General features: G+C 44.4%; 45 protein-coding genes and 3 pseudogenes (1 of these 48 running past the window's edge). 8 read left to right on the forward strand and 40 right to left on the reverse strand.

The genetic code is table 11. The features are described 5' to 3' along the window. The 11 genes and pseudogenes from ACERC7_RS02265 to ACERC7_RS02315 all read right to left on the reverse strand — a co-directional run. A partial coding sequence (locus ACERC7_RS02265) for a glycoside hydrolase domain-containing protein (protein ID WP_373666041.1) occupies positions 1-5,966 on the reverse strand: 5,966 nt, incomplete at its 3' end. A 21-nt stretch (positions 5,967-5,987) separates the two neighbouring features. Further along, positions 5,988-6,089, reverse strand: a pseudogene (locus tag ACERC7_RS02270) (KxYKxGKxW signal peptide domain-containing protein); the annotation flags it as partial. A gap of 203 nt (positions 6,090-6,292) precedes the next feature. Beyond that, a pseudogene (locus ACERC7_RS02275) lies at positions 6,293-6,769 on the reverse strand (GNAT family N-acetyltransferase). Between the two features lie 11 nt (positions 6,770-6,780). Further along, the gene (locus tag ACERC7_RS02280; RefSeq protein ID WP_373666011.1) at positions 6,781-7,350 is read right to left on the reverse strand and encodes a thymidine kinase; all 570 of its coding nucleotides are present in this window, start codon (positions 7,348-7,350) and stop codon (positions 6,781-6,783) included. A 103-nt stretch (positions 7,351-7,453) separates the two neighbouring features. Beyond that, positions 7,454-7,693, reverse strand: coding sequence for a KH domain-containing protein (locus ACERC7_RS02285; RefSeq protein WP_373666012.1), 240 nt, complete (start codon positions 7,691-7,693; stop codon positions 7,454-7,456). Between the two features lie 12 nt (positions 7,694-7,705). Beyond that, complete coding sequence (rpsP, locus tag ACERC7_RS02290; RefSeq protein ID WP_018368603.1) at positions 7,706-7,978, reverse strand: 30S ribosomal protein S16; 273 nt, start codon at positions 7,976-7,978, stop codon at positions 7,706-7,708. Positions 7,979-8,103: 125 nt separating this feature from the next. Beyond that, complete coding sequence (locus tag ACERC7_RS02295) at positions 8,104-9,363, reverse strand: ABC transporter permease (RefSeq protein ID WP_373658411.1); 1,260 nt, start codon at positions 9,361-9,363, stop codon at positions 8,104-8,106. Positions 9,364-9,372: 9 nt separating this feature from the next. Further along, positions 9,373-10,068, reverse strand: coding sequence for an ABC transporter ATP-binding protein (locus tag ACERC7_RS02300; protein ID WP_373660140.1), 696 nt, complete (start codon positions 10,066-10,068; stop codon positions 9,373-9,375). After that, entirely contained in the window at positions 10,055-11,263 is a 1,209-nt protein-coding gene (locus tag ACERC7_RS02305; protein WP_373660142.1) for an efflux RND transporter periplasmic adaptor subunit, read from the reverse strand. The genes ACERC7_RS02300 and ACERC7_RS02305 overlap by 14 nt, the downstream gene beginning before the upstream one ends. A 112-nt stretch (positions 11,264-11,375) precedes the next feature. After that, positions 11,376-12,227: a dTDP-4-dehydrorhamnose reductase gene (gene rfbD / locus ACERC7_RS02310; RefSeq protein WP_373658409.1), complete on the reverse strand. Its 852-nt coding sequence runs from the start codon at positions 12,225-12,227 to the stop codon at positions 11,376-11,378. 55 nt (positions 12,228-12,282) lie between these two features. Beyond that, complete coding sequence (locus tag ACERC7_RS02315; protein WP_373658408.1) at positions 12,283-13,209, reverse strand: glycosyltransferase family 2 protein; 927 nt, start codon at positions 13,207-13,209, stop codon at positions 12,283-12,285. A 92-nt stretch (positions 13,210-13,301) separates the two neighbouring features. Between ACERC7_RS02315 and ACERC7_RS02320 the strand changes: the two genes are divergently transcribed. From ACERC7_RS02320 to ACERC7_RS02340, 5 genes are all read left to right on the forward strand, one after another. After that, a complete protein-coding gene (locus ACERC7_RS02320; protein ID WP_373666013.1) occupies positions 13,302-15,014 on the forward strand; it encodes a hypothetical protein in 1,713 nt (570 codons plus the stop codon). Between the two features lie 272 nt (positions 15,015-15,286). Further along, positions 15,287-16,453: an IS110 family transposase gene (locus ACERC7_RS02325; protein ID WP_373666014.1), complete on the forward strand. Its 1,167-nt coding sequence runs from the start codon at positions 15,287-15,289 to the stop codon at positions 16,451-16,453. 132 nt (positions 16,454-16,585) lie between these two features. Continuing rightward, positions 16,586-16,951: a large conductance mechanosensitive channel protein MscL gene (mscL, locus tag ACERC7_RS02330; RefSeq protein WP_373658405.1), complete on the forward strand. Its 366-nt coding sequence runs from the start codon at positions 16,586-16,588 to the stop codon at positions 16,949-16,951. A 301-nt stretch (positions 16,952-17,252) separates the two neighbouring features. Beyond that, a complete protein-coding gene (locus ACERC7_RS02335; RefSeq protein ID WP_373666015.1) occupies positions 17,253-18,422 on the forward strand; it encodes a hydroxymethylglutaryl-CoA synthase in 1,170 nt (389 codons plus the stop codon). Position 18,423: 1 nt separating this feature from the next. Then, positions 18,424-19,701: a hydroxymethylglutaryl-CoA reductase, degradative gene (locus ACERC7_RS02340; protein ID WP_373666016.1), complete on the forward strand. Its 1,278-nt coding sequence runs from the start codon at positions 18,424-18,426 to the stop codon at positions 19,699-19,701. Between the two features lie 27 nt (positions 19,702-19,728). Here the strand turns inward: ACERC7_RS02340 and ACERC7_RS02345 are convergent, their stop codons facing one another. The 3 genes from ACERC7_RS02345 to ACERC7_RS02355 form a co-directional block, all read right to left on the reverse strand. Next, positions 19,729-20,724, reverse strand: coding sequence for a beta-methylgalactoside transporter (locus ACERC7_RS02345; RefSeq protein ID WP_018368613.1), 996 nt, complete (start codon positions 20,722-20,724; stop codon positions 19,729-19,731). A gap of 1 nt (position 20,725) precedes the next feature. Continuing rightward, complete coding sequence (locus ACERC7_RS02350) at positions 20,726-22,249, reverse strand: sugar ABC transporter ATP-binding protein (RefSeq protein WP_373666017.1); 1,524 nt, start codon at positions 22,247-22,249, stop codon at positions 20,726-20,728. A 120-nt stretch (positions 22,250-22,369) separates the two neighbouring features. Continuing rightward, on the reverse strand, positions 22,370-23,467 hold the full coding sequence (locus ACERC7_RS02355; RefSeq protein WP_373658401.1) for a galactose ABC transporter substrate-binding protein: 1,098 nt from the start codon (positions 23,465-23,467) through the stop codon (positions 22,370-22,372). Between the two features lie 225 nt (positions 23,468-23,692). Between ACERC7_RS02355 and ACERC7_RS02360 the strand changes: the two genes are divergently transcribed. Continuing rightward, positions 23,693-24,187: a hypothetical protein gene (locus tag ACERC7_RS02360; RefSeq protein WP_373658400.1), complete on the forward strand. Its 495-nt coding sequence runs from the start codon at positions 23,693-23,695 to the stop codon at positions 24,185-24,187. Positions 24,188-24,272: 85 nt separating this feature from the next. On the opposite strand, the gene ACERC7_RS02365 is transcribed toward ACERC7_RS02360, so the two are convergent. The 26 genes from ACERC7_RS02365 to rapZ form a co-directional block, all read right to left on the reverse strand. After that, entirely contained in the window at positions 24,273-26,114 is a 1,842-nt protein-coding gene (locus tag ACERC7_RS02365; protein WP_373666018.1) for a bifunctional homocysteine S-methyltransferase/methylenetetrahydrofolate reductase, read from the reverse strand. A 64-nt stretch (positions 26,115-26,178) separates the two neighbouring features. Then, positions 26,179-28,410 (reverse strand): 5-methyltetrahydropteroyltriglutamate--homocysteine S-methyltransferase, encoded by a 2,232-nt coding sequence (gene metE, locus ACERC7_RS02370; RefSeq protein ID WP_373666019.1) that lies wholly within the window; start codon positions 28,408-28,410, stop codon positions 26,179-26,181. Positions 28,411-28,918: 508 nt separating this feature from the next. Then, positions 28,919-30,358 carry a 6-phospho-beta-glucosidase gene (locus ACERC7_RS02375; protein WP_373666020.1) on the reverse strand — a complete coding sequence of 480 codons (1,440 nt, stop codon included), beginning with the start codon at positions 30,356-30,358 and terminating at the stop codon, positions 28,919-28,921. 3 nt (positions 30,359-30,361) lie between these two features. Next, a complete protein-coding gene (locus ACERC7_RS02380) occupies positions 30,362-30,964 on the reverse strand; it encodes a histidine phosphatase family protein (protein ID WP_373666021.1) in 603 nt (200 codons plus the stop codon). Further along, positions 30,961-31,794, reverse strand: a complete 834-nt coding sequence (locus ACERC7_RS02385; RefSeq protein ID WP_373666022.1) for an HAD family hydrolase — start codon at positions 31,792-31,794, stop codon at positions 30,961-30,963. The genes ACERC7_RS02380 and ACERC7_RS02385 overlap by 4 nt, the downstream gene beginning before the upstream one ends. Positions 31,795-31,817: 23 nt before the next feature. Beyond that, the gene (locus ACERC7_RS02390; RefSeq protein ID WP_373666023.1) at positions 31,818-33,266 is read right to left on the reverse strand and encodes a glycoside hydrolase family 1 protein; all 1,449 of its coding nucleotides are present in this window, start codon (positions 33,264-33,266) and stop codon (positions 31,818-31,820) included. Between the two features lie 81 nt (positions 33,267-33,347). After that, positions 33,348-35,255, reverse strand: coding sequence for a beta-glucoside-specific PTS transporter subunit IIABC (locus ACERC7_RS02395; protein WP_373666024.1), 1,908 nt, complete (start codon positions 35,253-35,255; stop codon positions 33,348-33,350). A gap of 279 nt (positions 35,256-35,534) precedes the next feature. Beyond that, a complete protein-coding gene (licT, locus tag ACERC7_RS02400; RefSeq protein ID WP_373666025.1) occupies positions 35,535-36,374 on the reverse strand; it encodes a BglG family transcription antiterminator LicT in 840 nt (279 codons plus the stop codon). Positions 36,375-36,594: 220 nt separating this feature from the next. Beyond that, a complete protein-coding gene (locus tag ACERC7_RS02405; protein WP_373666026.1) occupies positions 36,595-39,132 on the reverse strand; it encodes a M1 family metallopeptidase in 2,538 nt (845 codons plus the stop codon). Between the two features lie 160 nt (positions 39,133-39,292). Beyond that, complete coding sequence (locus ACERC7_RS02410) at positions 39,293-40,543, reverse strand: MFS transporter (protein ID WP_373666027.1); 1,251 nt, start codon at positions 40,541-40,543, stop codon at positions 39,293-39,295. After that, on the reverse strand, positions 40,521-42,497 hold the full coding sequence (locus ACERC7_RS02415; RefSeq protein WP_373666028.1) for a hypothetical protein: 1,977 nt from the start codon (positions 42,495-42,497) through the stop codon (positions 40,521-40,523). Before ACERC7_RS02415 ends, ACERC7_RS02410 begins: the two co-directional genes overlap by 23 nt. Next, entirely contained in the window at positions 42,484-42,660 is a 177-nt protein-coding gene (locus ACERC7_RS02420) for a hypothetical protein (RefSeq protein ID WP_373666029.1), read from the reverse strand. The genes ACERC7_RS02415 and ACERC7_RS02420 overlap by 14 nt, the downstream gene beginning before the upstream one ends. Positions 42,661-43,189: 529 nt before the next feature. Further along, the gene (gene phoU, locus ACERC7_RS02425; RefSeq protein WP_018368628.1) at positions 43,190-43,843 is read right to left on the reverse strand and encodes a phosphate signaling complex protein PhoU; all 654 of its coding nucleotides are present in this window, start codon (positions 43,841-43,843) and stop codon (positions 43,190-43,192) included. A gap of 102 nt (positions 43,844-43,945) precedes the next feature. Beyond that, a complete protein-coding gene (gene pstB, locus ACERC7_RS02430) occupies positions 43,946-44,704 on the reverse strand; it encodes a phosphate ABC transporter ATP-binding protein PstB (RefSeq protein ID WP_373666030.1) in 759 nt (252 codons plus the stop codon). An 8-nt stretch (positions 44,705-44,712) separates the two neighbouring features. Next, positions 44,713-45,516, reverse strand: a complete 804-nt coding sequence (gene pstB / locus ACERC7_RS02435; protein WP_373658390.1) for a phosphate ABC transporter ATP-binding protein PstB — start codon at positions 45,514-45,516, stop codon at positions 44,713-44,715. A gap of 118 nt (positions 45,517-45,634) precedes the next feature. Next, a complete protein-coding gene (gene pstA, locus ACERC7_RS02440) occupies positions 45,635-46,522 on the reverse strand; it encodes a phosphate ABC transporter permease PstA (RefSeq protein WP_373658389.1) in 888 nt (295 codons plus the stop codon). Continuing rightward, the gene (gene pstC / locus ACERC7_RS02445) at positions 46,512-47,447 is read right to left on the reverse strand and encodes a phosphate ABC transporter permease subunit PstC (RefSeq protein WP_373658388.1); all 936 of its coding nucleotides are present in this window, start codon (positions 47,445-47,447) and stop codon (positions 46,512-46,514) included. The genes pstA and pstC overlap by 11 nt, the downstream gene beginning before the upstream one ends. Before the next feature lie 10 nt (positions 47,448-47,457). Continuing rightward, positions 47,458-48,318 (reverse strand): phosphate ABC transporter substrate-binding protein PstS, encoded by an 861-nt coding sequence (locus ACERC7_RS02450; RefSeq protein WP_373658387.1) that lies wholly within the window; start codon positions 48,316-48,318, stop codon positions 47,458-47,460. Positions 48,319-48,398: 80 nt separating this feature from the next. Beyond that, positions 48,399-49,706, reverse strand: coding sequence for an RsmF rRNA methyltransferase first C-terminal domain-containing protein (locus ACERC7_RS02455; protein ID WP_373658386.1), 1,308 nt, complete (start codon positions 49,704-49,706; stop codon positions 48,399-48,401). Positions 49,707-49,776: 70 nt separating this feature from the next. Next, positions 49,777-50,541 carry an inositol monophosphatase family protein gene (locus ACERC7_RS02460; protein ID WP_373658385.1) on the reverse strand — a complete coding sequence of 255 codons (765 nt, stop codon included), beginning with the start codon at positions 50,539-50,541 and terminating at the stop codon, positions 49,777-49,779. Continuing rightward, positions 50,531-50,809, reverse strand: a complete 279-nt coding sequence (locus tag ACERC7_RS02465) for a UPF0223 family protein (protein WP_373666031.1) — start codon at positions 50,807-50,809, stop codon at positions 50,531-50,533. Before ACERC7_RS02465 ends, ACERC7_RS02460 begins: the two co-directional genes overlap by 11 nt. After that, entirely contained in the window at positions 50,802-51,215 is a 414-nt protein-coding gene (locus ACERC7_RS02470) for a Spx/MgsR family RNA polymerase-binding regulatory protein (protein WP_373666032.1), read from the reverse strand. Before ACERC7_RS02470 ends, ACERC7_RS02465 begins: the two co-directional genes overlap by 8 nt. Before the next feature lie 56 nt (positions 51,216-51,271). Further along, positions 51,272-52,192 carry a bifunctional riboflavin kinase/FAD synthetase gene (locus tag ACERC7_RS02475; protein WP_373666033.1) on the reverse strand — a complete coding sequence of 307 codons (921 nt, stop codon included), beginning with the start codon at positions 52,190-52,192 and terminating at the stop codon, positions 51,272-51,274. A 60-nt stretch (positions 52,193-52,252) separates the two neighbouring features. Beyond that, positions 52,253-53,167, reverse strand: coding sequence for a DNA-binding protein WhiA (gene whiA / locus ACERC7_RS02480; RefSeq protein WP_373666034.1), 915 nt, complete (start codon positions 53,165-53,167; stop codon positions 52,253-52,255). Further along, on the reverse strand, positions 53,167-54,138 hold the full coding sequence (locus ACERC7_RS02485; protein WP_373666035.1) for a YvcK family protein: 972 nt from the start codon (positions 54,136-54,138) through the stop codon (positions 53,167-53,169). Before ACERC7_RS02485 ends, whiA begins: the two co-directional genes overlap by 1 nt. Continuing rightward, a complete protein-coding gene (gene rapZ / locus ACERC7_RS02490; protein ID WP_373666036.1) occupies positions 54,135-55,022 on the reverse strand; it encodes an RNase adapter RapZ in 888 nt (295 codons plus the stop codon). The genes ACERC7_RS02485 and rapZ overlap by 4 nt, the downstream gene beginning before the upstream one ends. A gap of 359 nt (positions 55,023-55,381) precedes the next feature. Here rapZ and ACERC7_RS02495 point away from each other — a divergent pair, with 359 nt between their 5' ends. Further along, on the forward strand, positions 55,382-56,929 hold the full coding sequence (locus tag ACERC7_RS02495; RefSeq protein ID WP_373666037.1) for an ABC transporter substrate-binding protein/permease: 1,548 nt from the start codon (positions 55,382-55,384) through the stop codon (positions 56,927-56,929). Continuing rightward, positions 56,926-57,671, forward strand: a pseudogene (locus ACERC7_RS02500) (ABC transporter substrate-binding protein/permease); it runs 820 nt beyond the window's last position. The gene ACERC7_RS02495 and the pseudogene ACERC7_RS02500 overlap by 4 nt, the downstream one beginning before the upstream one ends.

The following is a 57,671-nucleotide window of genomic DNA, read 5'->3' on the forward strand; positions in this document are numbered from 1 at the left end:
TCAGTATCCTTAATCTGACGAGATGGTTGTATGGTATCAGGGGTAGTTGTGTTGTCGCCTTGGTTAGTATCGGTGTTATCACCTGAGTCGTTATCGGCGTTATCGTCTTGGCTGCCACCATTATTTTGGTCATCGCCTGGAATTGGGTTGGTATCAGTTGAATCGCTTGGTGTGCCTGAATCGCCCTGATTTACACCAGTGTTGCCGCCTTCATTGGTATCGATGTTACCATCTTCGTCAGTATCTACATCGCCTGGCTGACTATTAGAGTCTGAACTGTCTTGGTCAGCATCCGCAGTATCACCTGCGTTGGTATCCGTGTTACCGCCCTCGTTAGCATCGGCATTGCCACCTGCGTCGGTACCTGCGCTACCACCTTGGTCACCACCTGTGTTGCCATCTACATCGGTACCCGCGTTGTCGCCCTCGTTGGTATCGGTGTTACCATTTTGCTCATCGCTTGGTTTTTCAGGTAGCTGGTCTTCTTCGGCCACTTGTTGTTTTTTCTCCAGTTTAGCGAGAGCTTCTGTGATAGTTGAGATATAACCATCAACGATAGCTTGATCTGAGGCTTTTTTATCCAACTGAATAGCCGAAATGGCACTTTCCAGAGCAACTAAACTTTCGTCCGTATACATGGTGAGGTCTTCTGGGATACTCAATAGCAACTCTTGCAAGCGGCTGTAATCGGCTGGCTTGTATGTTAATCCCTCAATAGCTTGCTTAACAGAGGTCAGATAAGCATCTACTTCCGACTGTTGATGACGTTTTTTCTGCCAATCAATTGCTGACACAGCATTGACTAAACCAGTATAGCTCTCATCAGTGTAGTATCCTTTTGGCAGATCCTGAGGTAGCTGATTTAACACTTCTAAAAGTGGGAGATAATTGGCACGTAAGTGAGTTGCATTAGCTTCTGCAAAAGCAGTTACGAGACGATCAAATTTCTCTTTCTCAAATACCGCACTCGGATTATCTGCCCAAATAGCAACCATGCTACCAATTGTAGGTACACTACCAGCAGTTGTTCCTGGCACTTGATTTATTGGTGTCCGACCAATACGTTCCAAAGCACTTGCAAGGTTATAGCCTCCTTGGTCATCGCGTCCCAAAACGTAGTACCATGCATCGTTGGTGTTAATCAGATGATGTCCTTTTTTATTAAAGAAAGCAGGTTTTGCCACATCATAACCACTCCAACCAGATGTCCAATAAGAAATTAACAAATCCTTGTCAAAGCTACCGCTAGCTGTATGATTATTGTAATAAACACCGTCGTTAAACGCCATCGGCTTCAAACCAGCGGACTTGACAATACTTGATAAATCGTTAGCATAAATTATGAATTTATCATAATGCCCATCAGCTTGCAAACGATAAAAGCCTCTAGCATTTGTGGCATCGTTAGCATACTCATCTAATCCGATATTGAAAATACCTACTTTACCAGCAAAGAAGTCAACATATTTCTTAATCAATGCTTTGGTAAAATCAACTGCCTCTTGATTAGTTAAATCAATCGTCGTCTTAGATAGTTTTCCGCCAAAGCTATATTTAGGATTAGCTATGCCAAGACTAGCCATAGCTTCCAAAATAGTATCCATATGACCTGGGCTATTAATCGTCGGAATTATGTTAATTCGACGTGATGCTGCATAAGTAAGAATATCTAGCATTTCTGATTCTGTCAGAGCATTACCATTTGGATCATCATAATATACTTTGTTACCATTTTTAATTGCTACTTTGACAGCATCACTAGCATAGACTTGATTATTTACCTCAAGGGTCATGTCATCCAGTACAAAGCGCAGACCATCATTTCCAAGTAAAAGATGCAAATCAGTAAAGCCGAGTTCACTAATCTTATCAATCACTGATTTAATAATCTCAGGACTAAAGTATTTCCTTCCAGCGTCAAGAGAAACAATCTTCATATCCAACCAAGCTGCTGGCAAAGCTTCTTGTGGTAAATAAGGCAAAAGTAACTGCTTAATCTTTTCAGTAGCTATGTCCACTTCTACTTGCTGATTCCTAGTCTTATCTCGTGAAATAGAAGTCAATAGTTCTGTCAAGGCTTCTTGAACGCTTACTGGCAAGCGATCCAAATAATGCGAAGCTAAGTTCAATGCTTCATCAAATTGCTTGTAGTTAGCGTTGAAAACATCTGGATTACGGTCTGCAAAAGCTACTAACAGTTCATTCACTAATTCAGCTCTATAAGACATTCGGGGCTCGTCTGCCCAAGCTGCAACCATAGCTCCGATAACAGGTACTGTTCCTGTGGTATCACCTTGCAGTTTCGTATAAGGTGTTCGTTGAATACCACCTTTACCTTGATCTAAGTTGTACCAACCTTGCCCATTTCGATTACGACCAATAACGTAGTACCAGTCATCATTCGTATTGAGTAGCTTATGCCCTTTTTCATAGAGGAAGTTTGGTGTCGCAACGTTGTAACGGTTGTCTCCTTCTCCCCAACCAATCGTCCAGTAGGACACAATAATATCCTTATCAAAAGTTCCAGCTGTCGTGACATTATTGTGATAAATACCATCATTAAATGCCATTGGAACTAGTTGATGAGATTTGACAATCGCAGCAAGGTCATTTGCATAGCTAACAAACTTATCATACTCTCCACGCTCTTGCAACGTTTTGAAACCAAATTTAGGTTTGGTAATATCGTTAGCATACTCATCTAAACCGATATTAAAGATACTGGATTTTCCTGAGAAATAAGACGCATACTTATCAATCAAAGCCTTGGTAAAGTTAACAGCAAAATCATTGTTAAGATTGAGCGTTGTTAGAGAAGTTTTTCCATCATGCTTAAACTTGGCATCTGCAATGCCCAACTCCTCAATGGCAGTTACAATAGCATCCATATGCCCTGGACTATTGATTGTTGGGATGATGCGGATATTCTTGGACTGTGCATAGGCAAACAAACTATCCAATTCCGACTGCGTCAGAACTTGAGCATTATCACGAGAACGCTTGCTTTGTTCATAAGCTAAGTTCCCTCGTCTTAAGGCTTCTTTAACAGCTTCATTCGAATAAGTCTGCCCATTAGCTGATAGGCTCATGTCATCTAAGAAGAATCGCAAGCCATCATTTCCCAAAATCAAATGGAGATCCGTATAACCAATCTGACTCAAGGTATCAACAAGTTCTTTCAGGCTATCTAAATTAAAGTATTTTCGACCAGCATCCAATGAGAAAACTGTCATCGGCTTTTGGTTTTGCTCACTAGGTTGCTCTTGACTTATGGTTTGAGCAAGGAGTTGTGACTTATATTTGCTAATCACTTCACGAACTTTGTTAAAGACAGCTCTGACATCAGCTTCCACCTGGCGTTCCTGATTTACTCCAGTTGATTCCATAGCACCGTAGCGGTTACGACGACCTTCTGGGCGTCGCATATTGAGGACGAAGTGGTCAAGCTCCTCACCAGCCTCTGGAACCGTCGCTTTAATCCAACGTATTTTTTCAATCAGACGCTCGGCTTCTTTGATTTGTTCATAGCGTGGCGAAGTTCGTGGAGTCTTATCCGAACCTGTTTTATCCCCTGGGTAAATCAAGAAGGGGTCACCACTCTCCCACCACCAGTGATCTACAGTTTCCAGTGGTTCTTTAACCCATGCATCATAAGCCCAACGCAGATAGCCGTCAAGACCTAAGCTGTGGGCATACAGTAGCACCCAAGCAGCTTCCACAGGAGCACTTCGAGTGAAGGCATTTGGATACTGACCTACCATAGAATACATCGTTGTCGTCTGACCACGTTCACGACGTTCTTTAGCATATGAACGAAGAAGCTCTGGAGATGATTGTCGCGCTGGATTATCAATTTCTGTCATGCTAACAGAAATATCATCAATTTTATCCAATAATTCCTTCATTGCAGGTTCATAGTGGTCAATCGCTACACTGAGTTTCAGTGTTTTTCCGTCTTTGTTACGGTATTTAGAAAGTAAATCTAACACCTCTTTCATGACATCAGCAGGTCGCTCATCAAGGGCAATATAGGCCTTATCAAACCACCCCTTTTCATCCAAATGCGCAATATAAGCTGGTAAAAAAGCTCCCCAGGTCTCTTTCCACTGCTGACTACCTGGTGTTAAGCGTTGTGAACGTGGACGATTCTGCGCTTCATCAAAATAACCAACTCGGTTATCCCATGGTGCAATAGAGAATGATTTAATTTGTTGGTCAATACCCAATTCCATAGCCAAGCTAACGTATTTGTCAAAATGGTCAAAGTTAAATGTAAAACTACCATCTTCCTTTTTCGTCCATTTTACCATTGATGGGTACTTGTCATAGGTCTGGTTATTCCAAGGATCTTCGACAACCGTTGCAGTAATTGATTTTCCACCAACTTTTTGGTATTCGGACAATTGCTGACGTAAGATGGCTAAATGCTCTTCACCAAAAAGTTGCTCATCAGAAAGCCCATAATAGCGAGCCACCGTGTACGGATACTGCCATAATTCGACACTAAAGCGGTCAGTTTTTGGCTGCTCAAACGGCAAGACTTCAAAACTGTAAGGCACGACAATTGCTTCTTCAGCATTGGCTGCTTTATAAGTCAGACTACCAGTATAGACCCCTGCCTTAGCATCTTCAGGAACATCAATCGTTACCCAACTGCCTTTTAGGCTACGAGCAGGTATCGTGACACTCCCTGCCTTATCAATAATATCTGGCACCATCTCCCTCGGAGCATCTGGAATACGGAATTTATCCCCACCACGAGCAATATGAGCACTCGTTTCTCGAAGGAATCTTATCTTAACCTTATCAGATGAAATTATTCCACCTGTCGTCATAAAATCCGAAGCTGTTCCTGTCACTTCTTCCAAGTCATGATTCGCCGCTAGTAAAAGAACTTCTGCATTGATTTGATCATTTCGGAAAGCGAAGGGACGCTCTGAACGACTAGGAATATTTGTTCTGAGCTGATCATAATCTGTTTGCTTGTAGTGGTGTCCATTGCTCACCAAATGAGCTTCGAGATTAACCCTCTCTTCTGATGTCACCTCAACAGTGCGATGTACCTCAAACCGTCTAAGGTAAAATGAAGTATCTTGGGCTGGAACCAGTTTTATGACATGATTACCACTTAATAGGCTTGGTGTTGTATAAAGTAACTGATTTTGATTAGCCGGATCTTCATCGTCATCGCCATAGGCACTAAAGGAAGCAACCTTGCTCCCGTCGAGAAAAACATCAACCTGACCATTATAAGGTGCTTTATCGCCAAAGACATGAACTTGGTCCCCATTGAACCGTAAGGTAGCAGAAGGATTATCACCACCGAACAACACTTTGACATTGTCCGGATAATCAAACCAATCACCAGAGTACTTTATTTTACCTGATTCATCTTCTGCAGTTTCAGCCGTCGCCAAGATAACCTCTTTCTGCGACTCCGTTCTTGGTTTAACAGGCGATTCTTTTGGCTGTAAAGCTTGCAAAGCTGCTGTCAAAACCAAAACATAAGAGTCAACAAACTCCTGCTCTGACACAGGATGGTTCAGGCGAATACTAGCCAAAGCAGCCTTCAACTGATTCAAACTTTCCTCTGTATAGACATCTGTTTTTAACAATTCAACATTTGCACGTTCAACCAGCGGAAGTACAGCAGTATAATTCGCTTTCTCATCCGAAGTTTCCGTATTAATCGGTTGTAATTTGACAATAGCATCGTTGATTACTGTAATATAAGCATCTACCTCTGCTTGCTCAGAAGCTGGTTTGTCAAAAACAATCTGATTGACTACCTGATCCAGATAAGCCAAACTTTCTGGTGTATAGGCATCAGCTTTTAATAGTTCATTGACCGCTTTTTGAAGAACCTCAAAGACAGCAGAATAATCAGCAGTTTGTCTTGGGGTTATTTCTTCAGAGGTAAGAGAATTATTAAAAGTTGTATCTGCTACCTGAGCTTCAACAATCATAGTTGATAGGGGTAGAAAGGATATGGCTGTTAGTAACGTAAAACACCAACTTTTACCTCGTTTAAAAGTCCTATAACGAATTTTTTCTTGTTGCAAAGCACGAAAAAGAGACGTTTTCCTCATATTGTTCCGACCTCCTTAATAATATTGTTATCGTTTTCATTATATCAAAAAAACAGAACACCGTCAAGAAATTGGTGTCTTTTTATATAATAAGATTAAAAGTAAATCATAGATATTATACCTGTAATCATCTGTTAAGGTTGATACAGTGTTAAGGTATTTTATAATAGCTCGGTCAGAGATTGAACTTTTTCAAGATGTATTCACCTATTATTTAGCTGATACATCGCAACGATCTCACCTGCATAGGTTTCTCCTCTTTCGATAAAGCCATAGTGACGGTAGCAGGATCTGGCATGGTGATTTTCGGCTTCGTAAGAGAGTCAGATTGCAGCTCCTTCTCCAGCTGGATAGGATTTAATGTAGTTCACAATACTGTCCATCACAGGGATAAAGTAGCCTTTTCCTTGATAATTTTGATCAATCATCAAACGAAACAGCAGATAATTTCCAGGACTAATGGCTAAGTTGTCATCATAAACGATAAAGGTAAAGCCGATCAACAAATCCTGATTATAAATCGCTAGAGGAGCGACAAAATGACCAGCCTTTTGATAGACATAAGCCTCGGCAAAACTGATAGCGTTTGAGGCGACAAAAACTTCTTGTTCTTTTGTCACACTGAGACCAATAACGGACAAATAATTACTCAGTGTAATGTCTCTTAGATTAATGGACATCCTAGTTTTTCTCACATCTCTGGATTAAAATAATGCTTACGGCAAACAGGAATATAGGTTTCATTACCACCGATTTGGATTTGCTCACCTTCATAGACTGGCTTGCCATGCACCGTACGTAAAACCATGGTCGCTTTTTTGGAGCAATACTGGCAAATTGTCTTAATTTCATCAATCTTATCTGCTAAGAGCAAGAGGTATTTTGACCCTTCAAAGAGCTCATTACTAAAATCATTTTTAAGCCCAAAAGCCATGACAGGCACATGAAGATCATCGACCACACGAGCAAAGTCATAGACGTGCTGCTTGGTCAAGAACTGACTCTCATCAATCAAGACACAATAAGGTTTTTCAGGTAGATTTTCAATATAAGCATAGACGTCCATGTCATCTGTAATCGGCACCGCTTCACGCCGCATGCCAATCCGACTAGATACAACGCCAAATGCATCACGAACATCCAAGGCAGATGTCATAATAACAACAGGCTTGTTCTGCTCCTCGTAATTGTGGGCAACCTTGAGAATCTCAATTGTTTTACCAGAATTCATGGTGCCGTATTTATAGTATAACTGTGCCATCACAGCTCCCATCTAAATCTTTATTCTCCCTATTTTAACATAATTCACTCTTTTTTTCATCAAAAATCAGCCCAAGGATAAGAAAAAGCAGTTCCGATAGGAACTACTTTTCATCAATGACAAGTCTTACTTTTTTGCCTTGAGTTGGAACAGAATAGACAATCGTCCTTATCGCTGTAATCGTGCGACCTTTTCGACCAATGATACGACCAATATCCTGCTGATCCAAATCAAGGTGATACTCCAAGAATTCTGGTGTATCTTCAATCTTAATGCTAAAGGCGTCTGGTTGCGACAGTAAAGGCTCCACAATCGCAATAATAAGATTTTCTATTGTGTCCATAGGCTCAACCCATTATTTTGAAAATTTTTGCTCATGGAATTTTTGAAGAACCCCAGCTTTAGACAACAAGCTACGCACAGTGTCAGACGGTTGTGCACCATTTGCCAACCACTCAAGCACACGGTCTTCTTTGATGGTTACTTGATTCTCAGCCACAAGTGGGTTGTAAGTACCAACAGTTTCGATGAAACGACCATCACGTGGTGAACGTGAATCTGCAACATTGATACGATAGAAAGGTTTCTTCTTAGAACCCATACGTGTTAAACGGATTTTTACTGCCATTTTTAACTAATCTCTTTTCTATTTCTTTTTTGAGGTCAATAGCAGAGCTATAACCTTACTTTAACTATTCTACCATAAAATAATCAGGTGTCAAGAAAAAAACTTGACACCTTAAAAATATTTTTTTACTCATACCGTAGAGCTTCAATCGGATCCAACTTACTGGCTTTATTGGCTGGCAAGAGGCCAAATAGGACACCGATAAAGGCCGAAAAGAGCATGCTACCGATGGCAATCGGAAGAGAAACCGACACCGCTACACCGTCCAGCATGGCGCTAGCAGTCGCATTGGTGACACCGACGATGCCGTAAGCCATCAATAAACCAATCAAACCGCCCAACAGCGTTAACACCATAGCTTCAATCAAGAATTGCATCATGATATTGCCACGAGTAGCTCCTAAAGCCTTACGTAAGCCGATTTCCCGCGTCCGCTCTGTCACAGACACCAGCATGATGTTCATCACACCGATACCCCCAACAAGCAGAGAAATCCCTGCAATAGACCCGATAACTGCCGTCATAATTCCGTAAACTTGATTGATTTGTTCCGTAATCTGACTCAAATCAAAAATACTGTAACGTCCTTCTGTTACACCTGTCAATTGCGTCAATTGATCTGCGGCTGCTTGACCAATTTCAGAAGCTCTCGCCACATCCGACACATGGACGTAGATGCTTGATGCTTCGTCTAAACCGTACTCAGCAGCCAGCTGACTATTAGCCATCACCGCATTACCACCTGAATTAAAGGCAAACAAATCTGTTCCCGCATTAGGATCCTCATAGACTCCCACCACCAGATAAGATTTCTCACCTACAGAAACCACACGGTTGAGGGCTTCTTCGTTCGAGCCAAAGAGTTTGACAGCTAACTTGGTATCTAGCATCATGACACGGGCAAACTGGCGGTAGTCAGCCTTTTCAAACCGTCGACCTGCTAAAATATCATATTTTTTGACATCAAAATAAGTTTCATTTATCCCAGTGATGTTGACATTTTCAGCTTTTTTATTCCTGAACTCGACGGTGGATATGGTGTTATTTGTCAAATAGTAGTTATCCACCCCATCAACACGCTCAACCAGTTGCTGCATGAGCGAATCTGTAATCGGTGGTGGGGTTACAGGGACACTCTCAGTCGCCGTAAAAACTGAGAGACCAAAACTGATTTCGCCGTCTGCTTCCTCAGGTTTAGGTTCATAATAGATGTTGATGTCCTGCTTATCCTGTGAAAAACTGTTGGTGACAGACGTTTGCAGCCCATTTCCCAGTGCCATGATAACAACGACCGAAGCTACGCCGATGATAATCCCCAACATGGTAAGAAAGGAGCGTAGTTTGTGCCCTAAAATCGATGAGAGGGCAAATTTCCAATTTTCCATGAGACCTCCTTAACGATTTTGTCTATCTTCAGTAATTTCACCATCGCGTAGGACGATGACACGTTTAGCATAAGCTGCAATTTCTGGCTCATGAGTAACCATAACGATGGTTTTACCTTCATTATTTAAGGCTGTCAACAGTGCCATAATCTGCTCACCTGTTTTGGTATCCAGCGCACCTGTCGGCTCATCGGCTAAGATGATTGAAGGATTATTGACCAGAGCTCTTGCGATGGCAACCCGTTGTTTCTGACCACCTGATAATTCAGATGGCAAATGCTTCACACGATTCCCTAATTCTACTTTTTCAAGATAGCTTAGGGCCAATTCCTGTCTTTTGCTGCTAGGAACACCTGCATAGATAAGGGGTAACTCGACGTTTTGCAAAGCATCAAGTTTCGCTAAGAGAAAAAACTGCTGAAAAACAAAGCCAATTTCCTGATTACGCACCTGCGATTGTTCCTTTTCAGTGAGATCATCGACCTGGGTGCCATTGAGTTCATACTCACCTGAGGTCGGACGATCTAACAACCCAATGATATTCATCAGAGTTGATTTCCCCGATCCAGAAGGTCCCATAATGGCTAAAAATTCCCCCTCTTCCACGGTTAAATCAATCCCCTTTAACACCTGCAAGGCCTCATCACCATTGCGGTAGCTTTTCGTAATTTGATGAAGAGAAATCAGTTGTTTATTGCTTATCACTAGAGACCTCCGTTCCAAAGTCAGACAGGTCAATAACCTCCTCAGGTTTCAGTGTCTGACCATCCTTAAACTCTGGACTTGGGTTAGCGATGACCGTCTGTTCTGTTTCCAGACCTTCAGTGACTTCCTGATTGAGGGCATCAGAACGTCCTAGACTAACCGTCGCCTTTGACAATTTGCCGGTTGCCTTATCATAAATCCAAACGTAAGACTGTTCTCCCTCAGCGACGATGGCACCGGTCGGAACCAGCTTATTCACTGCCTTATTGGTCACTTCGATATTAACTTTAAAGCCTTGTTTTAAGCCTGTTGTCTCACCAGTAAAATTCACCTTAAATGGATAATTAGCTGAGTTTCCTGTACCTGCTGATGGGGTTGACGTCTCGCTTTCAGAAGGATAATTAGAGATGTAGCTGATTTTTCCTGACCAAGATTTATCAGGGAAAACTTTTGAGGTCAATTTGACGTCTTGATCAACAGCAGTTGTTGCTAAATCATATTCTGTAAGCATGCCTTCAACCTGCAGTTGTCCTTCACTAACAATGTGAACGACCACCTGTCCCCCTGTTTTTGACGGGTCAATGGAACGATTGACCTCGACAACCGTGCCTTCTACTTTACTCGTTTCAAGGAGTTTATCTAAGGCTTCCTTAGCCTTGTCGACATCCTGTTGCGCACTAGCATAGGCATCGTTTAAGTCAGCCAGCTGATTATCTGCACTTCGTTGGACTTCTGCCACATTGCTGCTAACGCTGCCGTCTTCGTTGACGGTTTCAGTTGCAGGCAAACCATAGGTCCTTAAATCGTAAATCTGACGACCGATTTTGTTGAGCGCACGGACGGCTTGATCGTAGGCTGCTTGAGCAGTTTTGGTGGAATATTGCACCAAGGGTTGACCAACTGTTACTTTATCACCAACATTGACATGAAATTCTGAAATCTCACCCTTACTGCTATCGAAGTAAAGTTTCTGCTCACTCAACGCCTTAACTGTCCCTGTGAGCAATTTAGAAGAGGCAATTGAACCTTCAGTGACTTGGGCAATCTGATAGGGCTCTACCATCTCTTGACCTTGCCCTGCTGATCCACGACCTAGCAGAAAGTATCCTCCTAAAACAGTCACTCCTATCAGACCTGCAACGATGCCCCATGTTTTTTTAGACATCTGAAAAGGGTTCTTTTTCTTTGTTGTCATAGCAACTCTCCTTTTGTGTGTTTTATTTAGGACAATTATAGGACGATACCCTCTTTTTGTCAAGTAAAAACCTTACCATTATATAAAAAACTGGGTTACCCCAGTTAAACGTTTACTTCACTTCTTGTTGATAAAAGGCTTCTAAAGCTTCTTGCCAGGTTGGAATGACAAATCCTGTCGCCTTAGTTTTCGCTAAGCTCATGGTTGAGTTGAGTGGACGCTTGGCCTTGGCTGGGAACTGGCTGGAGTCCACTGGCAAGACCTCAACGTCAGTATCTTTCAAAATTTCCTTTGCAAAATCATACCAGGTCGTATCCTCTGTCGCATCGTTGGAGAGGTGATAATAACCGTAAGGAATATTTTTTTCCACCGCGTAAACCATGAACTCAGCTAGCGTCCTTGTCCAAGTCGGACGACCGTGCTGGTCATTAACGACCGTTAACTGTGAACGGCTTTTGGCCAAGTTCTGCATGGTGAACACAAAGTTCTTCCCGTAATTACCAAACACCCAAGCCGTTCTAATGATATAGAATTTGCTAGCCAGCTGCTCAACAGCCTCCTCGCCCAAGCGCTTGGTCCGCCCGTACTCAGTTTGCGGGTCAGGCGTGTCTTGCTCCAGCCACTCCTCTCCGACTGGCTTTTGCCCATCAAAAACATAGTCTGTCGAGATGTAAATCAAGGTCACATCGTATTTATTCGCTGCTCTGGCGATGTTTTCTGTCCCTGTCACATTGACAGCATAGTTGAGTTCCTTGCCCTCGTCTTCTGCAGCATCGACCGCCGTATAGGCCGCACAGTGGTAAACCACACTTGGCTTGACGTCCGCAAAAACAGCATCCACTTGTTCCCACTTGGTGATGTCCATCTCCGCCACATCCACCGCTACATAAGTTTCTTGTCGTTCATCCAACAAATGGCAGAGTTCTGTCCCGAGTTGCCCTTTGACACCTGTTACTAAAATCATCAGATTATCTCCTTTAATTATCTTATTTTTATTTTACACTAAATTTAGGCAAACATCAGCCCTTTTCTTTAACAATATAAACAGGGCGTTTTTTGGTTTCAAGGAATATCTTGGCGATGTATTTCCCAATAATCCCTAAACAGAGCAACTGAATCCCTCCGATAAAGAGGATAATAGTGACCAAACTCGCCCAACCTGCCACAGGATCACCAAAGAGTAACTTCTTAAACACAACAGTAATAATCCCAACAATTGACAGCCCAAACGAGGAAACCCCAGCCCAAATCGCTAAGCTCAAAGGAGCATCGGAAAAGTTGATGAAACCATTAATAGAATACTTGAGCAAGCTCATAAAGTTCCAAGAGGTTTCCCCAGCTACCCGTTCACGGTTCTCATAGGAAATATAAGTCACGTCATAGCCGACCCAAGAAAAGAGACCTTTAGAAAATCGATTGACTTCGCCAAGTTCCAAGATGCTGTCAACCACCTGACGGGTCATGAGACGGAAATCACGCGCCCCATCAACCATCTCTGTCTCAGAGACCTTATTAATCAGGTAATAAAAGGTTTTAGCAAAAAAAGAACGAATCGGAGGCTCTCCTTTGCGGTCAGCTCGTCTAGTCCCCACTACATCGTAGCCTTGGTCAATCTTGTTCACCATTTCCACCAGAAGTTCAGGCGGATCCTGCAGATCAGCATCCATAACGGTCACCAAGTCCTCACAACACGCCTCGAGACCAGCCAAGAGCGCTGCTTCCTTACCAAAATTTCTCGAAAAGGACAGGTAGTGTACATTGGCAAACTGCCCAGCCAGCTCTCGCAAAAGAGCCAAGGTCTGGTCTTTTGAGCCATCATTGATAAAATAATAAGAAAACCGCACACGGTCAGCTAACTCTTGCTCTACCCGCTGACAGGTTGCTAGAAATGGGCGTAAGGTTTCTTGCTCGTTATAACAGGGCACGATGACAGCTAATGTTTTCATTGTCTGGTCTAACTTTCCTATGGTATAATAAAGGTTAACAATGCTTACAGTTAACCAATCAATCATCCTATTATACCATAGAAAGTTAAAACATGTGTAAAAAATTCTCTCCGTCTCTTTTCCCTCTACTCATTATCGTAGGATTTTCAGTCCTTCTTCTCTGGGCACAGATTGCCACTCAAGCGACTATTGTTGGATCAGATGCTATTTTCCACTACAATCGCTTTTATGACACCGCCATGCAATTAAAAACAGGGGAGTTTGATTACTTTATCAGCACCTTTGGTTACCAGCAATCAGGACGGATTGTCAATGCCTTGTACGGTCCTTTTTTTGCTTACCTGCAAGGCGGTCTTCTTCTCATCAGCGGCACATGGTTTAAGTATCAACTTCTGTCGCGTCTCTTGCTCAGTCTTATAGCAGGCAGTGGGATGTACCGCTTACTACGCCAAGCAAAAGTTGAACAATGGCTCTCTTTGGTACTAGCCTTATTTTTCTTGACAACATTCGCTGTTCAATACTGGAGCATCCGTCAAGGTTTTTCTAGCTGGGGTGTAACTTTCTTTCCTTGGTGTCTCTTGCCCGCTATCGCTGCCATCCAAACCAAACAGGTCAAGCCCCTAACCCTTGCTGTGGCAGTTGCTCTCATGCTGCAAATCCATACCTTGAGCACCTTGCTCCTCGTCCTGACTTTCATCCCATTTTTTGCCCATGCTTTTTTGACCAGTCCAAGAAAATGGTTTTTCCTGAAGCAGATGATGATAGCCATCGGTCTTTGTCTCCTGCTAATGGCTAATGTTTGGCTACCGCTCATTATTTTGGGACAAGCTAATGAGTTGATTCAACCCTTTATCAATAAGCGTCTACCTGAAAGCACTATTGACCGCAGCAGCATTGTCCTCTTGTTTCAACCTGTCGGACTAGCTTACTTACTGATGGCTCAGTTACCTCTGACTGTTCTAGCCATAAAGAAAAAGGCTTCACCTCTTTATCATCTGAGCCTTCTTGCCTTTCTCATCATGTTCGGTCTATCAAGTAGCTTATTCCCCTGGGACAGCCTGAGCGGAAAAAATATTAAACTAGTTGAGTTAATCCAGTTCCCTTTTCGCTTTTTCCTGATTGCCACACCTCTCTTTCTCCTTGTCTTTGGGCAAGGTCTAACCATTCTCAACCGATGGAAAAAAACGATTATCGGCTTTATCGCTTGTTTGACCCTAGCTGGCGCCTACCAAAATATTCAAGAAGAATATGATATCATTGCTAGCCAATATGAAACTGACACGCCTATTCAACTACGAAAACACACCAAGCTATTAGGCAGTGCTGACGAGGTCCGACAAAGTCTACACAGTGCTGACCTTGAAAGATTTTTAACCTTGGCCGTCAAATCAACCCCCGACTATCTCCCACTCTACCATCAGACCAAGGAGAACAGGTACAAACTCTACGAAAAACTCGTTATCGACCAACATCATCTGGTTGAAAAAACAAAGCAGAATGGGCAACTGCTACTATCTTGGACATCAGATGCTGAAAAAACGATTCACCTTCCTGTCATTATCTACTCTGGTACTCAAACAAAGCTCAATGGCCAAGCGCTTCATCTAACACCTGAGCAACTTAGTCCTATCGGTACACCGACAGTCATGTCTCAAGTTGGCGAGAATAATCTTGTCCTGACCTACCAGCCAAATAGCTCTCTTTATCCTGCTATTTGGGGCAGTTTGATTGGTTGGTTCGGTCTTGTCTGCTCAGCTATTCTCATGAAAATGAAAAACAAACCACAAACGAAAACGTTTTCCTAAAAATATCCTCGCAATCACTAAGCATATTTGTTGCTATTTCACGCTAAACTCTAAGCAGGCTTAGCCTGCTAACCCATGACAGAAAATAATTCTTACTTTATACTATAAGGGAACAATACAAATCCGTGGTCTTTAATAGGGCTTTACCTAGCCTGTACGCCAAACTGGATGAATAAGAGTCATGAGATAACTCGATTATGCCTTGAGTGTGGAAATAAAATGACTAAAAGCCTCTTATTCAATTGTTCAAAAAAGAATAAGAGGCTTTTTCTATGGAAATAATGATTGAAACCTGTTGTGGCATTGATGTCCATCAGAAATCTATCGTTTGTTGTATCTTAGACGGTCCACTTGATACCAACAAACCTAAGAAAATCCAAAAGACATTTGGAACAACGACCGTGGCTCTTCAGAATGCCCTAGCTTGGCTTGAGGAAAATCAGGTGACTCATGTGTTCTTTGAATCCACTGGTCAGTACTGGGTGCCATTGTTCAATCTCTTCTCTGATTCTGAGTTGACCTTAGTTCTAGCCAATCCACAGCACATCAAGAATGTGCCTGGTCGTAAAACTGATGTCAAGGATGCCGAATGGATTGCCCAACTGGAGCGGTGTGGCCTGATTGCACCCTCTTATATCCCAAGTCCTGAAGTTATGCAGTTACGATTACTCACTCGTCGCAGACGGTCTTATAAGCAGCGTCAAACACAAGTGAAAAACGAGATGCACAACCTCCTGCAACGGGCTAATATCAAATTGACCAGCTACCTGTCCGACATCTTCTCTAAGACTGGACAAGCACTCTTAACCTTATTTATCAACGGTCAGACCATTGATGTGGCTACGGTTTCCTCTTGCATTCATAAACAGGTTAAGGCAAGTCCAGAGGAGCTCGTTGAGACCATGAATGGGAAATTGTCCCTAGAAGACCAATTTCTGTTAGACCAAAGTTTAGAAGAATATAGGCTGTATCAAACATTGATGACCACATTAGACAAAGAGATTCAGGCTTATATTCAAAAGCATTTCCCCGAGGAAAATAAACGTCTTCAAACCATTTCTGGCGTGAGTGAAGCTTGTGCGGCAGTTATATTAGCTGAGATTGGACCAAGTATCGAAGCATTTGAGACCGATGCCCACTTGGCTTCTTGGGCAGGTCTCTGTCCTGGTTCTTATGAAAGTGCTGGGAAGAATAAATCTTCGCATATCACACAGGGAAATCGTTACATTAAACACGCTCTAACCTTAGCAGGGCTGACTGCCGGACGGTCTAAAGACCCAGCTTTTTCATCCTTCTATCACCGAATTTCCCAAAGAGGAAGCAAGATGAAAGCAGTCATTGCCTGTGCACATAAGCTACTCAGAATCATCTACAAATTACTCGCCACACAACAAAACTATCAACAAGAAAAGGCGTTAGGGCTGAGGCAACAGTTCTAACACCTAAAGTTTTTTAAAAATTCCAATTCCAGTATAACACAGGGAGTGACTTTTTGCGCTTTTTTACTGTATATTTTCAAATAAAAAAGGGTATACTCGTTAGGTAAAAAAATTGAAAAGGAGTTTCTTTACATGTTTAAAGAATTAAAAGCATTTTTGTTCAAAGGCGATGTCCTTAACCTTGCAGTAGCAGTTAGCATCGGTGCAGCCTTCAAAGCCATCATTGACTCACTGATTGAAAATGTTATCACCCCTCTTATCCTTAACCCAGCCCTCAAAGCTGCTGGTGTTGAGAAAATCGCTCAACTTTCTTGGAGCGGTGTTGCCTACGGTTCATTCTTGAGCGCTGTAATTAACTTCTTGGTTGTTGGTACGATTCTCTTCTTCATCGTTAAAGCAGCTGAAAAAGCACTGCCTAAAAAAGAAGAGGCACCTGCTGGTCCAACTCAAGAAGAACTCTTGATTGAAATTCGTGACTTGTTGAAAAAACAAGCCTAAAATTAATACTAAAGATTCGGAAAGGTTAAGTGGTCAAACGACCGCTCAGCTGCCGAGTCTTTTTTTTATAAAACGCTTTTTATAGTTCTAAATCAAACAAAGAGTGGTCACTGTTTTTTCTCCAACTGACTAATATGTTTAGCTAGCACAGACCATAATCTCATCTAAAGACAGACTTCTTTTCCCCATAGCCCTCCATCTCCAGACCGATTTCCGTCAAAAACGGAGCTTTTCCAGCCTATTCTAGCTAAAATATGATAGAATAAGAAAGCATGACATTTTACAGAAAAAGGAAACTATTATGACTATCGGAATTGACCGCATCGGTTTTGCGACCAGCCAATACCGTCTTTCTCTGGAAGACCTTGCTCAGGCACGTGGTGTCGAACCTGCTAAATTTACCAAAGGACTGATGCTGGACAGCATGAGCATCACACCTATCACCGAGGACATCGTGACCATGGCAGCCTCTGCAGCCAGTCAAATCCTGACTGATGAAGATAGAGAAACCATCGACCTGATTATCTTTGCGACCGAGACTGGCATTGACCAGAGTAAGGCAGCCAGTGTCTTCCTGCACGGGCTCTTGGGCATCCAACCCTTTGCTCGCTCCATCGAGATGAAAGAGGCTTGTTATGCCGCCACAGCGGGCCTGGACTATGCCAAGCGCCACGTGGAAAAATTCCCAGACCGTCGCGTCCTCGTCATCGCCAGTGACATCGCCAAATACGGCATTGCCTCAGGTGGTGAAGCGACCCAGGGAGCAGGGGCGCTTGCCCTCATCATCAGTAGCAACCCTCGTACCCTCATCCTCAACGATGATAATCTGGCACAAACCCGCGACATCATGGACTTCTGGCGGCCCAACTACTCAACGACCCCTTACGTCCAAGGCGCTTTCTCGACCCAGCAGTACCTGGACTGCCTGACCACAACTTGGGCTGAGCACCAAAAACGCTTTGGCACCTCACTCGACCAGCTGGCGGCCTTCTGCTTCCACGTGCCCTTCCCTAAACTAGCCAAAAAAGGGCTGGACAGCCTCATGACAGATGACCTCACAGAGACCGATCGCGACCGTCTGACCAGCAACTTTGACGCTGCCATCACCTACAACCGCCAGATTGGCAACATCTATACAGGATCCCTCTACCTCTCCTTGCTCTCTCTTTTGGAAAATAGCAGAGCTTTACAGGCAGGTGACCAGATTGGTCTCTTTAGCTACGGTTCTGGAGCGGTCTGTGAGATTTTCACGGCGACTGTCGTTGACGGTTTTGAGCAGCACTTACGGACAGATCGTCAGGCTGAACTGGATTTGCGCACCCCGATTTCGGTCGATACCTACGAAGCCCTCTTCTATGAAGAAGCTCAGCTCGATGAGACAGGCTCAACCAGCTTTAAGACCTATCAGACAGGTGCCTATGCCCTAACAGCCATTGACCGGCACAAACGAATTTATCATAAGGTAAACTAAGATGAGCATATGGACAGGATTTTACAAGAAAAGCCGTGAGGAACGCTTGGCTATTCTCCAAAAAGAAGAGCTCCTAAGCCCAGAACGGCTCAATCAGTTAGCAACCAACCAACAACTGCCTTTAGAGGTCGCCGACCAGATGGTGGAAAATCTGCTAGGCACTCTGAGCCTCCCCTTAGCGCTAGTCCCTGATGTGCTAATAGACGGCAAGGTCTACCAAGTGCCCTTTGCCACCGAAGAGCCGTCTGTCGTTGCAGCAGCCAGCTTTGCCAGCAAGATCGTCAAGCGCTCTGGTGGCTTTACCACAACCGTCCACAAGCGCCACATGATTGGGCAAGTGGCCCTCTATGATGTGCCAGATATGCTAGCAGCACAGACAGCCATCTTAGACCAGACTGACCAGCTACTGGAACTGGCCAATGCCGCCCATCCCTCCATCGTCAAACGAGGTGGCGGTGCCAGAACCCTCCGTGTTGAGGTCGTGGAAAACACCACACCACTGCTGGTTGCCTATCTGGAAGTTGAACCTCAAGAAGCCATGGGCGCCAATATGGTCAATACCATGTGCGAAGCCCTTGCCCCTGTCTTGGAAGAACTGACACAGGGCAAACGATTGATGGCTATCCTATCCAACTATGCCACTGAGAGTTTGGTCACAGCAACCTGTGCGATTGATCTGCGCCTGCTCAGCCGAAACACGGCAGAAGGTCTAGACCTGGCTGAAAAGATTGCACTGGCCAGCCAATTCGCCCAAGCTGACCCCTACCGTGCCAGCACACATAATAAGGGAATCTTTAACGGTATTGATGCGGTGGTCTTGGCGACAGGTAACGATTGGCGAGCCATTGAAGCCGGCGGCCATGCCTACGCCAGTCGCGATGGCCAGTACAGAGGTCTGGCAAGATGGACTCTTAGCGAGGATAAGACCCAGCTGCTTGGTCAGCTGACTTTACCCATGCCTATCGCTACTAAGGGCGGCTCGATTGGGCTTAACCCCAGTGTTCAGGTTGCCCATGACCTCCTTGGGCAACCGACCGCCAAGGAACTGGCTCGGGTTATCGTCGCTATCGGTCTGGCACAGAACTTGGCAGCCCTAAAGGCGCTGACCTCAACAGGCATTCAGGCTGGGCACATGAAACTCCACGCCAAATCCCTAGCCCTGCTGGCAGGGGCTAGCTCTGCTGAGACTGACCGTGTGGTCAAGGAACTCCTGAGTGCCCAGCACATGAATCTGGAAACAGCAACCGCTATCTTACAAAACATAAGACAAGAAAACTGATTGAGCTTTAGCCCAATCAGTTTTTGTTTAGCGACGCACCATGGTTTTGCGAATATCGAGCGCCACAGCAACGATAATCACAAGTCCTTGGATAACGTTGGTCATATCTGGTGATACACCAAGATAGGTCAAGCAGACTTTGAGAAGCTCAAAGACGAATACACCAAGGAGAATGCCTGGTACCGTTCCCTGACCACCAGCGGTAGACACACCACCAATCGTCGCCGAAGCGATAGCGTCAAGTTCATATCCGAAACCAGCCCCTGCACCAGCAGAACCTGTCTTAGCAGTCAAGAGGAAACCAGCTAGACCGTAGAGGAGGCCTGCCAAGAGGAAAATTTTGATTTTTGATAGGCGGACATTGACACCTGATACCTCAGCAGCATGTTCGTTGCCACCGATCGCGTACATGTACTTACCGTAACGGGTCTTGTTGTAAAGCACCCACATGCCTAGACCAACCAGAGCAGCAATGACTGTGATGTAAGGCACAACACCAAACAATTTGCCTTGTCCCAAATTAACAAATTCATTTTTGAACGTTCCGATTGGTTTACTTTGAGAGTAAATCAAGACTAAACCATAGGTCATGATTTGGGTACCAAGTGTCGCTAGGAAGGGTGGAACGTTGAGGAATGAGATAATTGTCCCGTTAAACAGACCGAGCAAAGCACCGACAAGAAGCGCTGCAATGAGGGGCACAATCATTGGCAAATCAGGCAGATTTGGGAAGAACTTCCCAACAAAGTCAGGTTTTTGCACCAAGGTTGCTGTGATGATGGCTGTCAAACCAACAATACGACCAGCTGAAAGGTCAGTACCTCGGGTAATCAAACACCCTGAAATCCCTAAAGCGATGATAAACCGCACAGAAGTATTGGCCATGATATTGGCAGCATTTCCTAGTGTAAAGAAATTATCTTTCGTCAAACCTGTGTAGAGAATCATCACAGCAACAACGATATACATGGAATTCTTGGTCAAAAAGTCGCCAAGATTAAAGTTTTTTTTGGTGTCAGACATCTTATTCTCCTTCCTGTTCACTCACCATAAATTTGGTAGCAAGTGTCATCACTGATTCTTGTGTCGCCTCATCACGGTCAAGGAAACCTGAAACTCGCCCTTCACACATGACCATGATACGATCTGATACGCCTAGCAATTCAGACATTTCAGAAGTAATCATGATGATGGCTTTTCCTTCAGCTGCTAGATTATTGATAATCTGATAAATCTCATACTTGGCCCCAACGTCAATACCACGTGTCGGCTCATCCAAAATCAGAATATCAGGGTTATTAGCCAGCCAACGTGCTAAAATCACCTTCTGTTGGTTACCGCCAGACAGGCTACCAATTTGCGTCTTATTGCTCGGTGTTTTAACCCTTAGGCGCGATACATTGCTATCAACAACTTCATTCATCTTCTGCTCATTGAGCAAACCAAAGCCTCCAACATACTGTTTAAGGGCTGCGATAGAGGCATTATCAGTGATTGATAAGACACCAAAAATCCCGTTGTAGCGACGGTCTTCTGTCACCAGAGCGATTTTATTGGCAATGGCATCCGCTGGTTTCTTGATGGTAACTGGTTTACCATGCACAGAAACCTCACCTCGCTCCAGCACCCTCAAGCCATACAGAGCTTCCATAAGCTCTGTCCGTTGCGCACCAACCAAGCCACCGATGCCTAAAATCTCACCCTTGTAAAGCTCAAAACTTGCGTCTTTGAAAGATAGAGGATTAGGAGAAGTCAATCCATCAGCCCTTAAAATCACCTCATCAGACACCACATTAGTTTTCGGTGGAAAGAGACTGGTCAGCTCACGTCCAACCATGTTTTGGATAATCTTAGCCGTGGTCATCTCACTAGCAGGCCAAGTTCCCACGTACTGACCATCGCGCATGATGGAGATGTCATCTGAAATTCGTAAGATTTCATCCATTTTATGGGAGATATAGATAATCCCGATGTTTTTCGCTTTTAGACTATCAATGATTTCAAATAATTTCTCCACTTCAGAGCTCGTTAATGATGAGGTTGGTTCATCCATGATGACGATTTTGGCATTGTGTGAGATTGCCTTGGCAATTTCGACAGATTGCATTTGGGAAACCGTCAATTCATTCAGCAAGGTTTTGGGGTCAATATAAAGCCCGACCTCGTTGAGAAGCGTTTTGGTCTCTTCGTTCATCTTAGCATGATCAACCAAGTTGAATTTGCCCAAAGGATAATTGCCCAAAAAGACATTTTCTGCGATGGTCATCATACGAATCGGTTGAAGTTCTTGATGGATCATCGAAATCCCAGCATCAATTGCCTCCTTGGACTCCTTGAAATCAACCTCTTTCCCATCAAAAATAATCTTTCCACCATCACGATGATAAATCCCAAACAGACATTTCATCAAGGTTGACTTGCCTGCACCATTTTCTCCCATTAGTGCATGCACTGTTCCTGGTCGGAGCTTGAAGGTCACGTTATCTAAAGCCTTGACCCCAGGGAATGTTTTGGTAATATTCGTCATTTCTAAAATATAATCACTCATTCACCATGTCTCTCTTTCTATTTTGACAAAAATGTGTCCCCACGCGACAGACAACGGACTGGCCAGCAGGCACGTGAGAACACACTGTTCATGAAATTGGGTTACTCTTTAGATGATTAATTAGTTGCTGTTCTTTTCACTTTTTGCACGTTCTTCGTAGCGTGCTTTGGCTTCCTTAGTTGTTTCTGTTTTGGCTTCTGCAGCTTTTAATTCTGCATCAGCTGCCTTAGTCACTTTAACATAGTTGACCCAGTAGTAAGAAGAAACATCTTCGCCCTTCATCAATTTCACAGCTACATCTGCTGCTGTATGAGATTGGTTGTAATGGTCGTTAAGCACTGTACCAGTCAACTCACCTTTTTCAAGGAGCTCCATAGCATCTGGAATAGCATCAACACCGACCACCAGAATATCCTTACCAACAGTCCGTCCTGCAGCCTTGATGGCTGTTACTGCACCGACAGCCATGCCATCGTTGTTAGCAAAAACAACTTCAAGTTTATCACCAAATTGCTCAAGAGCAGTTGCGGTCACTTCTTGACCTTTTGCAGTATCCCAGTTTGCCAAGTATGGTTCCGCTAGAGCTTCACGCTTAATGCCTGCATCGTCAAGGGCTTTAACAGAGTAAGCTGTTCGCTGTTGAGCGTCAACGTTTGCTGGGTCTCCAAAGAGTGTAATGTAGTTAACCTTACCGTCACCGTTGATATCACCCTTACTGTCTGTGGCAGCAATGATTTCACCTTGATAAGTTCCTGACTGGGTCGCATCCGCACCAACATAAGTTGTTTTGCCTTCCCAAATTTCAAGTTCCTCTACCTCTGGTTCACGGTTGATGAGAACAACTGGAATCTCAGCAGACTTAGCTTGATTGATGATGCTACCTGCAGCAGTTGGGTCAACAAGGTTAGCTAAAATCACATCTTTGCCTTGAGCGATAAAGTTATTGATTTGCTCAGTTTGGGTAGCCTGGTCTTGCTTACCATCTTGGATATCTAAGACATACTTGTCACCGGTTTCTTCGCTAAGCTTGTTGAAATAAGTTTCCAACTCCTCGCGATAAAGGGTCATAAAGTTGTCGTCAAATTTATAGATAGCAACACCGACCTGATAGGTTTTACCTGAACCACCACCAGAAGCATCTGAACCACCGCCATTACCACAAGCAGCTAAGGCAAGAACTGAGGCTGAGAGAGCTAAAAACTTCAAACTTTTTTTCATTTATTAAACATTCCTTTCTAAATGTTAAGAGTAACCAATTTTTTGAAATAGCTGTAAGCGATTTCGTTTACTCTTATATAGTAAACTTTTACTAAATATTTGTCAAGAGTTTTTATTGTTTTTTTGAAAAAATTTTGCAGATCTGATGTTAAGAGATTTTTTAGATACCTTGATTTTTTATCGCATTCATGTTATATTACTAACATAAGAAAAGGAGGAATTAACATGATTTCATTAGAAAAAATACGTCAAAGTCTAAAATCTTTGAACCTAGCCATTATCATCGTCAACATCATCTTCGCTGCGATTACTGTTTTACTCGTTGCGTTGGCGGCTTTTGGATTTAGCGCGATGAACAATCCAGAGTACCAAGCACAAATCCAGTCTCAGCTGACACCCGAACAATTAGCTGCTATCCAAAATTCGAATCCTGCCTTGGAACTTGCTGCAACAGGCTTGGTCGCTTTAGCTTATTTGGTTGTTTTTGTCCTTGCTTTCTTAAATCGTAAGAAAATCGATGCCAACCAGCCTAGTTTGTTGCCTTACTATGTCGGTATCAGTGGTGTAATTTACAACTTCCTTACTTATGTTATCCAAGGTGTTGCCCCATCTATTTTTGCGATTGTTGTTCAGGGTGGGCTCTTGGCTTTGTACATTTTCAGTATCCAAAAAGCTAAACTGCTCCTGAATAACAGCACAAGCCATGCTGACATTAGCTAAATCACATTAAAATAACCATTTCCTAACTAGATAAAACCCAGAAACACGTACTGATTCGTGTCTCTGGGTTTTTTAGTTTTCTAAACTAGACGTTTTGGTATCCTTTAACATATTCTGCCAGCTGGCAGGTGAGGTCATGGCGCATAAAAGGCGTAATCAGGTAAATTCCCTTGAAACCTAGTTCCAGCGCCTTGTCAATCAGTGCCTTACTTTCTGCCAGTCCGATAGCTTCGCAGGCTTGCTTGTCCTCCTTGACGGCTTCTAGTCGCACAAGAAAGTCTTCCGAGAGGCTGATGCCTGGCACTTCGTTATGGAGAAAGAGGGCATTGTTATAGGTGACAATAGGCATAATCCCAATAAAGAAGGGCTGGTTATAAGGTGCTGTCAGCTCTGCCATTTCTTCCAAAATCGCCGAGCTGTAAATGGGCTGGGTGATAAAATAGTCGGCACCTGCCGCAATTTTTTTCTCAATCAGACGATGGGAACGAGACAGATTCTTGATATTGGGGTTAAAGGCTGCCGCGACCGTAAAATTGGTCGGCTTGCGCAGGCTAGCACCGCTGTGGCTCTGACCTTGGTTGAGCTGTTTGATTAGGCTCAGCAGTTTGAAACTGGTAAAATCATAAACGCTGGTCGCCCCAGGGAAATCCCCCATTTTAGAGGGGTCACCGGTCACCGCCAGCACATTATCAATGCCCAGGACATCCATCCCCAGCAACCGCGACTGGAGACCGATCATGTTATGGTCACGGCAAGCCATGTGAAGGAGGAAGGGCGTGTCCACCTGCTCCTTGAGCAGAGCTGCCAGACTGAGGTTGCAAACCCTCGTGCTGGCTAGGGAATTATCCGCCAGCGTGATTGCAGCTAAACCAGCCTGATCCAGAGCCTTGACACCAGCGATAAACTTAGTCAAATCAAGGGTTTTGGGTGGGTCAATCTCCGCAATAACCGTCACGCCAGCCTTTACGTGATCAACCAAAGTCGGTCCACTAGAGGTCGTCGGGAGCAAGTGCACCGCTTGCCGCTCCTCCTTGACGATTTTTTTAGTAATTGGTGCCAGACCTTTCAAAGCCTTTTTAGCAGCTCGGATATGGTCTGGTGTTGTGCCACAGCAGCCACCGATTAGCCGCGCTCCTTCAGCGACAAAGAGACGACTAATCTGCCCAAAATAATCGGCATTCTGACGGAAACTGTACTGACTGCCCTCTCCCTCTTCTTGCAGGGCGAGGAGACTGGCATTGGGATACACAGACAGGTAGGACTGGGCAAAGAGGGGAAGCTGTTCCAGCGACTGCAACATGTGGTAGGGGCCTAAATGGCAGTTAAGACCAACCACATCTGCTCCCAGATTAGTCAACTGACTAAGCACCTCCACGACAGGCTTGCCATTAGCTGTCAGTCCCACCTCTTGTAAGCTGACATTGGTCACCAAGGGCAGGTCGGTCAAGGGGCGCAGCGCTTTGACTACTGCTAAAAGCTCCTCCGTATCATGATAGGTTTCCAGCAAGAGCCCGTCCAGCTGATTGGTTGCAAGTAAGGACTCGGCCTGCTCCAAGGTTTCCTTGACAATTGCCTCCAAACTCAATTCGCAGTGCCGAAGTCCCCGAAACGCACCAATGGTTCCCAAGACAAGGGTCGTCTCCCCAGCTGCCTGCCTGGCCAATCTGACAGCCGCTTGATTGATTGCGACCATCTGGTCTGCCAAACCATAGGCGGCCAATCGATGTCGCTTGACCCCGTAAGTATTGGTCTGGATGACATCTGCTCCTGCCTCGATATAGGCCCTGTGGATGGACAGGATTTTCTCAGGATGAGTCAGGTTGTAGGCTTCGTGACAGGTGTCCAAGCCATCCACGTAGAGCAGGGTTCCCATGGCCCCGTCTGCCACCAAAACCTCTCTGTTTAAGCGTTCTAATAATCTTGTCATATCATCTATTTTCTATTTTTTTGACAAAAGGCAGAGCACCGCTGCCCTGCCCACTGTGAGGTGCCTATAGGCTCTCCCGTACCTCCTTGGTCGCAGCAACCAGAACCTTGAGCGCCGCAACGGTCTCAGCCTCACTACGGGTCTTAAGCCCGCAATCTGGGTTCACCCAGAATTGCTCCGTGTCCAACTGCTGGAGTGGGCGCTTGATGTTGGCCACTACTTCGTCTTGGGTCGGAACGCGAGGGGAGTGAATGTCATAAACCCCAAGCCCGATTCCCAGTGGGTAAACGGCGGTTTCAAAAGCCTCGATGATGTCCCCATGGCTACGGCTGGTCTCGATGGAAATGACATCTGCATCCAAGGCACGGATAGAGTCAATGATTTCCTCAAACTTGGAATAGCACATGTGGGTGTGGATTTGGGTGCTGTCGGCCACAGACGAGGTCGCAATCCGAAAGGCATTGACCGAATCATCCAAATAAGCCTGTTGCTTGCTCTTGCGGAGCGGCAAGCCCTCACGCAGCGCAGCCTCATCCACCTGAATGATGGCGATGCCTGCTTCTTCTAGGAGTTGAATTTCATCCTTGATAGCCAGTCCAATTTGATTAAAGAGCTCAGCACGCGAAATGTCCGTCCGCTCAAAGGACCAGTTAGTGATGGTGATTGGACCCGTCAGCATCCCCTTAACAGGACGATCCGTCAGGCTTTGAGCATAGGCCGATTCCTTAACCGTCAGAGGTTGGATGTGTTTAACATCGCCGTAGATAATCGGTGGCTTAACCGCACGAGACCCGTAGGACTGCACCCAGCCCAGCTTAGTTGTGGTAAAGCCAGCCAGCTTCTGACCGAAGAACTCAACCATGTCCACCCGCTCAAACTCGCCGTGCACCAGCACATCAATATCCAAATCTTCCTGAATTCGAATCCAACGCTCGATTTCCGCCTTGATAAAGTCCTCATAAGCTTCGTTAGTGATGTCGCCACGTTTCCAGGCCAGACGGGTACGACGAACCTCTGCTGACTGAGGGAAGGAACCGATGGTTGTGGTTGGGAGAATCGGCAGACCCAGTCTCTCCTGCTGAATAGCCTTACGCTTGGCATGGTCAGATGCCCGCTCGGTACGGATATCGGCAATCTTTTCCAAGTCCAGATGACGGAAGTCGGCCGCTTGCAAGGCCTCAAAATCAGCGATGTGCTGGTCGTAGGCAGGGTTGTCAATACCGTCTAGTTTCTCCGCTAAGAGCTTGATTTCTGTCAATTTTTCATCAGCGAAGGACAGACCGCCCAAGAGCACAGGGTCTAAATCCGTCTCCTGTTTGGTGGTCACTGGCACGTGGAGGAGGGAGCAAGACGGTTGGATAACCAGCTCCTTCACACGACCTTTCAGGTCAGATAGCAGAGCAGAGGTCTGAGCAACATCATCTGACCAAACGTTACGACCGTCCACCACTCCGGCAAAGACTTCCTTGTCTGCCAAGCGACCGTCGGCAATCAGCGCCAGATTTTCTTCACGACCATGCACCAAGTCCAAGCCGAAAGCCGCCACAGGCAGGTCAGTCAAGTCTGGGCTAATCAAGGCTTCAAAGTAGGTCTGGAAGATGAGTTTAGCGGCTGGGACTTCCTGAGCAAAGTAAGTGTAAACCGCCTTAGCCAAGTCGAGGTAGTCAGCCGATTCGTCGGTCACAAAAATTGGTTCATCAACCTGGATATAGGTCGCACCAGCCTCAACCAGCTCTGTAAAGATCTGTTTATAAAGTGGAAGCAAGCTATCCACTGCTGTTTTGATATCTGCTATGCCATTTGACAGAGCCACATAGGTAATCGGACCCGTGATGACCGGCTTGGCCTTATCGCCCACCAGCTCATGCGCTTCCAAGTAGAGGTCAAGGAGACGGGTGTTAGTCAGTTTTGGCGTCGTGGTCGGGGTCCACTCAGGCACGATGTAGTGGTAATTCGTGTTGAACCACTTTTTGAGGGAAGAGGCCACATGGTCCTTGTTGCCCCGCGCCACCGCAAAGTAAAGGTCAATGTCCAGCGGCAGGTCACGGAAACGTTCAGGAATGATGTTGAACTGCAAGGAAAGGTTCAAGATGTGGTCATAGAGGGAGAAATCCCCAACGGGAATCAAATCCAGCCCTGCGGCTTTCTGCTTCTTGAGGAAGGCATGGCGGAGCTCCTTAGCCTGAGCAAAGAGGTCTTCTTGGCTAATATTGCCAGCCCAATAGCCCTCAATCAGCTTTTTCCACTCACGGTTCTCACCCAAACGTGGGTAACCCAAACTTGAAATTTTTGTCATAATGGTCTCCTTCGATAAGTTATTACTTCTTTATCATAAACCAAGTCTATTAAAAAAACAATTAGTATATATTTATAACCAGATATAGTTTTAAACTATAACGAAGCCTTATCAAGATTGTAATTTACAGGTGAATCACGACAATGTCTCCTCTCTATGATGATGCCCAAAAAGTGAGGTAAAGACAAGCTGGTCTATTTACCTTTCCATCAGTTTTTACACCTTCCTAGTCTGACATCCCCTCTTGCTCCAAAATCTAACAGTAAATTGATGGCGCCATTTAACTACATGCCTATTTAATCCAATTGCTAATTACCCTATCGCCAAGATTTAGGAAAAGTAAAATATTCACATGTTCCCCCTCAAAAACCAAAGCATATCTAGCTACTTTTCACTTTCTCCAGAGAGCCATTAACCGCATTAGTGTTGGTCGTCACAAATAAGAACAAACACCATGACGAGTCTGCCATGGTGTTTTCATTTTACTATTTAAAGCAATAAATCTTTCTTAATCTAACTCCGTCCCTTGGCTGGCAATGACTTGTTTATACCAGTCAAAGGATTTTTTCTTACTCCGTTTAAGAGTACCTTTGCCCTCGTTATCACGGTCGACGTAGATGAAGCCGTAACGTTTTTTCATTTCGCCTGTTCCAGCTGAAACCAAGTCGATACAGCCCCAGGTGGTGTAACCAAGAAGCTCAACTCCATCTTCATGGATGGCTTGGCTCATGGTTTTAATGTGCTCGCGCAGGTAGCCAATGCGGTAGTCATCCTCAACATAACCAGTCTCATCTGGCGTATCAACTGCACCTAGACCATTTTCAACGATAAACATGGGCTTTTGATACCTATCCCAGATGGTGTTGAGGGTAATCCGTAAGCCTAACGGGTCAATCTGCCAACCCCACTCTGACTCATCCAGATAAGGGTTTTTGATGGAAGCAAAGATGTTTCCAGCTGTCTGTTCATTGACCGCAGGGTCAGCCGACGCCACACGGCTAGAATAATAAGAGAAGGAAATAAAGTCAACCGTATGCTCCTTCAAGAGCTCAGCATCACCATCAGCCATCTCAATTACCACCCCCTCACGCTCCAGTTGTTTGAGCGCATAGGTTGGGTAGCTGCCACGCGCTTGAACATCGATGAAGAAATAGTTTTCTCTATCTTTCTGCATGGCTTCCCAGTAGTCTGCTGGGTGGCAGGTGTGTGGGTAGTATTGACCAGCCGCCAGCATACAACCCACCTTGTTTTCTGGGTCAATCTCGTGGGCAATCTTGGTCGCCAGAGCAGATGCCACCAATTCATGATGAGCCGCTTGATACTTGACTTGGGTCTCGTTTTCACCCTCTTCAAAGTAGAGCCCTGCGCCCATGAACGGGGCATGAAGAATCATGTTAATCTCGTTAAAGGTCAACCAGTATTTGACCAGTCCCTTAAAACGGGTAAAGATGGTCCGGCAGAGGCGTTCATAAAATTCAACCATCTTGCGGTTGCGCCAGCCACCATAGGCCTCAATCAGGTGCATTGGGCAATCAAAGTGAGTGATGGTCACCAATGGCTCGATGCCGTATTTACGGCATTCCTTGAAGAGATCTTCATAATAGGCCAGACCAGCTTCATTTGGCTCTCCTTCATCGCCTTTAGGAAAAATCCGTGTCCAGGCAATGGATAAGCGGTAGGTTTTGAAGCCCATCTCTGCAAAGAGGGCAATATCCTCCTTGTAGCGATGGTACATGTCAATCCCTTCCTTAGCTGGGTAGAAATAGCCCTCTTCAAAATCAAACATTTTTTTCTTCCCAGCGATGATTGGAAAACGATCCTTGCCAATCGGAACAACATCAACGTTGGCTAGACCGCGTCCGTCAACATCGTAGGCGCCTTCGCACTGGTTGGCAGCTGTTGCACCGCCCCACAAAAAGTTAGCTGGAAATGGTTTTACGTTTATCATGACTTACTCCTTTATGTCTCGAATAGCTTTGCTTACTGGGTTTATGATGCGTTTGAGGTCAAGTTCGCCCTTGTCATAGGTGAACTCTAGGATAGCACAGTTGGGGAGGCGCAAGTCCATCGGCCACTCCCAGTCAGAAGTCTGAATCAAGCCCCACATGGCTGCCCCATGACTGACCATGAGCGTTGTCCCTGCTCGGCTATTATCCAAGGTCTCCGCAATGGTCTGCCGTACACGACGACCTACCTCACGAATGTCCTCGCCACCAAAAGGCACAAGCAAGTCCTCAAAGGAGGTGGCACCCACATGGTGCTTGGGCAAGAGCATCTCAGGCTGAGCTTCGAAAATACCAAAGTTCATCTCCTTGAGCCCCTTGAGCTGGGTGACCGGCAGGTCAGTAACGATCTTGGCAGTGTCTGTCGCCCGCTCCTGGGTGGACGAGTAGGCAGCGTCAAAAGCAATACCTGCCTCATCAAAAAACTGTCTGGCCGCTTGCGCTTGAGCGATGCCATTGTCAGTTAAGGGAGAATCACACCACCCCTGCACTCGTTTTTGGGTGTTAAAGAGGGTTTCACCGTGTCGCATCAAGTAAAGTGTCTGAGTCATCTTCTCTCCTCCTCTTCAATCAACTTCAGATGGACAAAAGCCTTGTAAAGTCCGTCTCGTGTCACATCATCTGTCACATAATCCGCAGTAGCCTTCAAGCTGTCCCTCGCATTTCCCATAGCAACGCCAATATGGCACGTTTCCAGCATGGTTTGATCATTTTCTGCATCGCCAAAGGCAATGGTATCATCTAAGCTCACTCCCAGATGCATCAGCAATTCTCTAATGGCACCTGCTTTATGTGTGTCCAGTTGACCTAAATCTCCAAACTCCGTTGCCTTGCCAGTACCACTCCAAAAACCAACCTCCGCCTGGCGAAAGAGTGCTTTAGCTTCCTCGTAGTCGGCTAGACTGTTTAGGCGAAAACTAATCTTAGCAACATCAGAACGATAAAGGTTTTCCCCATAAATCATATCTGGAAAAATGGATCGGATTTTCTCCATGGATTGGTTCAAGTCCATGTCATAAATGGTCGCTGCTTTTTCGACAAAATTTGGGCTAGCATAAAGACCGCTTGGAGATTCGAGGTAAAAGCCTAGATGTTTAGCTTGTAGCCAGTCTACCATTTCCCTTGTCTGATGATGTGTGAACACTTGGTTTTTTAATATCTGGCCTTGATAATCAATATACGCGCCATTACCACCGATAAAGCCATCAAGCCCCAAATCCCAGAGTTCTGGATAAATCTCTGCTTTACTACGACCTGAGCAAATGAAAACTTTATGCCCTGCTTGCCTAGCTCTGGCAATGGCAACCCGAGCAGACTCTGGTATCTTCATGTCATAATCGACCAAAGTACCATCAATATCAAGAAAAATGTATTTACTCATCTGCTTCTCCTAGTTAGCGGCACTTAGTTATCATCTGATTTGTAGAGACTTTCGCCATTGGTAGCGATAACGTCCTTGTACCAATAAAACGATTTCTTCTTGTAGCGGTTGAGTGTGCCTGTGCCATCATCGTTGCGGTCAACGTAGATGAAACCATACCGTTTGCTGAGCTCAGCAGTTGACGCAGACACCAAATCAATTGGTCCCCAAATCGTGTAGCCGAGTAACTCAACACCATCTTGAAGTGCTTCGCCAACCTGAATCAAGTGTTCACGTAGGTAGTTGATGCGGTAATCATCTTCGACGGTCGGTCCAGAAGCACCGTCAACCAGCACATCTTTTGCACCTAAACCATTTTCGACAATGAAAAGTGGCAACTGATAGCGATCGTAAAAATCATTGAGCACCAAACGAAGACCGACTGGGTCAATCTGCCAGCCCCACTCAGAAGCATCCAGATAAGGATTGGTGATGCCACCCATGATATTACCACGTCCTGTTGCATAATCCTCTGGGTTATGAGCCATAGCCACGCTCATGTAGTAAGAGAAGGAAATAAAGTCAACGGTGTGCTCTGCAAGTAGCTCTGCATCACCCTCAGCAAACTGAATGGCAATGTTATTTTCCTTGAAATACCGCTTGATGTAGTTAGGGTATTTTCCTCTGGCATGAATATCGCTGAACAGGTAGTTTTGATTGTTGAACTCACGCACTGCTAACTGGTCAAGCGGGTGAGAAGTCATCCCATAAGTTGGCATGGCAATCACCATACAGCCAATCTTGAAGTCAGGGTTAATCTCATGACCGACCTTGGTCGCCAAGGCTGACGCCACCAGTTCATGATGAACAGCCTGATAGAGGTCTTGCTTGCTCAATTCTTCTACAGGGGTCGCGATGCCACCTGACATAAACGGCGCATGCAAGACAGAGTTGACCTCATTAAAGGTCAACCAATACTTGACCTTATCCTTATAGCGGGTAAAGACGGTACGGACATAACGCTCATAGAAACTGATTAAGTCACGGTTAGCCCAGCCATTGTACTGACGAGCGAGATGCAGCGGCGTTTCGTAGTGAGATAAGGTGACCAAAGGCTCAATGCCATATTTTGCTAACTCATCAAAGACCTTATCATAAAAAGCAAGTCCAGCCTCATTTGGCTCTAGCTCATCACCATTAGGGAAAATCCGAGACCAAGCGATGGATAGGCGGAAAACCTTGAAGCCCATTTCAGCAAAAAGGGCAATATCTTCCTTATAGCGATTGTAAAAATCAATCCCTACCAGTTTGAGGTTGTCCTCAGTTGGCTGGTCTGTAATCAGTGGGTTCTTATCACCAGGTTTTGCAGGCATACCACCGCGGGGGGTCACATCCTGCACAGATAAGCCCTTACCATCAACGTTGTAAGCTCCTTCAAATTGGTTAGCAGCGGTTGCTCCACCCCAGAGAAAATCTTTTGGAAAAATAGTCATGATAAACTCCTTTTTATATCTTTGAAAATAGGCACCTTTTCAAACAAGTACTGTCTGAAAAGGAGCCTGTGTCATTGTCAATTAGCGAACTGTTGTCATGAGGTAGTCGCCTGTATGAGCTTGGCGCTCCTGACTGGTCAAGATGTCAGTAAAGGCATCAGTGTTAGTGACGATGATTGGGGTCACAACAGGCAGACCTGCTGCACGAATGGTGTCCAGGTCAAATTCCAATAGTTTTTGACCAGCTTCCACCACATCACCAACTTCGACGAAGGACTTAAAGCCTTTACCAGCCAGGGACACAGTATCCATACCGATATGGATGAGAAGCTCAGCACCATTTTCAGTGGTCAAACCGATGGCGTGCTTGGTCGGAAAGACCAAGGTCACTTCAGCCTTAGCTGGGGCTACAACGACACCGTCAATGGGATCAATGGCAACACCTTTACCCATAGCTCCAGATGCAAAGACTTGGTCTGGCACTTCTGGCAATGGAACAATCGTCCCCATAAGAGGCGCTGCTAAGATTTCCTGTTTAATCTCTTTAAGCTCAGGAACTGGAGCTGTTTCAGGCTTTTTTGCTGGCGCATCACCTCCACCGTAGAGGTTAGGCACTGGCGCAAAGTACTGAATGATAAATGAAATGACAATCGCTGCAACTGTACCGATAATCATGGTGTATATACCTGAAAAATCACCATCTGGGCTAACATAAGATGGGTACTGGAAGATACCGAGCGCACCAACTGAGTAACCCGTTGCTCCTGCAAACATGGTATAACCACCAATCAGACCTGATACGGCACAAGAGATGTAGAACGGAATCTTCATCGGCAAGGTCACACCGTAGATGGCAGGCTCAGTCACCCCAAAGATAGAAGAAATCAAGGCAGGAATAGAAACGGTTTTAACTTTTTGTTCTTTGGTTTTCAAGATGATGGCCAAAAGCACACCTGTTTGAGTGAAGTTAGGAAGAGATGCTGCAACTAGAATGTTTGTCATCCCTGTTGTTACCATCTGTTGGATAGCCAATGGTACAATCGCCCAGTGTAGACCAAACATGACAAGAACCTGCCAAAGTGCACCCAGAACGACACCGTAAAGAATTGGACTAAAGTTAGCAAGACCTGAGAAAGCACCGTTAAGAAGATCAGAAGCAAAGTTAGCTACTGGACCAACCAAGAGGAAGGTTAATGGCACTGAAACAATAATAGTCACAAATGGGACAATAAAGAGTTTGACCACATCTGGCGTGACTTTTCGCATGTACTTCTCAATGACAGAAGCTACCCAAACAGCCAAGATAGCTGGCATAACGGTTGAGAGGTAACCACCTGATGGCAAAGCAAACGGAATACCAAAGACATTGCTAATGCCTGCTTCTTGGAGAGCTGTCACAGACGTTGCCAAGGTCGGGTAAACCATAGCACCCGCAATAGCCAGAGCTGTAAACTCATTGAGTTTGAATTTGCGAGCTGCAGTCAAAGCCACCATGATTGGCAGGTATTGGAAGAATCCATCCCCCGCTGCGGTCAGAATAACTGCTAAAGCACTCTTATCTGGCGTAATACCAGCTGCTGCCATAATAGCGACGATACCTTTGATGATCCCAGCCGCTGCCAAAGGACCAAGGAAAGGTTGGAAAATTCCTGAAATCAAGTCAATGAATCGCTCAAAGAGGTTACCTGATGCAGGAACATCATCACCTTCATCAGTATCCAGTGAACCAATTCCCTTAACGCCTTGTGCAATCACTGCCGCATAGACATCAGGAACATGGTTACCGATAACTACTTGGTATTGACCTCCTGCTTTAACGACAGTCACGACACCATCGCGAGCTTTGAGGTAGTCAGTGTCTGCCTTGCTCTCATCCTTGAGTTCAAAGCGCAGACGGGTAACGCAGTGACGAAGACTTTTAACATTGTCTTTACCGCCAACGTGAGCGACGATATCCTTCGCCAACTCAGTGTAATCTTTTTTAGCCATATCAGGCTCCTCCGAAAAATTTTTTTGAATTGCTTGGTCTTTAACAAGCAAAAAACCTAAACAAATACCAAACAAAATGGGGCTGACTAGGGTGTCAGTATTTTGTCTTGTATTCATTTAGGTTTTGCCTGCTTAACCAGTAACAATCCTGATGAGTTTATGATACCACTTTCATTTTGATTTGGCAAGCGTTTTTATAATTTTTTTTTAGATTTTTTATTAACTGGTTATTTTCTCAAGCATAGACAAACCATCGACTAATCTGCCGATGGCTTATTCTTATTGGCTAACAACTCGCTGGATATGAATGGTCAGGTAGACTTCTTCATCTTGACTCATGATAAAGTTGTGATGGCTATTAATATATGCTTTAATTTTCTGGGTGCAAGCATAGGCTTGTGGGTAATTGACCTTGACTTGTTCGTAGAGAAAGGCATCATTGTTGCCCTGAACCAGTCCGTTAACCACTCGCTGAGCAAAATAATTAACATGGGTGACAAAGCGATTGTAGGCAATAGAGTTATCATCTGTCATCGTATCTTGACCAAAATAAAGACGAACAATTTCTAAAATCCCCATGACAATCTGAGTGGTTTGATAATTTTTGTTCACCAAGCCGCTATCTTTTTGAGCATTGACATAATGAAGTGCCAGAGATGCTGCTTCATCATCTCCCAGCTGTACACCTAGCTTTTCGGAGACGATAGCAATAGCCTCCTTCCCCAACTGATATTCGGTCGGGTAGAATTTCCTAATTTCCCAAACCAAAGGGTTCTGTAAACTAATACCCTGCTGAGTTCGCTCAATGGCATAGTGCAAGTGATCGGCTAAAGAAAGATAGGAGGTTAACTCAAACACCTGACCAAGTGCGACTTCCGCCAAGTGAATAATTTGTAAAATGACATCAATTTCATCAGCACTCAATGCCCCATAAATTTGATACCATTCATGAGCTGTCGCGGTATTTTCAGGAACAAAAGTTTTCTCAATCAAATCAGGATCTATGCTATCACCAACTTTTTTACCAAAGCCTAGTCCTCTTCCCATCAGAACAACTTCTTGACCGTCTTGGTTGATGACTTGCACCACATTATTATTGTAAATCTTATCAATTTTCATCAATAATACTCCTACCCGATAAAAAATAACCTAAACAGCCAGAAAACACAGGGCAAGACCTGCTATCTCCTATCTGTTTAGGTTTTGCCTGCTATCCAGTAACAATCCTACCTCTCAAGTCTATCAGATTTGTCAAAAAATTGCAAGGGTTTTCGCTTTGCAAACTCAAAAAGTGAGCGAAAGTTCCGTCAGAATGACGACTTCACTCACTTCTATTGTCTTACTTAGTAGCCTCAGCAATAGCTGCGAGGACAGCTTCTTTGTTCCTATCAATCATTGCTACGCGAGCAGCAATTTGCTTAATCCCCATGTTAATCAAGCGATTAAGTCCTGGGTCTTCTAATTTTGTTTCAAAGAAAGCTCGGTATTGCTCCAGTTCGTGGTCTGTCTTGAAATTATTGGAGGGAACTTTAATGAAATCAGTACGGTCATTGCCCAAGGTCTCTGTCAACCAATCCCAGTTTTCACATGCCCAATCCCAAGCTTGTTGACGACTGAACTCATGACCAGACAAGTAAGCATACCAGCGTCCCAAATCTTGCGGCTTGACAAGCGTCTTATCCTTGAGTTGGCTTAAGAGCAACTGTAACCCGTCGTCTGAGCGATTCCATGCTAAAGCTGCCAGAACCTGGTAACGGTAGCTGCTATCAACAGTATCAACATATTCTCTAAGGTAGGTGGTGATAAGCTCGTCTGACGGTGCGGTTTTCATCTGTCCGATTAACACCGCCACGCGCATGTGAGCTGGTAAATCCTCTAATTTTTCTTGATTGTCTTGGAAAATAGCTGACGCTTGTGCCAAGGCAGGGGCATAATCAGCAGCAACCAAACTGTTCAGTGTCCATTCCCGCAAGATAGCATCTTCATCTGGCTCACCAGCAATAGCCTGCCAGCCAAGTCGCTCGTAGTGGTGACGATAAACCTGACAACACAGCGTATTAAACTGGTCATATTCTGGACTACCCTCGTCAACAAAGTCACTCAAGCCACCCAACAGCTCACGAATGCTTGACATCACTAGATAAGACGGCTCTTTTGCCAAAGGCAAGAGCAGAGGAACCAACTCGGCATAGGACAACTGGCCACTTTCAGCCAATAATCGACGTTCTTGCAGGATTTGACGTTTGTCAATCGGAGATAAATCAGGCAAGTCAGCCAACACAGCATCCAGTAATTCTCCCTCATAATTGGTTAAGTAATGGGCAGTGTTTTCTGTATTCAAGCGCAGCGCCCCTTGATTGCTAGCTTTCAGTTGACTGTAGTTAGAGATACGAATCTCTCTCTCAGACAGGGTATCTGGTAAGCCAGACCAGTTGCTGTTAAGCGGAATCTGCCAGAGACGTCCCTTGTCCTCATGATCACCGATGAAAAATTGTTCCTGACGAAGGATTAGGGTATCGTCTTCAACACGTGCTGTGACAAGAGGATAGCCCGGTTGCTCTAACCAAGAGTCCATAAAGCCAGCGACATCTTTACCGGACTGTTCTGCCAAGCAATCCCAGAGGTTTTGACCGATCGTGTTTTGGTACTGATGGGTCATAAAGTATTGGCGCAAGCCATTTCTAAAGGCCTCATCACCCAGCCAACGATGGAGCATCACCATCAGACGACTGCCCTTGGCGTAGACAATAGCGGGGTCAAAGAGGGTATCAATCTCGTCTGGGTGATGAACGTCCATATGCACAGACTGAACACCATCAGTCGCATCTCTTGTCAAGGCAGCAGGCACACCAGTTGCTTGGAAATCTTCTAAAATGTTCCAAGATGGCTCAATGGCATCTAGTGCCAGATATTCCATCATATTAGCAAAGCTCTCATTGAGCCACAAGTCATCCCACCAAGCCATGGTAACCAAATTACCGAACCATTGGTGGGCTACTTCATGGGCAATAACCAGAGCCAGATTCTGACGAACTTTAACTGTTGCATTTTTATCAGCGAGCAGGTAAATTTCACGGTAGGTAATCAAGCCCCAGTTTTCCATGGCTCCTGCTGAAAAATCCGGCAAACCAACGTGGTAAGACAGTGGAATAGGGTACTTGACACCAAAGTAATCCTCGTAGAATTCGATGACACGTGTGGCAATATCCAAGGCAAAATCCGTCTTGTCTAAACGATGCGCTCTAGTTGCAAAAACGCCGACGGTTGTTCCGTTTTTCGTTGTGGCTGTCTGACCATGCAAGTCACCGATAGCAAAGGCAAGCAAATAAGAGGACATGCGTGGCGTCGTGTCAAAGCGCCAAATCCCTGTCTCTTTACGGCGGTCAACGTCGATTTCGGGCATGTTTGACAAGACAATCTCGCCCTCTTCCTGATCGAAACGAATCGATAAATCAAATGTAGCCTTGGCCTCAGGTTCATCAATACTTGGAAAGGCTTGACGCGCAAAATGACTCTCAAACTGAGTTGAAATCACTTCTTTTTGCACCCCGTCTACAGTGTAATAAGACGGGTAAATACCTGTCATATTATCCGTGACCTGTCCTGAATATATTAAGGTCAAGCTCACCTGACCTGTTTCTGGCAACTGTATATGCACTGCTTCCTTAGCGTGGTCATGCTCAAAAGCTAATGCTTGCCCTGAAGAGCTCACTGAAGTAAGCGTCAAGTCTTTTTGGTGCAATGAGATTTTATCTGATTGCGCTTGACCAGACAAAACGAGTTGGCCTGTAAAGGTCTTATCTTTTCTGTTGATGTCCAAGAATAAGTCATAATGTTCTGGGACAAAAGTGTTAATGTAGCGTTCTACTGTGGTCATTTATTGCTCCTTATCTTTTTTTTGATAACTATCTGTAAACTAGACAACAGATATAATATTTGTTCTAGTATAGCATATTTTTCTTAAAAATAAACTAAAAAACGAGGCCAAGCCATCCTCGTTAGATTTTTTCTTATTCAGATAGCCAGCACAAGCCTTATCAGACATCAGAGGCAGGCAGTGTTGTTCTAGCAGTGAACCTCACTGACAAAAAGAGGCGAATAGCTGCCAAAACAAAGAAGACACCCCAAGCTAGCACCAAGTAATATGCACCTAGAAACGAAAAGACGATACTGCCGATAGGAATAGCAATAGTGACTAGAAAAGAAATGAAAGCCCCAACCTGCCCAAGCTGTTCATCTGGAACGTAACGCATCAGTGTCGCTGTTAAGATTGGAGCTGACCTAGCCCCCATAAAAGCTAAGACAAAAGCCCCCATAAGCATGATTAGAGAGGACAACTGAACAATCCCTGATAAGGCAAGGAAAACCATGTTCAGACTTTGAACCGTTATAATCGTCATCAGCTTCAAGTCCTTGAACAGATGATTGACCGTTAGACCGCCTAGCAAAGCACCAATAATTTGGACAACCCCCATGGCTGTAATGGATTGGGCATACGAAAACTGCCATATCGGAACATCGAGTAATTGGATATTCATCAGGGTCAAAAAACTGGTGGACAAGATATTTCCAATCAAAAGTAGCACAATCATCGGTAAAAAGGTTATCCCGTCTGACTTTTGAAAAACATGAACCGCTGTCTTGTACATTTTATGCAACTGCACCTTGACGGATTCCTTTGTATCAGAAAACACCACTTGGTGCTTTAGCTGTTTCCTGATTTTCCAATAGGTCAGAGCTGATAGGAAAAAGGTTACGGCATTGATGAATGCAATAAAGGAAAAGTTATTATTTGTCACTTCTAAGAGCCAGACACCAATCGGTTGGCTCGATAGCACAACTGTCAGACCAACCACTTGAAACAAGGAATTCGTCGCAACCAGTTCCTCATCAGGAACATTGTGCTTAAAAATCGGTTTGAGCAAAAATTGCAAATAGTTAGAGATAGTATCGCTAAAAATGTTTAAAAAAGCAACAGCCATAACAACTCCGTAATGCTTAAACCCAACAAGATAGGCTACCAAGAGAAAGAGAAGACCTTGAAAGGCACTAAGACCGATGAGGTATGTTGTCTTCTGTCGGGTTTTATCTGCCATGAAGCCAAGCCATAGGGACAAGAGTGCAGGTAAATAAGCAATGCTGTCAGCCAAGCCAACTAATAATTTAGAATCATAAACGGTTGCCAGATAAACCACAAAGACCATGTTATAGATGTTGGCACCAAGATTTTGCCAACTAGCGGCTAATAATCGACCAGCAATAAACTTATTTTTTAAGAGTTTGAGCATGCGTTGCCTCCTTGTCTTGATATTTTTTTAGGACAAGAGCAAACTCATCCACATCTACTCGTCCATACTTGACATAAAAACTCGTATTGAGCAACAATTTTCTTGCTGTGTTGAGATATTTGATGTCTGGCACAAGAGTATAAACATCTAACAAGGTATCGGCTATTCCCAGCATGCCATCATTGTAGCCCGGTCTCTGAGCAAACTCAAAGTCAATAGTATCGGCTAGCTTTATAATGTTTAGCAAGTACCGTTCTTTATCTAGGTACATGAGTCCTTGAATGTAACCAGCGTTCCCCTTGTCAATATAAGGTGAAGCACAGTTATTGCCGATAGACAAGACCTCACCTGATGTGGTCTTGACCAATGCTGACTGTACCTTGTCCAAACCATAAGACAGAAGCTCATCTGGCAAGTCATCTTTAAGTAAAATCAAACTCCCCAGCAATCCCGTCAAACCATAAAGAGAAGCTGTGTCTACTTGATAGCGAAACAGTTCTTTCTGGGCGAGACTTACTTGATAGATAGCAAAAGTGTCGTTAAGCAAAGATACACGCGACAAAAAGGAGGGCCCTGTCAACTCTTCCTTGTTTAGAGCAGTAGCATCCAATTCATAACTGAAATCAGCAGGAACTGTATCCATTTTCAACATCCTTAACAGGTTTCTTGCTGTCTTGATATTGGCGTTTGGTGAGAGTAAATAGCTGAAAAATCCCCTAAGGTCTGTCTTGATCCCGTAGTTCTCTAGTAGGTGATGTAAAATCCTAAGGTTAGTCTTCAACTCGCTAGCCTTTTTTACCTGCAAACGAGCCAGACAATAAAGCAAGAGATTGGCAACCTTATGGCAGTCTGCCACTTTGCCATCAAGCCCGTTCCACTCTTTTAGGGCAATGTCGTGATAGATGTCAGATAGAGGCTTATCTCCTTCTTGATAGAGGTACTCCAAATCCACAAAGTACAACTCACCAGCTCCATCAATAAGGAGGTTATCAGGGTGAATATCGTGTAAAATCAAGTTCTGCTGATGGAAATAGGCAACAAGTTCAAGCAACTTATCGGTCATATCTAAAAAATGACGAAAAAGTCCTAAATTATTCCTAAAATCATCTGTGTTTTCCGAACGGTAGGCAAAAACAGTGTAGGACTTGATGTAGGTGTAAAAATCTTCACCAATGATTTCTTCATAGATATAGTAGGTGTTCAACCATTCTTTAACCTTTTCGACGGTTTTGGGAACATAGTGGTTCAAACGTGTAGCCTGCTCGTATTCTTTAGACCTGAGTAACTCTTTTTTAAGATTGTCGTGCTGTAACACATGTGGTCGACTTTCTTTCATCACGATTGCTTGACCATCTGACAAACGACAACCAGCGTAAACGTTACCGCCGTTACTAGCTTTTTTTATGCTGTCAATCTGATAATGGTTTCCCAAACAACTGTCTTCTACCGTGTCATCAGGTTGAATATCATCAATCCATGATGGTAAATCAAAGTAATTTCTTTGAACATCTTGCCACTCTTCTTGATTGGGACCGATAAGCGTTGGAAAACCATCTTTAATATGCTTTAAGTCTAGCCGAATCGTCCCAAAGCGATAAAAGAGCAGTTTGGAATCTTTATAGGGTCGGTCACTCATAATATAAATCCCTTCCCAATCTCGAGGCAAGGCGTCATATAACCAATCAAGTAAGGTTAAAAAGTGCTGATGGTTTTCTGGATAGATGGTGAAAAATTTACCGGATTCCGCCATGGTTTCTTTGACAGAAAAGTTTGTCCAAACTTCTTTGTAGTCCTTGAGATATTTATAAGCAACCTGCTGCTCATCTAATAGGGGAATCAATATATTTTTGATATCTTGATAATTTTCCCAAGTAGCAGAAACATGGATTTTATAGCCAAAAACTGGAAGCTTTGCCTTATCGATATGGCATAATACAAAACTATTTTTGTCCATAATCACCTCTATTTTTCTTTTTCATTTTTTTGAAGAAAATGCTATCTACTATTTTTAAGGAATCATCGAAGGTTTCCGTTTCTGCTACTTGTGAAAGAATATCTGCCGCGTCTCCTGAAAAGGTTATACCATTATAAGTACAGGAACTTGTATAAAATGACATTTTACTCCTCCTAAACTCCTGTAATCATCGTTTAAATAAAAGAAGATGGAGCAAATTATCATCTTGAAAATTTTGAGTTCATTGCTCCACCCTATTAAAGCGCTTTAAATCTATAAAGATTATAGCACAATGTGCCTTAATCTCTAAAATGACACCCTATTGGCTTAAAGAATATCATAAAGAGATTAGAACTTCTCTCACAGAATCAGTCAACTTAAAATTTACAACTGTTTGTTGTGAATGAACAAGCATCAGTGGTTGTAACTTGTTTACCTGAAACAGGTTTATGATTGATTCCTTTTACAAATTTTGTCATATCAACAGCTCCTTTCTGTAAGATTAGTTATATTATACCACTAAAAAATAGAATGTCAATACTTAATTTTCAGTTTTTTTATAATTTTGTAACTTTTGTGACCTAAGATATTGTACGGCATAAACGGCAAAATCACCCAACAATTACAAGGAACAAAAAAGGAGTGGGACAACTGCCCTAAATGGGTATTTGTCCCTGCCTCCGTTGTCTTTCTTACAACTCGATAATCTTACCAGTCTTCAAGTAGACCACCCACTCGCAGACATTTTTAGCGTAATCGCCGATACGCTCGAGGTAAATCAGGACTTGGAAATACTCCTTGCCTGAGAATACGGTTTCTGGTTGCTCACGGATACGCTCAACAGCTAAGTTTTGAATATCCTTAAACATCAAATCAATCTCCTCATCGCGTGCAGCGATTTCGTAGGCTTTTTCCTCATCACCAGTCATGTAGACCTCAAGAGCGTCTTCGACCATGTATTTAACGGCCTTGCCCATCTTTTTGATTGCTGCTTCTACTTCTGGGATGCGCTCCTCACCCTTCATGCGAATGGTGGCTTTGGCAATAGCTGACGCGTGGTCGCCCATGCGCTCAACATCGCTTGAAGCCTTGAGCACCGTGATAACCGTCCGTAGGTCATGCGATACGGGCTGCTGAAGTGCAATAATCTCTAGTGACTTCTTCTCCAGCTTGGTCTCAAAATTATTGACCACTTCATCTTGCTCAATCACTTCCTTTGCCAAGACACGATCATGGCTAACAAAGGCACGGACAGTCTTGTTAATTTGGGTCAAGACTTCCGTTCCCATGGCATAAAATTGATTATGGAGCTTTGCTAATTCTTCATCAAATTGTGAACGTAACATACGCTACCTCTTTTCTGTTTTGCTTTGCTAAAGGTCACTTTAGATACCTCTAGCGTTTCGTTGTTCAGGCGAATACACGAGGTGACAGCCTTAACACTTTTACTATCCGAACTTACCAGTAATATAATCCTCAGTTCGTTTATCACTTGGATTCAGGAACATTTCCTTGGTTGTTCCATACTCAATCAGCTCACCATCAAGGAAAAAGCCTGTTCGCTCTGAAATCCGTGACGCTTGTTGCATAGAGCGTGTGACCAAGAGAAGAGTATACTGATCCTTGAGTCCATAGAGAGTCTCTTCAATCTTACCTGCTGAAATCGGATCAAGAGCTGAGGTCGGTTCGTCTAGTAAAATAATTCTAGGGCTGGTTGCCAGAACCCTTGCAACACAAACCCGCTGTTGCTGTCCACCTGACAGACCGATGGCTGAATCATGTAGCCGATCTTTCACCTCGTCCCAGATAGAAGCCCCTTTTAGAGAGGTCTCGATAATTTCATCCAGCACTTGCTTGTCCTTGACGCCATTTAAGCGCAGACCATAGACCACATTTTCATAGATGGACATGGGGAAGGGGTTAGGCTGTTGGAACACCATGCCGATTTCCTTACGTAGTTCAACCGTGTCAGTCCGTGGACTGTAGACGTTATGACCGTTGTAAGTTACAGAACCTGTCACTGTTGCTTCAGGATTAAGATCGTGCATGCGGTTGATGGAACGCAGCAGTGTTGACTTTCCAGAGCCTGATGGACCGATGAGCGCAGTGATGGCTTTCTCTTTGAAATCCATGCTCACACCGTTAAGGGCCTTTTTCTTACCAAAATAGACCGATAAATCGTTGATGCTTAAAATAGAATCTATCATACGTCCTCCTATCCGAATCGACCCGTGATGTAATCGCGTGTAGATGGCAATTTAGCATTTTGGAAGACCTGAGAGGTCTTGTCATACTCAATCAAATCACCCAGATAGAAGAAAGCAGTATAGTCGCTAGCGCGCGCTGCTTGTTGCATGTTGTGGGTCACGATGATGATGGTGTAGTTTTTCTTCAGCTCCATCATGGTCTCTTCTAGCTGCATGGTTGCAATCGGGTCAAGGGCTGAAGCAGGCTCGTCCATAAGTAAAATATCAGGTTTAACAGAGATTGCCCGTGCAATGCAAAGTTTCTGTTGTTGCCCTCCAGATAAGGATAGGGCTGATTTGTGCAAATCATCCTTAACCTGATCCCAGAGCGCTGCTTGCTTGAGTGATGTTTCAACAAGTTCATCAAGCACTTTTTTATCCCTGACACCAGCTCGTTCATGGGGGAAGGTGATGTTATTGTAAATCGATTTTGCAAAAGGATTAGGACGTTGGAACACCATGCCGATGTGTTTGCGCACCTCGTACACATTCATGTCCTTGCGGTTAACATCGATACCCTCATAAAGGATTTCTCCGGTCACTTTTGCGATGTCAATGGTATCATTCATCCGATTCAAACTACGTAAGTAGGTTGATTTCCCACAGCCTGAAGGTCCAATCAATGCTGTAATTTTATTTTTTTCAAACTGCATATCGATGCCCTTGATGGCCTCTTTTTGCCCATAATAAACGTGCAAATCTTTGGTCTCTAAGGCAACAGTTTCTGGCGAAAACGTGATAATGTGACGTTCATTCCAGTTATAGTCAGCCATATCGTCTCCTTTTTAATGTTAGAAGATAGCATCCTCTAAGAGCCTATTTTTTTGTATGTCGTTGTGACAGACGACATCGGTGCTGTCTACCATTTGGTTTTAACAGCTTAATGTCTATTTACTCTGCTGATGTTAGTTTCTTGTAAAGCGTCTTACCAATGTAGCGAGCAGAGAGGTTGAAGATTAAGATAAAAATCAGCAAAACTGCTGCTGAACCAGTTGATACTTGAATAGCATCCGGAATGGTACCTTCACTATTAACTTTCCAGATGTGTACCGCCAGAGTTTCAGCTTGGCGAAAAATTGAAATCGGACTGGTGACACTCAACACATTCCAGTTACTCCAATCAAGTGCTGGAGCTGATTGTCCGGCAGTATAGATAAGTGCTGCTGCCTCACCAAAAATCCGTCCTGAAGCCAAAACAATCCCAGTAACAATCCCCGGCAGAGCCTCCGGAATAACGACATAAATAACCGATTCCCAGCGAGACAACCCCAATGCCAGACCAGCTTCACGCTGAGTATGATGAACATTGCGCAGACTATCTTCGATGGTTCTCGTCATTTGCGGCAGGTTAAAGACAGTCAAAGCTAGAGCACCTGAAATGATAGAAAATCCATATTCAAATTGAACAACGAAAATCAAATAACCGAAAAGTCCGACAACCACGGATGGTAAAGAGGATAAAATTTCGATACAGGTTCGAATAAAATTAGTCAACCAGCCTTTTTTGGCATATTCTGCCAAATAGATGCCAGCTCCCATGGATAAAGGAACCGAGATGAGCAAGGTAATAACCAGCAGGAAAAATGAATTGTAGAGCTGAATACCAATACCACCGCCTGCTTGATAGGATGAGGATTTCCCTGTTAAGAATTGCCAGTTGACATGAGGTAGCCCCCTCAGCAGGATGAAGAGTAAGAGAGCGGTCAAAATAGTCACGATAAGTCCTGCAATGGTGTACAGAACTCCTGTCATCAGCTTGTTAATCTGTTTAGCGTGCATAGTTTTTCTTACCCTCTCTCGTAATCAATTTCATAATCATATTGAAGATTAAACTCATGACCAAAAGAACCAATGCTAGAGACCAGAGCACATTGTTTTGAACGGTTCCCATAACCGTGTTACCAATCCCCATAGTCAATACAGACGTCAAGGTTGAGGCAGGGGTGATCAGTGAGGTTGGAATAACAGCCGAGTTACCAACTACCATCTGGATTGCCAGCGCCTCACCGAAGGCACGTGCCATACCAAAAATAACAGCTGTAAAAATACCTGGGCGAGCCGCATTGAGGATAACACGCCAAATAGTTTGCCAACGTGTCGCTCCCATGGCGAGACTAGCTTCTTTATAGTGACGAGGAACAGCTTTTAGACTATCTAGGGTCATAAAGGTAACTGTTGGCAAAATCATGACAAAGAGGACAAAAATTCCTGATAAGATACCAAAACCAGTTCCACCAAAAATGCTTCTGACAAATGGTACAACGACTTGTAAACCGATAAAACCGTAAACAACAGATGGAATACCCACCAAAAGCTCAATAACCGGTTGCAAGATCTTAGTGCCATACTTGGGAGAAATTTCCGTCATGAAGACAGCCGCACCGATGGCGATAGGGGTTGCAATAAGCGCTGACAAAATGGTAACGATAAAAGACCCTGAAATCATGGGCAAGGCACCCATTAAGGGCTTGCCATCGTCTCCCTTAACATTGGGTTGCCACTCCTTACCAAAGAGAAAGTCTATCGGATTGATGCCATCCACAAAAAATGTCGACAGGCCTTTTTGGGCAACAAAAATTAAAATCATAAAGACAATAAATACAATCAGTGCCAAGCAGGCAAAGGTAATTGTCTTGCCGAATTTTTCTAAGCGTGAATTTTTTGACGACGATAGCAATTTTTTTGCAAGTTCTTGATTTTTCACAACGTCTCCTTTATTTAGGGGTGACCTGACCATTAGCGTCCTTGATGACTTTCATCTCTGAGATTGGGATATAACCAATTGTTACAACAACTCCTTGTTGCACTTTATCCGTCATCATGTAATCCAAAAATTCCTTGGTTAAACCAGTTGGCTCTCCCATGGTATACATGTGTTCATAAGACCACAGTGGCCATTTATTGGTCGCAATGTTATCAATTGTTGCTGCATAACCATTGAGCTTTAAGCTTTTGACTGAATCATCTAAATAGGACAAAGCAAGATAAGAAATCGCTCCTGGTGTTTGAGAGACAATCGACCTCACCGTCCCGTTTGAGTCTTGTTCTTGACTTTGCTTGGCAGATTGCCCATCCATGACAACACTATCAAAAGTTGATCGTGAACCAGAACTAGCTGCTCGGTTGATGATGGAAATCTCTAAATCTTTACCACCAACTTCTTTCCAGTTGGTGTACTCACCTGTAAAGATTTTTCGTAACTGCTCTACAGTTAAATCATCGACCGTCACTTCTTTGTTGACAATGACAGCGAGACCTGCAACAGCAACCTGATGATCGACCAAGCTTGCAGCGTCGATGCCGTCTTTTTCTTCTGCAAAGAGGTCACTGTTGCCAATTTGAACAGCTCCTGACTGAACCTGCGATAAGCCTGTACCGGAACCACCACCTTGAACATTGATGGTCTTACCAATATTTGTTGAGCCAAATTCATCAGCCGCTGCTTCAACCAAAGGTTGCAAGGCTGTTGAACCTACAGCTGTAATTGACTCTCCACGGTCAATCCATTTGGCACAAGCTGACAGACTGAGACCAAAGAGGGCAACAGCCAGTCCCTTAAACAATTTTTTGTTCACAATAATTTCCTTTCAAGCGTGGTACAAATTGTAGCACTTCCATTATACTATACCATAGTCTCCCTCTATTTGTATAGAGGTTAGTGAAGACGAAGCCCTTTTGGAAAATGATTTTTTATTGTTTGACCAACAACTTTTGCAAAACCTAGACCATTTCCTTGGACAACAAGTTGATACCAGCCATTTAGCAGGGGCTCAGAAAGTGTCACCGTTAGACCACGAGCATAATCTTCAAATGCTTCATCACTGATGTTGACTGTTTGCTTGACTTCGCTAGGCTTTAGGGCAAGACCGAGCGCAAAGCTAGGTTCAAATCGATTTTTCTTAAACGTCCCTAAATGCAAACCATTGCGCGCAATTTTTACACCTTTTAGAGCTGGCAAGTCACGTGGTAACAGATAGAGTTGTTCACCAAAGGTTTGCAAAACACCGTCCAATTCAACAAATAAATGCTGTCTCGCAAAATCTTGCCAGAGCTGATGTTCCTGCTTGGTCAGATTAGTTTTCTCAGGCTTAATACGTTGGCGCTCAGAAGAGCGTGTGTCTTCTAACACCGCGACAAATTGACCTTCACCCCTGAAACGATGGGAATACATCCTAGCGGTCTGCTCTTGCTCAATCCCCGCTGACATACCGTTTATTTTCGGAATATCAACCAATTTCAAAAAGTTATAGGTCTCTAACAGCCAAGAAACGACCGCTTCATTTTCTTCAGGTGACCAGGTACAGGTTGAATAGACTAGCCTCCCCCCAGGTGCCAGCATATCAATGGTATCCTGTAAAATAGCCTGTTGCAGCTTGGCACAGGTGACTGGATATTCGTTATGCCAATACTGGCAGGCAGCGGGATCTTTTCTAAACATCCCTTCTCCTGAACAGGGACCGTCAAAGACGATAAGGTCAAAATAGTTTGAAAAAATTCTTGCCAAACGATCTGCACTGTCATTGGTAACAACCACATTTCTCGCCCCAAAACGCTCAATGTTTTCGACCAGAACCTTGCTCCGTTTGGTCGAAATCTCATTGCTAACAAGCAAGCCTGTGTTGCCTAGATAAGAGAGGATATGGGTCGATTTTCCACCTGGCGCCGCCGCTAAATCAAGCACGCACATCCCCGGTTTAATGCCTGCAACCTGAACCACCATCTGAGCAGCTGGCTCTTGCGAATAAACCAAGCCTGTCACATGTTCAGCTGATTTACCAGAAATCTTACCGTAGTAGCCCCAAGGTGTCTGGGGAATCGGATTGGAAAAGCGTTTTTGCGCTTCCTTTAATGGATTGACACGAAAAGCAGAAACAGCTGGTTCTTCAAAACTCGCCAGAAACTCATCTGCCTCTTGACCTAGTAAGGCTCGATATTTTTCAACAAAATCATTTGGTAATGTCATGAGTCTATTATACTACACAAGGGTAAACAAAAGCAAACTCCCTAGCTCGAAAGTAGAGAGTATCAGTGCTTTATTGCCTTGTCAAAATTGTTTTGACATCCAACTGCTCCTGTGCCGGATAAAAGATGACCGACTGTCGACTGAGCATATCTAATTTTGACCCATCCAAGGTCTCAAGGAGATAGCCCAACTCTTCTCCCATGATGGCAGCGGCTAAATAATCCCAGGGACAGAGGTAAGAGGCATAGCCCCAGATCTGACCAGCTAGCACACGCGCCATGCTCAAACCAGCACAGCCATAATTTCTAACACCTAGTGAGCGATTGAACAAGTCTGCCAGATGATAGGCGTTTTGGGCATAAAGACGGGTATTGCTTGCGACTACGGACTGATTGAGCAAGCCTCCACCCATCAAGGGCAGAACCTCCCCATTGCAGGTTACAGGAAACCCTTTGCCGCCGCTGTACAGCTTGTCTGCCATGACATCATAAATCAATCCAAACTGTCCGACGCCATCTTCCAAATAGGCCAACATCACTGCAAAGTCCTGCTGCTGGGTCACAAAGTTAACTGTTCCGTCGATAGGGTCAATGACCCAGACTGCGCCTCTAGAAGGGTTAGTTTTTAGGTTGTCCTCCTCAGCTAAAAAATGGTCATTAGGGTACCTATCTTGAATCGAATCAACCAAAAATTGCTGACACGCCTTGTCAACATTGGTCACCAGATCGGTTGCTACTGATTTGGTTTCAACCTTAATCTCAATCCCCATCTGTTCTTTAATCAGAAGTCCAGCCTGACGAATGAGTTGCTGGGCAAAAATAAACTTATCGTTCAAGTCGCAGTACCCCCGTTCCTTTTTCCTGGGCGACTTTCACCGCTCGATAGATGGAGTAGCCACTGACCTGCTCAAACTCACGTCCAAGTCTCTTTTCTTCACTCTTAGACCTGACGACAGTCTTGAACGTAGCATAGCTGTTTAGAAAGTCTGTCACCTTGATCTGATCCTCGTAGGCATCTTCAACCATGGTTAAAAAATGAAGCACTGCGGTCATGTCGTCAGTGCTCCAAGATAAATCAATAGGATAAGTGTATTGTTTAGTCATAATACCGATCAATCTCCGCTCTAATGGTAGCCTGTTTTAGTTCGTGCTTGCGGTAATCCCGAGACAAGAAGGCACGAATCTCATCTTCGTTGAATCCTATCTGCATTCGTTTTTTGTCCATCAAAATTGGACGACGCAAGAGATTTGGGTTTTTCGTAATGAGGGTCAACAGTTCTGAAACGGATAGCTCATCAACATCAATGTTCAACTTTTGGAAAACTTTTGACCGCGTTGAAATAATATCCTCCGTGCCGTTTTCAGTGAGTGAGAGGATTCTCATCAACTCATCACGTGACAGAGGACTGGTAATGATATTATGTTCCCGAAAAGGGACCTTGTGCTTGGTTAGCCAAGCTTTTGCCTTCCTACAGCTTGTACAACTGGGAGAGATGAATAGTGTTAACATACTTTTATCCCCTGTAACATAGTCACTTCCATTATACAAGTTTTTTGCTCAAATTTCTATACTTTTTCCCAGTTTTTTGAGATTTTTTTATCAAATTCTAGCTGTTCAACCAACTTTTCAACAGAATCGAACTTAATCATGTCACGAATTTTGCTCAGCCAAAGAATTTCAATGGTTTCACCGTAAATGTCAGCATCAAAATTAAATAAATGAGCTTCTAAGCGTAACTCCTGACCGTCAAAGGTCACGTTTTTACCGACGCTTGTCATAGAGCGGTAACGATTGCCCTTGACCAAAATATCCGCCACATAGACACCATCAGCAGGTAAAAAGGTTCGGTCGATTGGTGCTAAATTAGCGGTCGGAAATCCCATGGTTCGCCCCCTAGCATCGCCATGTACCACAATGCCACGGGTTGAAAATTCATAACCCAAAAGACGATTGGTCGTCTCGATATGCCCTTTTGAAATGGCGCGACGGATACGGGTTGAGCTGATTTTCTCACCATCATCTTGTAATTCAGGCACAATGACTACCTCACAGGAAGCCGCTGTTTTTAAGTCATCTGCTGGCCTTTTATCATGTCCAAAATGGTAATCAAATCCGACAACAACGACCTTGGCTTGCAGGCCTTCAATGTAGCGGGAAATGAACTCAGCCGAACTAGTTCTGGCAAAATAGCTCGTAAAGTCCATCAAGTAAAGCTGATCCACACCATACTCTGCAAACTTGGCATAGCGCTTCTCAGGATAGGTCACATGCAGGAGCAAGTCGGGCGTGAAACGGGCAAAAGCTAATTTTGGTGACTCATAAAAGGTCAGCACAGCAACTTTTAGCTGTCTGGCCTGTGCAATGGCTCTTGCCTCTTCAAAAAGTTTCTTATGTCCACAATGAAGGGCATCAAAATATCCTAAAACCAAGACGACTGGTTCATCCACAATCAACTCTTGATCGGTTTTTAATCTAAAAATATCCATAGCATTTATTGTAACACAAGTCAGCGATAGTCAGATAAAAATAGCTCACCTTTTGAGATGTTAGTGCAAGTCCTCTGCAAATTTATTAAGTCGCCTTAAGCGATGATTCACACCACTCTTGGTCAAGGGAGTTTCTAAGCTATCTGCCAGCTCCTGAATGGAATAATCCGGATGCTGTATCCTCTTTTGAGCGACCTCCTGCAAGTCAAGAGGCAAGCTATCTAATCCCACTCGTTCAATGATTTTGCTGATGTTATTGATTGTTTTCATGCTGGCGGTTATAGTCCGTGCAATGTTAGCAGTTTCCGCATTATTAGCGCGATTGAGATCGTTTCTGGTTTCGCGATAAACTTTGACTTCTTCAAACCTATCTTTAGCATCAACAGCACCTATGACCAAGAGGAAATCCATAATGTCTTCAGCTTTTTGGAGATAGGTCATCGTGCCGTTTTTATGGTTAATGACCTTAGCATCAAGCATAAATTTTTGAAGCAGGCTCGCCAAATCCTCAGCATGATCTTGGTAAACCGAAAAAATCTCCAATTGATACTTGCCTGTTTCAGGGTCTGTCAGTGACCCTGTTGCCAAAAAAGCCCCTCGCAGGTAAGACTGTCCAGCCCCATCATTAGTCAAGATGGTTGATGATACGCCAGTCTCAAAACCAAAAAAGCTGTCTGCTAGCTGTAAATCGGCTAAAATCGCCTCTACTCCTGTCTCTAAAACCACCTGATAAACACGATTTTTCTTGAGATTGGAGCGCGTGTGGTAGCGGATTTCAGGCTGAATGGCATAAAACTGCTCAATCATTTCATACAGGTGGCGAGCAATTTTTGCCTGTTCAGTGGTCAAGGTCATCCTGAGACCTTGGCTGGTTAAGCCCAGACTCCCTGATAATTTCATCATGGCAGCGAGTTGGTACTTGTCTGCGGTTGTACTGGTTAATACTTCTTCTTTCACTCTGGCTGTAAAGGTCATCAGTAGTTCGCTCCCAATAAGGTCATCAGTTCCTCAACCACTAGGTGCCCATCGTGAAAAGCTCCGCCATTTTCCAAACGTAAAAAGTTTGACGAAATTACCCGTTTAACCTGTTGTCGCAATCCTTCAAAATCATGCTCTACCTGCACCAAATCCTGATTAAAACGATGAGACACCATGTAGTCATGTGGCACTGGAGCGATATTTACAAGAACCGTATCCACCACACCATCACCTAGGTGTTTGGCAAGAACTCGCACGTGGTCACTGTCGCTAAAATGCTCTGTCTCTCCTCGCTGGGTCATGATGTTGCAAACATAAGTAATCTGAGCTTTTGTCTTTATCAAGGCTTGTTGGATTTCTGGAATCACCAAATTAGGCAAAATTGAGGTAAATAGTGACCCAGGTCCAAGGACAATCATATCGCTATCCATAATCGTATCAACAACTTTTCGACTGGCTGTCGGTTGTTGTTCATTGTAGGTATTAGTAACATAGACACGCTCGATTGTCCCTTGGTAATTAGCAATATGGCTCTCGCCAGATACTTGATGACCCTCGGTAAAAACGGCATGTAAGGTTAAGGGCTCCTCACTAGCAGGAAAAATCTTGCCTGTCGTGTGGAAAAACTTGGTCAAAATCTGCATGGCTTGGTAAGTGGACCCTTGCATTTCTGAAATACCGGCAATAATCAGATTGCCTAGTGGGTGACCCGATAGGCTATTTTGTCCTTGGAAACGGTACTGAAAAATCTTCTCATAAAACTTTGGCATGTCACTCATCGCTACCAACACGTTCCTCAAATCTCCTGGCGGTGCTAGTCGCATATCTTGCCGAAGGGTACCCGATGATCCTCCGTCATCAGCTACGGTAACAATGGCCGTGATGTCAACATCTTCGTGACGGAGACTACTGAGAATGACCGGAATGCCTGTTCCACCGCCAATAACTGTTATCTTAGGCTTTCTCATGACCGGTTCACCGTCTCCTTTCGTTTATCCTTATCTCGGTGACTCTCGTTGACGGTCCACTCCTTGGCAATATCTGCCGCCAAACGATGAGCGAAAGCAACACTGCGGTGCTGACCTCCCGTACAACCGATTGCAATGGTTAAAACGGACTTGCCTTCCTTTTGATAACCAGGTAGAATCGGCGCTATCAGACGGTACAAGTTATGATAAAAATCCTCAGATACTTGAGAAGCCATCACATAGTCAAAAACAGGTTGGTCCAATCCAGTCTGCTCTCGCAATTCCGGAACATAGTGAGGATTTGGCAAGAATCTCACATCAAATACCAAATCAGCATCGATAGGCAAGCCATACTTGAATCCAAAACTCACGACTTCAATACGAAACTGGCCCTGCTGATTTGCTTGTGCAAACTGCTCTGCAATGGTTTGTCTTAACTGACGAGGCGTAATCTCTGTGGTATCCACCACATTCTGACTGAAACTTTTAAGTGGCGCCAAGAGCTCTCGTTCGCGCTTTATCCCGTCCAGAACTCGACCAGCCGCTGCTAAAGGGTGACTACGACGGGTCTCCTTGTACCGTGAAACAAGCTCACTATCTGTCGCGTCTAGAAATAGGATTTTGAAATCAAGCTGCTCATTGCTTTCTAAACTATCCAACATCTGGGTGATTTCAGCAAAAAACTGCCTACTTCTCATGTCGACGACTAGAGCAACGTGGTCATAATCATTGGTTTGTCCAACCAACTCCAAAAACTTTGGAACAAGGGTAGGTGGCATGTTATCAATGGTAAAGTAGCCTAAGTCTTCAAAAGACTGGATAGCAACGGTCTTCCCCGCACCGCTCATCCCAGTAACGACAACTAATTTGATGGGTTTGGTCATCTGAACTCTCCTTTGTTTAACGATTTACTCCTTCGTTTCGTTTATTATAGCACAAAGACCCCTTAAAGGACAGGACAAGGTGCATCAACTTTGACTCATCCATAGGCTTGAACCGTTATTCTCCCAACACCCCCTCTACCAGCAAGACAATCATCTATTCAGCTGTCAGAATTGTTAACAACTTATTAGCCATTTTCGGTGAGACGAGCATATGAATTGATGAAGCCGTGTTAGCTGCGACACGGGTTAGAATTCCAAAGTTATCGTTATTGCTTTTTTCCAAAATAAAAAACAAAAACACCTTGAAAATTCTGAATATTTAGTGTAAAATGGTCAGCACATTATCTAAAGGAGTATGTATGAAAAAATATCTATTGGCCTGCCTAACAGCTCTATTTTTGGTTTTTAACACCAGCTCAACAACTGTTTTGGCAGAAGAAGATGTCCTACGAGTCGGCATGGAAGCAGCTTACGCTCCCTTTAACTGGACCCAAAGTGATGACAGCAACGGTGCAGTCCCAATTGATGGCACCAACCAATACGCCAACGGCTACGATGTCCAAGTCGCCAAGAAAATTGCTGACAGGATGGGCAAAAAATTGGTTATCGTCAAAACCTCTTGGTCTGGCTTAATTCCAGCCCTGACATCTGGCAAAATCGACCTCATCATCGCAGGCATGAGTCCCACCGAAGAGCGAAAACTCGAAATCGACTTTTCAGAGAGCTACTACACTTCCGAGCCTGTCCTTGTCGTACGCACGGACAGCGACTATGCAAAAGCGACCAGTCTAGCTGACTTTGCAGGGGCGAGGGTGACCTCCCAGCAAGGGGTCTACCTCTACAACCTTATTTCTCAGATTGAGGGCGTCTCCCAGCAGACTGCCATGGGGGATTTTGGTCAAATGCGCCAAGCTCTCCAGTCTGGGATTATTGACGCCTATGTCTCTGAGCGACCAGATGGAATTTCGGCCCAATTGGCCTCTAAAGACTTCACCATGGTCTCTCTCAAGGAAGGGTTTGAAGTTAGCGAGTCCGATGTCGCTCTGGCAATTGGTATGCGCAAAGGCGATAAAAACCGCGAATTGGTCAACCAAGCCTTAGCGGATTTCCCAGCTGAAGAGCAGACCAAGCTCATGGACAGTATGATTCCCCTCCAACCCATAGAAGAAATTATCGAGGAGAAAGTTTCCTTCTTCAATCAGGCTTGGAACATTTTCACAGGCAACTGGAAAGCTCTCCTTAGCGGAACAGGCATGACCCTGCTCATCTCTATCTTAGGCACCATCTTCGGTACAATGATTGGTCTTGCGATTGGGGTCTTTCGTACCGCACCAAGAGCGATCAACAAGGCAGCCCGCCTTGCCCAGCAAATCGGCAACTGGCTCATCCACATCTATGTCGAAATCTTCCGTGGCACCCCAATGATTGTTCAATCCATGGTCATCTATTATGGTACCGCCCAGGCCTTTGGTCTCAGCCTTGACCGAACTCTCGCTGCCATTTTCATCGTCTCTATCAATACAGGAGCCTATATGAGTGAGATTGTTCGCGGTGGTATCCACGCCGTGGACAAGGGGCAATTCGAGGCGGCGACCGCTCTTGGCTTTACCCATCACCAGACCATGAAAAAAATCGTTCTTCCACAAGTCATTCGTAACATTCTGCCATCAACAGGGAACGAATTTGTCATCAACATCAAGGATACCTCTGTCCTCAATGTCATCTCCGTAGTCGAACTCTATTTCTCTGGAAATACCGTCGCTACACAAACTTACCAATACTTCCAAACCTTTGCGGTTATTGCGGTCATCTATTTCATCTTGACCTTTACCGTGACCCGTATCTTACGCGCCATCGAAAAGCGGATGGACATGGATGAATATACCACAGGAGTCAACAATTATTGAAGAAACATGTTATCACACTACTCCTTGTCCTGCTTTTACCTTTATTAACCGTCAAAGGCAGTGCATCTGATGATGAATTTTTGCGCATCGAAACTGATGCCGCATACGCTCCTTTTAGCTGGACCCAATCAGATGCCAGCAACGGTGCTATTCCCATTGAAGGCACCAATCAATACGCTAACGGTTACGACATTCAGGTCGCTAAAGCCATAGCAGAGCAGTTAGGTAAGAAACCCCTTGTGGTTAAAACCAGCTTTACAGGTCTGATTCCTGCTCTTACTTCTGGCAAGGTTGACCTGATTATCGCCGGTATGAGCCCGACTGACGAACGTCGCTTACAAATTGATTTTTCAGAGACCTACTACCGCTCAGCACCTGTCTTAGTTGTTCGATCAGATAGCCCTTACGCTCAAGCTAAGCAGCTCAGCCATTTTGCAGGAGCAGCTATCACCTCCCAACAAGGGACCTACCTTTATGACCTTATCTCACAAATTAAGGGTGCCCACCAAGAAACAGCCATGGGGGATTTTACCCAGATTCGGCAAGCTCTCCTTTCTGGTGTTATCGATGCTTATGTGACTGACCGCCCTGATGGTATCGCCGCCGAAGTTGCCTCACCCGAATTCAAAATGATTGTTCCCGAAGATGGTTTTGAGGTGAGCGCCTCTGATGTCGACCTAGCAATTGGAATCCAAAAAGGCAATGATACACTCAAAGCAACCGTCAATCAGGTCTTGGCCAA

The sequence above is a fragment of the Streptococcus sp. E17BB genome (genome assembly GCF_041807725.1).
GTDB lineage: Bacteria > Bacillota > Bacilli > Lactobacillales > Streptococcaceae > Streptococcus > Streptococcus entericus.

Excerpts from the sequence above, each read along its gene's own strand:
- ACERC7_RS02280 (WP_373666011.1), bottom strand. The coding sequence starts at position 7,350 with ATGGCACAGTTATACTATAAATACGGCACCATGAATTCTGGTAAAACA.
- ACERC7_RS02285 (WP_373666012.1), bottom strand. The coding sequence starts at position 7,693 with ATGGACACAATAGAAAATCTTATTATTGCGATTGTGGAGCCTTTACTG.
- rpsP (WP_018368603.1), bottom strand. The coding sequence starts at position 7,978 with ATGGCAGTAAAAATCCGTTTAACACGTATGGGTTCTAAGAAGAAACCT.
- ACERC7_RS02295 (WP_373658411.1), bottom strand. The coding sequence starts at position 9,363 with ATGGAAAATTGGAAATTTGCCCTCTCATCGATTTTAGGGCACAAACTA.
- ACERC7_RS02305 (WP_373660142.1), bottom strand. The coding sequence starts at position 11,263 with ATGACAACAAAGAAAAAGAACCCTTTTCAGATGTCTAAAAAAACATGG.
- rfbD (WP_373658409.1), bottom strand. The coding sequence starts at position 12,227 with ATGATTTTAGTAACAGGTGTCAAAGGGCAACTCGGGACAGAACTCTGC.
- ACERC7_RS02315 (WP_373658408.1), bottom strand. The coding sequence starts at position 13,209 with ATGAAAACATTAGCTGTCATCGTGCCCTGTTATAACGAGCAAGAAACC.
- ACERC7_RS02320 (WP_373666013.1), top strand. The coding sequence starts at position 13,302 with ATGTGTAAAAAATTCTCTCCGTCTCTTTTCCCTCTACTCATTATCGTA.
- ACERC7_RS02325 (WP_373666014.1), top strand. The coding sequence starts at position 15,287 with ATGGAAATAATGATTGAAACCTGTTGTGGCATTGATGTCCATCAGAAA.
- mscL (WP_373658405.1), top strand. The coding sequence starts at position 16,586 with ATGTTTAAAGAATTAAAAGCATTTTTGTTCAAAGGCGATGTCCTTAAC.
- ACERC7_RS02335 (WP_373666015.1), top strand. The coding sequence starts at position 17,253 with ATGACTATCGGAATTGACCGCATCGGTTTTGCGACCAGCCAATACCGT.
- ACERC7_RS02340 (WP_373666016.1), top strand. The coding sequence starts at position 18,424 with ATGAGCATATGGACAGGATTTTACAAGAAAAGCCGTGAGGAACGCTTG.
- ACERC7_RS02345 (WP_018368613.1), bottom strand. The coding sequence starts at position 20,724 with ATGTCTGACACCAAAAAAAACTTTAATCTTGGCGACTTTTTGACCAAG.
- ACERC7_RS02350 (WP_373666017.1), bottom strand. The coding sequence starts at position 22,249 with ATGAGTGATTATATTTTAGAAATGACGAATATTACCAAAACATTCCCT.
- ACERC7_RS02355 (WP_373658401.1), bottom strand. The coding sequence starts at position 23,467 with ATGAAAAAAAGTTTGAAGTTTTTAGCTCTCTCAGCCTCAGTTCTTGCC.
- ACERC7_RS02360 (WP_373658400.1), top strand. The coding sequence starts at position 23,693 with ATGATTTCATTAGAAAAAATACGTCAAAGTCTAAAATCTTTGAACCTA.
- ACERC7_RS02365 (WP_373666018.1), bottom strand. The coding sequence starts at position 26,114 with ATGACAAGATTATTAGAACGCTTAAACAGAGAGGTTTTGGTGGCAGAC.
- metE (WP_373666019.1), bottom strand. The coding sequence starts at position 28,410 with ATGACAAAAATTTCAAGTTTGGGTTACCCACGTTTGGGTGAGAACCGT.
- ACERC7_RS02375 (WP_373666020.1), bottom strand. The coding sequence starts at position 30,358 with ATGATAAACGTAAAACCATTTCCAGCTAACTTTTTGTGGGGCGGTGCA.
- ACERC7_RS02380 (WP_373666021.1), bottom strand. The coding sequence starts at position 30,964 with ATGACTCAGACACTTTACTTGATGCGACACGGTGAAACCCTCTTTAAC.
- ACERC7_RS02385 (WP_373666022.1), bottom strand. The coding sequence starts at position 31,794 with ATGAGTAAATACATTTTTCTTGATATTGATGGTACTTTGGTCGATTAT.
- ACERC7_RS02390 (WP_373666023.1), bottom strand. The coding sequence starts at position 33,266 with ATGACTATTTTTCCAAAAGATTTTCTCTGGGGTGGAGCAACCGCTGCT.
- ACERC7_RS02395 (WP_373666024.1), bottom strand. The coding sequence starts at position 35,255 with ATGGCTAAAAAAGATTACACTGAGTTGGCGAAGGATATCGTCGCTCAC.
- licT (WP_373666025.1), bottom strand. The coding sequence starts at position 36,374 with ATGAAAATTGATAAGATTTACAATAATAATGTGGTGCAAGTCATCAAC.
- ACERC7_RS02405 (WP_373666026.1), bottom strand. The coding sequence starts at position 39,132 with ATGACCACAGTAGAACGCTACATTAACACTTTTGTCCCAGAACATTAT.
- ACERC7_RS02410 (WP_373666027.1), bottom strand. The coding sequence starts at position 40,543 with ATGCTCAAACTCTTAAAAAATAAGTTTATTGCTGGTCGATTATTAGCC.
- ACERC7_RS02415 (WP_373666028.1), bottom strand. The coding sequence starts at position 42,497 with ATGGACAAAAATAGTTTTGTATTATGCCATATCGATAAGGCAAAGCTT.
- ACERC7_RS02420 (WP_373666029.1), bottom strand. The coding sequence starts at position 42,660 with ATGTCATTTTATACAAGTTCCTGTACTTATAATGGTATAACCTTTTCA.
- phoU (WP_018368628.1), bottom strand. The coding sequence starts at position 43,843 with ATGTTACGTTCACAATTTGATGAAGAATTAGCAAAGCTCCATAATCAA.
- pstB (WP_373666030.1), bottom strand. The coding sequence starts at position 44,704 with ATGATAGATTCTATTTTAAGCATCAACGATTTATCGGTCTATTTTGGT.
- pstB (WP_373658390.1), bottom strand. The coding sequence starts at position 45,516 with ATGGCTGACTATAACTGGAATGAACGTCACATTATCACGTTTTCGCCA.
- pstA (WP_373658389.1), bottom strand. The coding sequence starts at position 46,522 with ATGCACGCTAAACAGATTAACAAGCTGATGACAGGAGTTCTGTACACC.
- ACERC7_RS02455 (WP_373658386.1), bottom strand. The coding sequence starts at position 49,706 with ATGACATTACCAAATGATTTTGTTGAAAAATATCGAGCCTTACTAGGT.
- ACERC7_RS02465 (WP_373666031.1), bottom strand. The coding sequence starts at position 50,809 with ATGACTAAACAATACACTTATCCTATTGATTTATCTTGGAGCACTGAC.
- ACERC7_RS02470 (WP_373666032.1), bottom strand. The coding sequence starts at position 51,215 with ATGTTAACACTATTCATCTCTCCCAGTTGTACAAGCTGTAGGAAGGCA.
- ACERC7_RS02475 (WP_373666033.1), bottom strand. The coding sequence starts at position 52,192 with ATGGATATTTTTAGATTAAAAACCGATCAAGAGTTGATTGTGGATGAA.
- whiA (WP_373666034.1), bottom strand. The coding sequence starts at position 53,167 with ATGACCTTTACAGCCAGAGTGAAAGAAGAAGTATTAACCAGTACAACC.
- ACERC7_RS02485 (WP_373666035.1), bottom strand. The coding sequence starts at position 54,138 with ATGAGAAAGCCTAAGATAACAGTTATTGGCGGTGGAACAGGCATTCCG.
- rapZ (WP_373666036.1), bottom strand. The coding sequence starts at position 55,022 with ATGACCAAACCCATCAAATTAGTTGTCGTTACTGGGATGAGCGGTGCG.
- ACERC7_RS02495 (WP_373666037.1), top strand. The coding sequence starts at position 55,382 with ATGAAAAAATATCTATTGGCCTGCCTAACAGCTCTATTTTTGGTTTTT.